General features: G+C 59.6%; 55 protein-coding genes and 6 tRNA genes (2 of these 61 running past the window's edge). 36 read left to right on the plus strand and 25 right to left on the minus strand.

From position 1 onward, the window contains the following. Positions 1–725: the 5' portion of an AEC family transporter gene (locus ACM66T_RS00580; protein ID WP_231019655.1), read on the minus strand. It extends 190 nt beyond the left edge of the window; 725 of the gene's 915 nt are visible here — the first part of the coding sequence; the start codon lies at positions 723–725; its stop codon lies beyond the left edge, outside the window. A 25-nt stretch (positions 726–750) separates the two neighbouring features. On the opposite strand from ACM66T_RS00580, the gene ACM66T_RS00585 reads away from it, so the two are divergent. The 6 genes from ACM66T_RS00585 to ACM66T_RS00610 all read left to right on the plus strand — a co-directional run bounded on the left by ACM66T_RS00585 (position 751) and on the right by ACM66T_RS00610 (position 5,366). Then, positions 751–1,566: a DUF3108 domain-containing protein gene (locus ACM66T_RS00585; protein ID WP_231019656.1), complete on the plus strand. Its 816-nt coding sequence runs from the start codon at positions 751–753 to the stop codon at positions 1,564–1,566. 79 nt (positions 1,567–1,645) lie between these two features. Beyond that, positions 1,646–3,232: an FAD-dependent oxidoreductase gene (locus ACM66T_RS00590; RefSeq protein WP_231019657.1), complete on the plus strand. Its 1,587-nt coding sequence runs from the start codon at positions 1,646–1,648 to the stop codon at positions 3,230–3,232. Further along, positions 3,214–3,354 (plus strand): hypothetical protein, encoded by a 141-nt coding sequence (locus tag ACM66T_RS00595; RefSeq protein WP_231019658.1) that lies wholly within the window; start codon positions 3,214–3,216, stop codon positions 3,352–3,354. Before ACM66T_RS00590 ends, ACM66T_RS00595 begins: the two co-directional genes overlap by 19 nt. Then, positions 3,354–4,052, plus strand: a complete 699-nt coding sequence (locus ACM66T_RS00600; protein WP_231019659.1) for a succinate dehydrogenase/fumarate reductase iron-sulfur subunit — start codon at positions 3,354–3,356, stop codon at positions 4,050–4,052. The genes ACM66T_RS00595 and ACM66T_RS00600 overlap by 1 nt, the downstream gene beginning before the upstream one ends. An 87-nt stretch (positions 4,053–4,139) precedes the next feature. Then, positions 4,140–4,640 carry a YajQ family cyclic di-GMP-binding protein gene (locus ACM66T_RS00605; protein WP_231019660.1) on the plus strand — a complete coding sequence of 167 codons (501 nt, stop codon included), beginning with the start codon at positions 4,140–4,142 and terminating at the stop codon, positions 4,638–4,640. 12 nt (positions 4,641–4,652) lie between these two features. Further along, positions 4,653–5,366, plus strand: a complete 714-nt coding sequence (locus ACM66T_RS00610; RefSeq protein WP_231019661.1) for a hypothetical protein — start codon at positions 4,653–4,655, stop codon at positions 5,364–5,366. A gap of 48 nt (positions 5,367–5,414) precedes the next feature. Here the strand turns inward: ACM66T_RS00610 and ACM66T_RS00615 are convergent, their stop codons facing one another. From ACM66T_RS00615 to ACM66T_RS00625, 3 genes are all read right to left on the minus strand, one after another. After that, positions 5,415–6,773, minus strand: a complete 1,359-nt coding sequence (locus ACM66T_RS00615) for an ELWxxDGT repeat protein (RefSeq protein WP_231019663.1) — start codon at positions 6,771–6,773, stop codon at positions 5,415–5,417. Positions 6,774–6,916: 143 nt separating this feature from the next. Continuing rightward, complete coding sequence (locus ACM66T_RS00620) at positions 6,917–7,627, minus strand: SIMPL domain-containing protein (RefSeq protein WP_231019665.1); 711 nt, start codon at positions 7,625–7,627, stop codon at positions 6,917–6,919. Positions 7,628–7,651: 24 nt separating this feature from the next. Next, positions 7,652–10,459, minus strand: coding sequence for a helicase-related protein (locus ACM66T_RS00625; RefSeq protein WP_416768673.1), 2,808 nt, complete (start codon positions 10,457–10,459; stop codon positions 7,652–7,654). Positions 10,460–10,531: 72 nt separating this feature from the next. Between ACM66T_RS00625 and ACM66T_RS00630 the strand changes: the two genes are divergently transcribed. The 7 genes from ACM66T_RS00630 to ACM66T_RS00660 all read left to right on the plus strand — a co-directional run bounded on the left by ACM66T_RS00630 (position 10,532) and on the right by ACM66T_RS00660 (position 14,956). Further along, a complete protein-coding gene (locus ACM66T_RS00630; RefSeq protein ID WP_231019667.1) occupies positions 10,532–10,750 on the plus strand; it encodes a hypothetical protein in 219 nt (72 codons plus the stop codon). A gap of 89 nt (positions 10,751–10,839) precedes the next feature. Further along, complete coding sequence (locus tag ACM66T_RS00635; RefSeq protein WP_231019668.1) at positions 10,840–11,163, plus strand: hypothetical protein; 324 nt, start codon at positions 10,840–10,842, stop codon at positions 11,161–11,163. After that, positions 11,150–11,467, plus strand: coding sequence for a DUF309 domain-containing protein (locus ACM66T_RS00640; RefSeq protein ID WP_231019669.1), 318 nt, complete (start codon positions 11,150–11,152; stop codon positions 11,465–11,467). Before ACM66T_RS00635 ends, ACM66T_RS00640 begins: the two co-directional genes overlap by 14 nt. Beyond that, a complete protein-coding gene (locus tag ACM66T_RS00645) occupies positions 11,460–12,077 on the plus strand; it encodes an NAD(P)H-dependent oxidoreductase (RefSeq protein ID WP_231019670.1) in 618 nt (205 codons plus the stop codon). The genes ACM66T_RS00640 and ACM66T_RS00645 overlap by 8 nt, the downstream gene beginning before the upstream one ends. 64 nt (positions 12,078–12,141) lie before the next feature. Next, on the plus strand, positions 12,142–13,533 hold the full coding sequence (locus ACM66T_RS00650) for an NAD(P)H-hydrate dehydratase (RefSeq protein WP_231019672.1): 1,392 nt from the start codon (positions 12,142–12,144) through the stop codon (positions 13,531–13,533). Then, complete coding sequence (gene purN / locus ACM66T_RS00655; protein ID WP_231019674.1) at positions 13,530–14,123, plus strand: phosphoribosylglycinamide formyltransferase; 594 nt, start codon at positions 13,530–13,532, stop codon at positions 14,121–14,123. Before ACM66T_RS00650 ends, purN begins: the two co-directional genes overlap by 4 nt. A gap of 53 nt (positions 14,124–14,176) precedes the next feature. After that, positions 14,177–14,956 carry a thiazole synthase gene (locus ACM66T_RS00660; RefSeq protein WP_231019675.1) on the plus strand — a complete coding sequence of 260 codons (780 nt, stop codon included), beginning with the start codon at positions 14,177–14,179 and terminating at the stop codon, positions 14,954–14,956. Positions 14,957–15,209: 253 nt separating this feature from the next. Here ACM66T_RS00660 and ACM66T_RS00665 read toward each other — a convergent pair whose 3' ends face one another. Continuing rightward, positions 15,210–16,403, minus strand: coding sequence for an acetate/propionate family kinase (locus tag ACM66T_RS00665; RefSeq protein ID WP_231019676.1), 1,194 nt, complete (start codon positions 16,401–16,403; stop codon positions 15,210–15,212). Continuing rightward, positions 16,400–18,505, minus strand: coding sequence for a phosphate acetyltransferase (pta, locus tag ACM66T_RS00670; protein WP_231019677.1), 2,106 nt, complete (start codon positions 18,503–18,505; stop codon positions 16,400–16,402). Before pta ends, ACM66T_RS00665 begins: the two co-directional genes overlap by 4 nt. A gap of 79 nt (positions 18,506–18,584) precedes the next feature. Here pta and ACM66T_RS00675 point away from each other — a divergent pair, with 79 nt between their 5' ends. From ACM66T_RS00675 to ACM66T_RS00690, 4 genes are read left to right on the plus strand one after another with little or no spacing between them, the layout of a single operon-like run. After that, the gene (locus ACM66T_RS00675) at positions 18,585–22,160 is read left to right on the plus strand and encodes a DUF748 domain-containing protein (RefSeq protein WP_416768674.1); all 3,576 of its coding nucleotides are present in this window, start codon (positions 18,585–18,587) and stop codon (positions 22,158–22,160) included. A 19-nt stretch (positions 22,161–22,179) separates the two neighbouring features. After that, positions 22,180–23,352, plus strand: a complete 1,173-nt coding sequence (locus ACM66T_RS00680; protein ID WP_231019679.1) for a type IV pilus twitching motility protein PilT — start codon at positions 22,180–22,182, stop codon at positions 23,350–23,352. A gap of 2 nt (positions 23,353–23,354) precedes the next feature. Beyond that, on the plus strand, positions 23,355–23,846 hold the full coding sequence (locus ACM66T_RS00685; RefSeq protein ID WP_231019680.1) for a hypothetical protein: 492 nt from the start codon (positions 23,355–23,357) through the stop codon (positions 23,844–23,846). Further along, on the plus strand, positions 23,846–24,610 hold the full coding sequence (locus ACM66T_RS00690; protein ID WP_231019681.1) for a tRNA (5-methylaminomethyl-2-thiouridine)(34)-methyltransferase MnmD: 765 nt from the start codon (positions 23,846–23,848) through the stop codon (positions 24,608–24,610). The genes ACM66T_RS00685 and ACM66T_RS00690 overlap by 1 nt, the downstream gene beginning before the upstream one ends. 46 nt (positions 24,611–24,656) lie before the next feature. Here the strand turns inward: ACM66T_RS00690 and ACM66T_RS00695 are convergent. Further along, positions 24,657–24,743, minus strand: a tRNA-Leu gene (locus ACM66T_RS00695). 172 nt (positions 24,744–24,915) lie between these two features. On the opposite strand from ACM66T_RS00695, the gene ACM66T_RS00700 reads away from it, so the two are divergent. Both ACM66T_RS00700 and ACM66T_RS00705 read left to right on the plus strand, forming a co-directional pair. Further along, complete coding sequence (locus ACM66T_RS00700; protein WP_231019682.1) at positions 24,916–25,389, plus strand: hypothetical protein; 474 nt, start codon at positions 24,916–24,918, stop codon at positions 25,387–25,389. A gap of 9 nt (positions 25,390–25,398) precedes the next feature. After that, entirely contained in the window at positions 25,399–27,474 is a 2,076-nt protein-coding gene (locus ACM66T_RS00705) for a hypothetical protein (RefSeq protein ID WP_231019683.1), read from the plus strand. Between the two features lie 10 nt (positions 27,475–27,484). Here ACM66T_RS00705 and ACM66T_RS00710 read toward each other — a convergent pair whose 3' ends face one another. The 7 genes from ACM66T_RS00710 to ACM66T_RS00740 form a co-directional block, all read right to left on the minus strand. After that, positions 27,485–27,739, minus strand: a complete 255-nt coding sequence (locus ACM66T_RS00710) for a hypothetical protein (RefSeq protein ID WP_231019684.1) — start codon at positions 27,737–27,739, stop codon at positions 27,485–27,487. A 293-nt stretch (positions 27,740–28,032) separates the two neighbouring features. Beyond that, positions 28,033–28,944, minus strand: a complete 912-nt coding sequence (locus ACM66T_RS00715) for a phosphatase PAP2 family protein (protein ID WP_231019686.1) — start codon at positions 28,942–28,944, stop codon at positions 28,033–28,035. Positions 28,945–29,016: 72 nt separating this feature from the next. Then, a tRNA-Leu gene (locus tag ACM66T_RS00720) sits at positions 29,017–29,102 on the minus strand. 154 nt (positions 29,103–29,256) lie between these two features. Then, a tRNA-Arg gene (locus ACM66T_RS00725) sits at positions 29,257–29,333 on the minus strand. A gap of 23 nt (positions 29,334–29,356) precedes the next feature. Continuing rightward, positions 29,357–29,433 (minus strand) — tRNA-Arg (locus ACM66T_RS00730). 64 nt (positions 29,434–29,497) lie between these two features. Then, positions 29,498–29,574: transfer RNA gene (locus tag ACM66T_RS00735), tRNA-His, on the minus strand. Between the two features lie 20 nt (positions 29,575–29,594). Beyond that, positions 29,595–29,672: transfer RNA gene (locus ACM66T_RS00740), tRNA-Pro, on the minus strand. A gap of 121 nt (positions 29,673–29,793) precedes the next feature. On the opposite strand from ACM66T_RS00740, the gene ACM66T_RS00745 reads away from it, so the two are divergent. Further along, complete coding sequence (locus ACM66T_RS00745) at positions 29,794–31,140, plus strand: sodium-dependent transporter (RefSeq protein ID WP_416768675.1); 1,347 nt, start codon at positions 29,794–29,796, stop codon at positions 31,138–31,140. A 119-nt stretch (positions 31,141–31,259) separates the two neighbouring features. Here the strand turns inward: ACM66T_RS00745 and ribE are convergent, their stop codons facing one another. From ribE to ACM66T_RS00760, 3 genes are all read right to left on the minus strand, one after another. Then, positions 31,260–31,871 (minus strand): riboflavin synthase, encoded by a 612-nt coding sequence (ribE, locus tag ACM66T_RS00750; RefSeq protein ID WP_416768676.1) that lies wholly within the window; start codon positions 31,869–31,871, stop codon positions 31,260–31,262. 90 nt (positions 31,872–31,961) lie between these two features. After that, positions 31,962–32,648 carry a tetratricopeptide repeat protein gene (locus tag ACM66T_RS00755; protein WP_231019689.1) on the minus strand — a complete coding sequence of 229 codons (687 nt, stop codon included), beginning with the start codon at positions 32,646–32,648 and terminating at the stop codon, positions 31,962–31,964. 68 nt (positions 32,649–32,716) lie between these two features. Beyond that, positions 32,717–32,914, minus strand: coding sequence for a hypothetical protein (locus ACM66T_RS00760; protein ID WP_231019690.1), 198 nt, complete (start codon positions 32,912–32,914; stop codon positions 32,717–32,719). A 146-nt stretch (positions 32,915–33,060) separates the two neighbouring features. On the opposite strand from ACM66T_RS00760, the gene ACM66T_RS00765 reads away from it, so the two are divergent. Next, complete coding sequence (locus ACM66T_RS00765; RefSeq protein WP_231019691.1) at positions 33,061–33,510, plus strand: hypothetical protein; 450 nt, start codon at positions 33,061–33,063, stop codon at positions 33,508–33,510. Here ACM66T_RS00765 and ACM66T_RS00770 read toward each other — a convergent pair. Genes ACM66T_RS00770 through ACM66T_RS00790 form a run of 5 tightly spaced genes read right to left on the minus strand, consistent with a single transcriptional unit; the run spans position 33,504 to position 37,613 of the window. Further along, positions 33,504–33,935: a hypothetical protein gene (locus ACM66T_RS00770; protein WP_416768677.1), complete on the minus strand. Its 432-nt coding sequence runs from the start codon at positions 33,933–33,935 to the stop codon at positions 33,504–33,506. The genes ACM66T_RS00765 and ACM66T_RS00770 overlap by 7 nt on opposite strands. After that, positions 33,932–34,519: a hypothetical protein gene (locus tag ACM66T_RS00775; RefSeq protein WP_416768678.1), complete on the minus strand. Its 588-nt coding sequence runs from the start codon at positions 34,517–34,519 to the stop codon at positions 33,932–33,934. Before ACM66T_RS00775 ends, ACM66T_RS00770 begins: the two co-directional genes overlap by 4 nt. Positions 34,520–34,522: 3 nt before the next feature. Then, positions 34,523–35,278, minus strand: coding sequence for a hypothetical protein (locus tag ACM66T_RS00780; protein ID WP_416768679.1), 756 nt, complete (start codon positions 35,276–35,278; stop codon positions 34,523–34,525). Between the two features lie 2 nt (positions 35,279–35,280). Continuing rightward, complete coding sequence (locus ACM66T_RS00785; RefSeq protein ID WP_231019695.1) at positions 35,281–37,239, minus strand: TonB-dependent receptor; 1,959 nt, start codon at positions 37,237–37,239, stop codon at positions 35,281–35,283. Beyond that, entirely contained in the window at positions 37,236–37,613 is a 378-nt protein-coding gene (locus ACM66T_RS00790; protein WP_231019697.1) for a hypothetical protein, read from the minus strand. Before ACM66T_RS00790 ends, ACM66T_RS00785 begins: the two co-directional genes overlap by 4 nt. Before the next feature lie 116 nt (positions 37,614–37,729). Between ACM66T_RS00790 and ACM66T_RS00795 the strand changes: the two genes are divergently transcribed. The 11 genes from ACM66T_RS00795 to ACM66T_RS00845 all read left to right on the plus strand — a co-directional run bounded on the left by ACM66T_RS00795 (position 37,730) and on the right by ACM66T_RS00845 (position 47,309). After that, a complete protein-coding gene (locus ACM66T_RS00795) occupies positions 37,730–39,034 on the plus strand; it encodes a MotA/TolQ/ExbB proton channel family protein (RefSeq protein ID WP_416768680.1) in 1,305 nt (434 codons plus the stop codon). A 2-nt stretch (positions 39,035–39,036) separates the two neighbouring features. After that, the gene (locus tag ACM66T_RS00800) at positions 39,037–40,191 is read left to right on the plus strand and encodes an OmpA family protein (RefSeq protein WP_231019699.1); all 1,155 of its coding nucleotides are present in this window, start codon (positions 39,037–39,039) and stop codon (positions 40,189–40,191) included. After that, entirely contained in the window at positions 40,184–40,330 is a 147-nt protein-coding gene (locus ACM66T_RS00805; RefSeq protein WP_231019700.1) for a hypothetical protein, read from the plus strand. Before ACM66T_RS00800 ends, ACM66T_RS00805 begins: the two co-directional genes overlap by 8 nt. A 25-nt stretch (positions 40,331–40,355) precedes the next feature. After that, positions 40,356–41,702 (plus strand): NFACT RNA binding domain-containing protein, encoded by a 1,347-nt coding sequence (locus tag ACM66T_RS00810; protein ID WP_231019701.1) that lies wholly within the window; start codon positions 40,356–40,358, stop codon positions 41,700–41,702. Between the two features lie 48 nt (positions 41,703–41,750). Continuing rightward, positions 41,751–42,503 carry a phosphatidate cytidylyltransferase gene (locus ACM66T_RS00815; RefSeq protein WP_231019702.1) on the plus strand — a complete coding sequence of 251 codons (753 nt, stop codon included), beginning with the start codon at positions 41,751–41,753 and terminating at the stop codon, positions 42,501–42,503. Position 42,504: 1 nt separating this feature from the next. Next, complete coding sequence (gene dxr, locus ACM66T_RS00820; protein ID WP_231019703.1) at positions 42,505–43,578, plus strand: 1-deoxy-D-xylulose-5-phosphate reductoisomerase; 1,074 nt, start codon at positions 42,505–42,507, stop codon at positions 43,576–43,578. Beyond that, positions 43,575–44,114 carry an RBBP9/YdeN family alpha/beta hydrolase gene (locus ACM66T_RS00825; RefSeq protein WP_231019704.1) on the plus strand — a complete coding sequence of 180 codons (540 nt, stop codon included), beginning with the start codon at positions 43,575–43,577 and terminating at the stop codon, positions 44,112–44,114. Before dxr ends, ACM66T_RS00825 begins: the two co-directional genes overlap by 4 nt. Then, positions 44,111–45,088, plus strand: a complete 978-nt coding sequence (gene tsaD, locus ACM66T_RS00830; RefSeq protein WP_231019705.1) for a tRNA (adenosine(37)-N6)-threonylcarbamoyltransferase complex transferase subunit TsaD — start codon at positions 44,111–44,113, stop codon at positions 45,086–45,088. Before ACM66T_RS00825 ends, tsaD begins: the two co-directional genes overlap by 4 nt. A gap of 96 nt (positions 45,089–45,184) precedes the next feature. Next, on the plus strand, positions 45,185–45,688 hold the full coding sequence (gene tpx, locus ACM66T_RS00835) for a thiol peroxidase (protein ID WP_231019707.1): 504 nt from the start codon (positions 45,185–45,187) through the stop codon (positions 45,686–45,688). 88 nt (positions 45,689–45,776) lie between these two features. After that, entirely contained in the window at positions 45,777–46,535 is a 759-nt protein-coding gene (locus ACM66T_RS00840; protein ID WP_231019708.1) for a TIGR04219 family outer membrane beta-barrel protein, read from the plus strand. A 90-nt stretch (positions 46,536–46,625) separates the two neighbouring features. Then, on the plus strand, positions 46,626–47,309 hold the full coding sequence (locus tag ACM66T_RS00845; protein ID WP_231019709.1) for a TIGR04219 family outer membrane beta-barrel protein: 684 nt from the start codon (positions 46,626–46,628) through the stop codon (positions 47,307–47,309). Here ACM66T_RS00845 and ACM66T_RS00850 read toward each other — a convergent pair. Continuing rightward, a complete protein-coding gene (locus ACM66T_RS00850) occupies positions 47,306–48,094 on the minus strand; it encodes a UDP-N-acetylmuramate dehydrogenase (protein ID WP_231019710.1) in 789 nt (262 codons plus the stop codon). The genes ACM66T_RS00845 and ACM66T_RS00850 overlap by 4 nt on opposite strands. A 1-nt stretch (position 48,095) precedes the next feature. Then, on the minus strand, positions 48,096–48,959 hold the full coding sequence (locus ACM66T_RS00855) for a menaquinone biosynthesis family protein (RefSeq protein ID WP_231019711.1): 864 nt from the start codon (positions 48,957–48,959) through the stop codon (positions 48,096–48,098). A 149-nt stretch (positions 48,960–49,108) separates the two neighbouring features. On the opposite strand from ACM66T_RS00855, the gene recA reads away from it, so the two are divergent. The 4 genes from recA to ACM66T_RS00875 are packed head-to-tail and all read left to right on the plus strand — an operon-like array spanning position 49,109 to position 52,222. Next, positions 49,109–50,152: a recombinase RecA gene (gene recA / locus ACM66T_RS00860; protein ID WP_283949354.1), complete on the plus strand. Its 1,044-nt coding sequence runs from the start codon at positions 49,109–49,111 to the stop codon at positions 50,150–50,152. Further along, a complete protein-coding gene (gene eno, locus ACM66T_RS00865) occupies positions 50,149–51,417 on the plus strand; it encodes a phosphopyruvate hydratase (protein WP_416768681.1) in 1,269 nt (422 codons plus the stop codon). The genes recA and eno overlap by 4 nt, the downstream gene beginning before the upstream one ends. Before the next feature lie 33 nt (positions 51,418–51,450). Continuing rightward, positions 51,451–51,744: a hypothetical protein gene (locus tag ACM66T_RS00870; protein ID WP_416768682.1), complete on the plus strand. Its 294-nt coding sequence runs from the start codon at positions 51,451–51,453 to the stop codon at positions 51,742–51,744. A 4-nt stretch (positions 51,745–51,748) separates the two neighbouring features. Continuing rightward, complete coding sequence (locus ACM66T_RS00875; protein WP_231019716.1) at positions 51,749–52,222, plus strand: AMIN domain-containing protein; 474 nt, start codon at positions 51,749–51,751, stop codon at positions 52,220–52,222. A 36-nt stretch (positions 52,223–52,258) separates the two neighbouring features. Here ACM66T_RS00875 and metH read toward each other — a convergent pair whose 3' ends face one another. Continuing rightward, positions 52,259–55,705, minus strand: partial view of a methionine synthase gene (metH, locus tag ACM66T_RS00880; protein WP_231019717.1) — the 3' portion only. 45 nt of this gene lie beyond the right edge of the window; the window shows 3,447 of its 3,492 coding nt (coding positions 46–3,492); its start codon lies off the right edge, out of view; the stop codon is at positions 52,259–52,261.

Consider the following 55,705-nt stretch of genomic DNA (forward strand, 5'->3'; position numbering starts at 1 on the left):
TCGGTCAGGGACAAAATGGCGTAGGTGACGGCGGGGACGGCGAGGAACTTCAGGCCGTTGACCCAGCCGATCAGCACGCGGTTGAGTTCGGTGATCTTTGTGTCATAGAGGTAGATGCCGAAGAGCACGAGCTGCATCACCATTGACGCGTAGGCGCCCATCGTCAGCGTCTCCTCGACCGTCCCGGAGGGGCGGTAGCCGCCGAGGTTAAGGGCGATGGCGACGAGGGCGGCCCAGAGCACGGGGAGCTTGACGATGTTCAGCAGCGAATCGCGGACGCTGAAGTTGCCGCGCGAGTAGTAATAGACGCCGAAGGTGTAGACGAAAAAGACGTTGGCGAGGTTGATGATGGTCGTATAGGGGACACTCTCCTCGCCGAAGAGCGCAATGCCCAGCGGGATGCCGAGGTTGCCCGTATTGCCGATCAGCGCCGCGACCGTGGCGATGGAACGCTCCTTCACGTCGGCAAAGAGCAGCCGCGAGGCGAACATTGTCACGGCGACGAGGGAGAGGGTGATGCCGATGTAAAGCAGCGGCGTCTGCAGCAGCGTCGTGTCGATGGGGCGTTTGAGCAGCCCCCACAGGGTCAGGAAAATCTGCAGAAAGTAGACCGAGAGCAGGGTAATGGTGCGCTCGTCGATCTGCTCTTTGAAACTGCGCTTGGCCAGGTAGCCCACGCCGATAAAGAGATAGATCCCCAGCACCGAAACGATGGCGGAATTCATGCCGTGATTGTACTATAATGTGCGTATGAAAAGTCTGCTGTTGCTGTTTGTTTTTTTATCGGCGTTGATGGGTTCGGAGGCGGAGACGACCCGCTACAAGGTGATGCTCTCGCTCTTCGGGAAGGTCGGGGAGGCGAAGATCACCATCGCCGAGCGCGGGGATGAGTACCGTATGATCGTCGAGGATTACGCCACGGGGCTGGCCGCGGAAATCTCCGGGCATGAGCGGGACCGTTTTGTCAGCCGGGGGCGTATTGTGGACGGTATGTACGTTTCCGATACCTTCGAGCTCTACCAGACGAACGACAAAACGACCGAATCCAACGTGTACGTTTTCGACCATGAAGCCGAGACGGTCACCCGCTTTCAGGACAAGAACGAGACGGTGACGGAGACGACCTTTGACGCGATGAGCATGCGCCTGGTGGAGAAGCAGACCCAGAAAATCAAGCGCAAGACGGAGGTGCTTGATTTCTACAGTCCCTATGATGCCCTCTCCGTCGTGCTGAACATTCCCTCCCTGCTCAAAGATCGGACGCGGGTGGAGATCAAACCTGTCGGCCTGGCCAAGAAGGAACGCAAAATGTATATCAGCAGACCGGAAGCGTCTACCCTGCCTGAACTGCAGGAGACCTTCCATACGCCGACGATCCGGCGGATCGTGCAGCTCGATTCCTTCGAGCTTGAAGACGAGGACGAATACGGCGTTTTGATCGGTTATAACGCGCAGGGCGGTATTGATGAGGTGGTCACCAAGGAGACCTACTTCCTTATCGGGTTCGGCCGGATCGAAAAGATCGGCTCCTCCCGCCGCGGCGTTGCGGAAATCTTTGACGAATAGGAAAGCGGTTTTCTTTAAATCGGACGCAACGCTTCCTAGGTTATGATGCGCGGTAAATTGCGGCCTTCAAAGGAGCGGAATGGTTGATGTATTAGTAGTCGGCGGCGGCGGTGCGGGCATGGCGGCAGCACTCTCCGCCAAAGAGGCGGGGGCATCGGTGGCGGTGCTCGGCAAGAGTTACCCCACCCGGTCGCAGACCTGTATGGCGCAGGGGGGCATCAACGCGGCGCTGGGCCATGCGGGCGAAGACAGCGTCGAGGCACACATCGCCGATACCCTCAAATCCGCCCAGGGGCTGGCCGACGAGGCGGCCGTGGCGGCGCTCTGCAGCGAGGGGATCGAGGCGCTGCGGTGGCTGGATGCGATCGGGGTGCCTTTCAGCCGCAATGACGATGCGCAGATCGCCCAGCGGCGCCTGGGCGGCGCCTCCGCCCCGCGGGCCTGTTACGCCCAGGACTACAGCGGGCTGAAGATCCTGCACACCCTTTACGACCAGTGCAACCGCGCGGGCATCCCCTTTTACAACGAACGTTTCCTGCTCGACATCATCGTCGAAGGGGATCGGGCCTGCGGGGTGAAGGTCCTCGATGTCCGCAGCGGCGAGGTTGAAGTGTACATGGCCGGGACGGTGATCCTCGCGACCGGCGGCTACAGCAAGCTCTACGGCCGCCACTCGACCAATGCCGCCGGCAGCAGCGGCGACGGCCACGCGGCGGCGCTGCGGGCCGGTGCGCGGCTCAGCGACATGGAGTTCGTGCAGTTCCACCCGACGGGGCTGGCGGGCTCCTCCATCCTTATCTCTGAGAGTGCACGCGGCGCGGGCGGCTACCTGCTCAACGGCAAAGGGGAACGCTTTATCGACGAGTGCCTTCCACGCGACAAAGTGGCGCGGGCCATCCACGACCAGATCATGGCAGGCGAAAAGGTCACCCTCGACATCCGCCACCTCGGCGAAGCCTTCATTGATGGTGAACTTCCCCAGGAGCGCAAGCTCGCGCAGCGCTACGAAGGGGTCGACCCGGTCACTGAACCCATTCCGATCAAGCCGGTGGCCCACTACACGATGGGGGGCATCGAGGTTGGTGCGGATTCGCAGACCGCTGTTGCGGGACTCTTCGCCGCGGGCGAATGCGCCAACCACCGTGTCCACGGCGCGAACCGCCTCGGAGGAAACTCTCTGCTGGAGCTGATCGTTTTCGGCCGCCAGGCGGGGACGAATGCGGCAGTAGCGGCGCAGAGCGGCAACGGGGTTGCGCCGGCGGCCGCGGCGGAAGCTCCGGAACTGGAGGCGTGCTTCAATGAAGCCCCCGAGGTCGATTTTTATGCCCGCCGCGACACCCTGGCGACGCTCTTTTACGAGCAGGTCGGCCTGGTGCGCGACGCCGAAGGTTTGCAGGGGGCCCTGGAAGCGGTCAAGACGATGCAGGCGGAGCTGCCGAAGATGGGCGTTGCGGATCGCAGCGGGGCTTACAACACCAACCGGACGGATTTCCTGGAGTTCGTCAACCTTCTCACCGTGGCCGAAGCGGTGGCGGAGGGAGCGCTGCGCCGGGAAGAGAGCCGGGGGGCGCACTACCGCGGTGATTTCCCGGAAGCGGATGCGGCCCTGGCCGTGCACTCGCTCAGCTGCATCAAAGAGGAGGGACTATGTTTCGATTTCCAATGATCTGTTCGGATGATATTGATGAGGATTTCCTCGAGGAGGAACCGGAGGAGTGGGAGGACGCCGTATGCGAAGACCCCTACTGGGATGACGAGGATGACAACGAAGTGGAGTGGTGCGACTGATGAAAATTGCTGTCAAAAGAGGTGACGAAACCGTCACCTATGACGTCGATGTCGAAGGAACGCTGCTGGAGCTTCTCACCCACATCAAGACGCACGTCGACCCGACCCTGACCTTTGCTTCGGGCTGCCGCTCAAGCGTCTGCGGCAGCTGCGCCGTGCGAGTCAACGGCACCGAAGCCCTTGCCTGCAGCCACAAGCCTGCCGACGGCGATCTCATCGAACCGCTGCGCAACGCCGAGGTGCTCCGGGACCTCGTTGTCAATATGGACCGTCCTCTGGCGTTCAATGCCGGGGCGCAGGCCTGGATCGATCCGGTCAGCGGTGCGATCCGCATGGGGCACGCCGATGAGAAGGCGAATGAGCTGCAAAGCGATTGTATCCTCTGCGGCTCCTGCTACAGCGCCTGCCCGGTTTACGCCGTTAAGCCGGATTTCGAGGGGCCTTTTGCCCTGACACGCAGCTGGCGCTATGTCAGCGACGCCCGGACGGCGGATGTGCGCGGCAAGCTCGAGGCGGTCCAGCAAAACGGCATCTGGGACTGTACGCTCTGCAACGAGTGTGTTCCCGTCTGTCCCCAGGGGATCGCACCCAAGCAGGACATCAACATGCTGCGCTCCAAAAGCGGCATGGAGGGGTTCATGGACCCGAACATGATGGGCGGTTTCGGCGGTCTGGACTTCGGAGCGCCAAGTTTTTAATCTTTCTTCCCCGGCGGCAGCCCCCGCGGCCAAACCCCTTAAGCTCATTTTGTTATAATCGGTTTGAATGACAAACAGAGGTGTTATATGGCAGCAAAAGAGCACAGTTTCGATATTTCGGCCAAGATCGACATGCAGGCGTTCAAAGACGCCATCGTCCAGGCCGAGCGCGAGGTGGCGACCCGCTACGACTTCAAGGGGCTCACCGCCGATATCGATTACAGCGAAAAAGCCAAAACATTGACGTTAGTAAGCGCCAGCGACAACAAACTCGAGGCGCTGGAGGACATCGTCATCGGAAAACTGCTCAAACGGGGGCTGACGTCGAATGTCCTGGACAAACAGGGAGTCGAGGACAGCAGCGGCGGCAACCGCAAAACGGTCTTCAAGGTGGTCGACTACATCGAGGCCAAAGAGGCGAAAAAGATCGCCGCAGAGATCAAGAACCTCAAGCTCAAGGTGACGGCGCAGATCGAAGGGGATCATATCCGGGTCAAAGGCAAGCAGCTTGATGACCTGCAAAAAGCGATCCGTGCGATCCGCGGGATGGAGTGGGATGCTCCGCTCGTCTTTGAAAACATGCGCTGAAAGGAGCGAGTGATGTCCAAGATGACGGTCGCGGAGGCGGCGGAACATTTTAAGGTCTCCAAAGAGGCGATCCACAACCGGATCCGCCGCGGTACCCTCAACAGCATTATCGAGAACGGCGTGAAGTACGTTCTGCTCTCCGACGCCAAGCCGGCACCGGCGGCGGACAGCCGTTTCCACGATTACATCGAGAAAGAGAACGAGCGTCTCAAGACGAAGAACGAGCAGCTCGAGGCGGAAGTGAACCGCCTCCGCGACCAGCGCGAAGCGATGCTGATCGCCGAGCGCGAAAAGGTCGAGCAGATTTACAAGGAGCGCGACGAGCAGCTCAAAAATGTGCTGCAGGTCTTTGCGTCAAAACTGCTGCCCGAACAGGCGGCCGCGGCCGTCGTCGAAGAGGCGGTCTCGGCGGAGATCGTCGAAGCCGCCCCCGAACCGCTGTCCGAGGAGGAGTTCGAAGACGGCATAATCGACGAGGGCACCGACGAAGATGACGCCAACGAAGAGGTGGCGGCAGACAGCACCGACCCGTTCGCGGACGACGACTTTGACGATCTCGTCTCCCTCAAGGACTTCATGAAGTTAAAGGGGTACGGCAAAAAGCACCGCAAACGTGTCAAAGAGCGTTTCGAATCCCGGGCCGACGAGGATACCCGTATCCTCACGCGCGGCGGCAAGCTGCACCTGCGCCCCTATCACTACGACTACAGCGACCTGCTGAAATAGATGCGTCTTGCCTGGTCGCGCGGCGCAGGCAAGATCCCGTCTGCGGGGTCAATCCGGGTAGTTCCCCGCTTTGAGTTTCACCGTTCCCGCTTCGGTACCGTCGCTTTTCCACACGCCGCCGCTCTCGGCATCGGTGGCGAAGAAGAGCAGTGTGTCACTTACCATGATGAAAGAGAGCGGGTATGAGCCCGTACTGCCGCTGTAAATGTCCTTCACCATGACGGTACCGGTTTCGGTACCGTCACTTTTCCAAAGTTCATAACCGTGCGTCCCGTCACTGGCGCGGAAAACGACGGTGCTGTTCATGTTGAAAAGCTCATCGGGTGTGCTGTCGGAGCTGCCGCTGTAAATGTCTTTTACCATGACGGTACCGGTTTCAGTCCCGTCGCTTTTCCAGAGTTCGTTGCCATGAACGCCGTCGTCAGCGGTGAAGAAGAGTGTACCGTTGACATCCGTGAGGGCATAGGGCTGGCTGGTGCTCACACCGGCATAGATATCCTTGACCATCACAGTACCGGTTTCGGTCCCGTCACTTTTCCAGAGTTCGTAGCCGTTGCTTCCGTCATCGGCTATAAAATAGAGGGTGCTACCAACGATCGTGAGCTCTGCTGGGCTGCTGCCGGCATTGCCAGGGGCAATGTCTTTGACGAGGAGTGTGCCGTTTTCGGTGCCGTCGCTCTTCCAGAGTTCGTAGCCGCTGGTCCCGTCATCAGCTTGAAAATAGAGGGTGTTTCCGAGGGCGGTGAGCTCTGCCGGATTACTGCTTCCGGTGCCGGAATAGATATCCTTGACCAGTACAGTACCGTCGGCGGTGCCGTCGCTTTTCCAGAGTTCAGTGCCGTGTCCACTGTTATCGCCGGCCCTGAAGAAGAGGGTAGCATTGAGGACGGCGGGGAAGTTCGGAAAACTGCCGATGCTACCGGGGTAAATGTCCTTGACCAGGACGGTACCGGCTTCGGTACCGTCACTCCTCCAGAGTTCGTGTCCGAGACTAGTGAAGGCCCGGAACATGATGGTGCCGTTGACATCGTTGAATTTGATCGGATTACTGTCGTTTGCACCGGGGTAGATGTCTTTGACTAGGACGGTTCCGGCGCTGGTACCGTCACTCTTCCAGAGCTCCCGGCCGTTTGTTTCGTCTATGGCATTGAAGTAGAAGGTGCCCTCACTGTAAGTAATGGCATCCGGATAACTGCCGTTTGTACCGGGATTGATGTCTTTGACGAGTACAGTGCCTCTTGCCGTCCCGTCGCTTTTCCAGAGTTCGTAACCGTTGGCATCACCGGAGAACTGGAACAGCACAATATCCGGGCTACTGTTTCCGCCTCCGCCACCCCCGCAACCGAAGATGGTCATTGCCGCAGCCACGCTTAGCAGTGAGGCCGCTATCGTCATAACTATTTGCATTTCATGCCTCCTCAAACAGACTTTGAAGTGACTAGCGGGGAAGAATCCCCTCTAATATAAGTCAGATAAATCTGTTATATAAACTCAGTATATATATTAATTGCTTAAGGGAGAGCAGAACTGATGCTACGCATCGCTCTTTTTCAATCGGAGAGGTAGTATTCGACGGTCGAGACGACCCGGACCTTTTTGATATAGGGCGTGGAGCTGTCGCGGTCGGTGATGGAGAACTGCCCCTGGCGGGCGGTCTTGATCTTTCCCAGGCGGCTGGCGGAGTCCTTGGCGAACTTCTCGGCCACGACGCGGGCGTTCCGTGTTGCCTCCTCGATCATGGAGGGTTTGAGGCTGTTGAGCCCGGTAAAGAGGAACTGGGTACGGTTCTGGTAATTCTGTCCGGAGAGCGCGATGCCGTCTTTGCCCAGGTCGGCGATCTCCCGCATGCTTTGGCGGACGGCGTCGATGCGTTCGCTGTAGACCGTGACGACTGTTGAGGCCGTGTAGCGGAAAGCGATATTGGCCGTATTGCCGTAGTTTTGTGCCTGCCGGTCGACGATGGAGGGGGATGAGACAGTGACCTCTTCCTCACTGAAGCCATGCGCCTTTAAAAAGGCTGTGACGGCGGCACTTTTGCGTTCGACGGTCGCATAGAGGGAGCCGAGGTCATTGCCGGCTTCGTCGAATTTGATGGGCCAGATCGCCTTGTCAGCGGTGACCTCGCGCTCGGCCAGCCCTTTGACGGTGACGACCCGCTCCATTCCCTTGACGGTCAATGCGGCGGTGGAGAGCAGGTAGCCGAAAAGCCCGAGCCCGAGAAAGATAAAGAGGCCAAGGACGGCAGCGGAAGTTTTTGACATGAGGTTCCTCCTGGCGGTGACGGGTTAGGTCCGGAATTTTCCCTGTTTGGTGCTTTTGCCGCTGCGTTTTTCGCGGTTGAGGCGGCGGAAACAGCTTTGGCAGATGGCGTATTCGGAGTTAAGCGGCAGTGGTTTCGTACACTGGCGGCAGCGGGGGACGAACTCGCTCTTTTTCAGGGAGCTCTCGATGAAACGGTTGAGGGTGCCGCGCCATTCGCGGGCCTTGTCCGTATCGACGAAGGCGTCGGCGAAGCGGTAGGCGAGCCAGAGGTAGAGGGATATCTCCTTGACCCGGTCCTCGGCTTCGAGGAGTTCGTCGGTCGTGAGGGCGTATTCACCCAGGTGCGCGGGGGGAAGATAGGCGATCGGTTTGGCCTGGGCCAGCGAACGCACGTAGCGCTCGTAGGCTGCGACGATATAGGGCGATTTGAGCGTCAGCGGCGCGGCGGCGAGGTGGAACTTCGCCGTCAGGTCGAGCTCATAGCGGTCCACGATGGCGGCGGCTTCGAGCATGGACTCGAGGTTGGCGGCGCGGAAGGGGCCGGTAAACTGCATGTTCTTGACGAAGAAGGTGAGGATCTCCGCAAGCGACTCCTCCTCCAAAATCCCTGCGACGAGCTTGATGTGTTCCAGGTTGGCCATGACGTTGAAGGGGACCGTCACGGGGCGGGCGGGTTTGTGGAACTGTTTGTGGATCATGGAGAGGACGTCTGGGCGGATCGCGCCGACGTGTCCCTTCTCCTTGATGCCGTAGCGGCCGGCCCGCCCGCTGATCTGGTGGATCTCCGAAGCGGTCAGCGGGCGCTGGTTCTCGCCATCGAACTTGTCGCCCCGGGAGAAGAGGATCGTCTGGATGGGGAGGTTGAGCCCCATAGCGATGGCGTCGGTGGCGACAAGGACCTCCGTCTCCCCTTCGCGGAAACGGCGCGCCTCCTCCCGCCGCACTTCGGGGGAGAGGTTGCCGTAGACGACGCTGACGCGGAAGTGCTGGGCGAGCTGCTGTTTGAGCCGCAGCACCTCTTTGCGCGAAAAAGCGATGACGGCGGTGGCGGGCTGGATATGGGTGACGGGGGTGGCCTGGGTCATCAGCTCCAGCGGGTTTTTGCGTTCGCAGTGCACGATTTCCAGCGGTTCGCCGAGGTAGTCGGCCAGCTTCTGCACCGCGTCGACGGCATTCTCCGAGCCGGTCATGATGACGGTCTTGGCGGGGGCGCCGATAATGGCATTCGCCCAGGCCCACCCCCGGTCCCGGTCGCCGAGCATCTGGACCTCGTCGATGACGCAGACGTCGACGTCCGTGTTGAAATCGAGCATCTCGATGGTGGAGCTGATATGCGTCGCCTCCTCGTCGATGATCTGCTCCTCCCCGGTAATGAGCGAGGCGCCGATGCCGTGTTCGCGCAGGGACTCGTACCCCTCAAGCGCCAGCAGCCGCAGGGGGGCGAGGTAGTAGCCGGTGTCGGCCTTTTCCAGCGCCTGCATCGCCCGCCAGGTCTTTCCGCTGTTAGTCGGGCCGGTGTAAAAGATGAGCTTGCGGCGCAGTTCTCGGGCGAGGGGGAAGAGGTTTTTGAAGTCGCGGATGGTGCGTGCGAGCAACTCCTGGCGCTGGCGCTTCAAGAGGGCGTCGTGGATGTGGCGCTCCCAGTGAAAAATGGTCTTGCGCCAGAGTTTGGAGTTGATGCCAAGGTGCTCGCCGAGGTGTTCGGCAAGTTCGCCCTCCAGCCACTGCAGGATCTCGTCGCGGGAGGGGCTCAATAGTTTGGCCAGTTCGGCGCACTCGTCTGCCAGGGTCTGCAGCTGCGCGCCAAAGGCTTCCCGCTCGTTTTGCAGCGCCGTATCGAGCCCGCCGGTCACGTCGACCGGCTCGCCACGCCAGACGGCGGCGAGGATGGGGTCGCGAAGCAAGGAGAGATGGGCTTCGTGCTCGACGGGGTGTTTGAACCCCTCCGGGGTGAAGCCGTCGCGGATGCCCAAAACGATCTCTTCGTCGGTCTGCAGCATCGTACTGAGCGGGGTTTGCCGTTCCAAAACGGTGCGCAGGAGGCTGTCGGGCAGCGGCGGGAGGGTCAGGCGGCCGTCGGGCGGGGCGCTTTTGAGGGTCTGGACGATCTGCTCTGGGCTCAGGTAGGGGTGGGAAGCGTCGAGGGTGGCGAGGAACGCGGTCAGTTCGGCCTGCTTCTGCTGCGTCACCTCCGCCTTGGCCGCCGTGATCTCCGCGACCAGCTCCGCCTCGTCGCTGTCGTTAAGGTAGGTGAAGGAGAAGGCGGGGGTTTTCAGGGGGTGGATCTTGCGGAACTGCTCCCCGAAAAGGTCGTAATCGAGCAGGGCGTTGAACTCGAAACGGTCGTCAAGGTCGAAACGCCCCTCGCACGCTTTTTCGATGCGAGCGCGTTTCTGCTCGAAGCGCAGGTGCGCGAGCTTCGCCTCCATCTTTTCGGGCGTGATCTTCTTCGTGCGTACTTCGATAAAGCTGTTGTGCAGGGCGCGGGCTTCGGAGGGGGTGACGTCCATCGTCTCCAAAATCGCGTCGATCTTTTCGCTGCGTTCGACGGAGGGCTCTTTGGTGTTGGGGGAGGGGTAGACACGCCCCTCGGCGGTAAAGAAGGCCGTGATCGCCTGCCTCATGTCGATATCGGCGTCGCTCCAGAGGCGCCGGAGCGTCCGGACAAGCGCCTCGCGCTCCCAGCTCTCGGGGATGTATCCCAGCGTCTGGACGAGCTCGCCAAGGGTCGCCGTGTCGACGCGTTCGATCCCTTCGTCAAAACCGTCCCCGTCGAAATAGCGGCGGATGGAGGCGTTAAGGCGGGTCAGCTTCTTTTTCTTTTTTGCCATAAGCCATTGTAGCGGCTTGCGGGTAAAATCCGTTATAGTTTCTGCCATGATTCTACGCATGAGGAGACCCGGATGCACGAAGAGATCAAATTCGTTCTCGACCACGAAACGGTCGAAGCGCTTCAGACCTACAGCGCTCTGCTGAAAAAAGAGCCCGCCGTCATCATCAAGGAGGCCCTGCAGGGGTATTTCGAAGCGGCCGAACAGCAGCTCCTGCACAAAGCCTCACAGGAGACGGACCCGATGACGGACCTCGACTATGACGAGTTCTGGGACGGCGTGGACCTCTAGCGCATCCCTTTTATGAAAGAAACCGGATGGTGTCAGAATAACATGCGACACTAACGTTTCTTTCAACCCGCCCCTGCTAGAGTGTCGCCATGAGTGAATTTCCCCTGGAATGGACGCAGGAAGAGTACCTGCGCGAAAAGAAGCGTCTCGAGGCCGAAGGTGTCAGGGTCCTGTTGATCGACACGATCCTTAACCCCATCGACCATGCCGAGACGGTCACATACAATCCGCCGATGCTGGAGCAGGAGCCGGAGGGCTCCGTTTTCGTCTTTTACTGCGACACGGGCAAGGCCTCCAAAGAGCGTCTGCCGGAGTTCCGCAAGCGGTTCCCCGGCAAGCACTGCATCTCCCTGCGGGGCGGGCGCGGCTACTGGCGCAAATACCTTCAGGTCAAAGACAATGCTGACGCGTGAACACGTCGACGCGTTTCTCGCCTGCCTGGACGAGGAGCGCTATTACGACGCCCACGAGGCGCTGGAAGATATCTGGTTTCCCGTGCGCTCGCAGAAGACGCCGGAGATCCTGCTGCTCAAAGGGCTGATCAACGCCAGCGTCAGTTTCGAGCTGCACAAGCGCGGCCGGCCGCATAAATCGCCCGGCCCGTGGGGCGTCTATCTGAAATACCGTGCGCATCTGCCGCAGATCGGCGGGCAGAACCCGCTCTATTTCGAGCTGGACGATGCCGTCCATGCCGTCCAAAGGAGACTCGGTGACTGATTTTGCCGACGCGATGGCCTTCCGCCACGCCTGTAAACGTTTTTCGGATCAGCAGATCCCTGAAGCGACCTTTGAACAGGTCCTCGAATTCGGTCGGATGTCCCCCTCGTCGTTCGGGATGGAGCCGTGGCGCTTTCTCGTGGTGGCGGACACGGCCTTGCGCGAGGCCCTGCGCCCGCTCTGCTGGAACCAGCCCCAGATCACCGAATCCAGCCACCTGCTCATTATCACGGCGGACAACGAGTGCATCAAACCGGGCACGGAGTACGTCCGTGCGATGTTTGCGCGGCGGGGACTCCCCGAGGAGGCTTACGAGCGCTACCTTGGCGTCTACGCCGACCATATGGGGCCGCAGTTCCACAGCCGCGAGGCGATCGAGGCGTGGACGCACAAGCAGTGCTACTTGGCCGCGGCGAACATGATGACGGGGGCGGCATCGCTGCAGATCGACAGCTGTCCCATCGAAGGGTTTGAAAAAGCGAAGGTCGAAGCGCTGCTTGCGATGGAGCCTGCCCGTTCCGTCGCCCTGATCGTCGCCTTCGGCTACCGCCTGAACCCCCAGCCCGAGCATTATCGGCTCGATCTCGACGACGTCGTCGAGCGGCGGTAACCCCGCGCACCCCCCGATCCGTTTTTAGCCGAATCGGCTATAATATGCTAAAAACGGAATCCCCATGCAGAACCTATTCGACGAAGTAGACTCCCTGGACAGACGCTGTTACGACGCCTATGGACTCAGCGAAGAGCTGTTGATGGAGCATGCCGCCGAAGCGATGGCGGGTGCAGTCAGGGAGCGCTTCGGCGCGGGCAGCCGCGTCGTGATCGTCTGCGGCCCGGGCAACAACGGTGCCGACGGATTGGCGCTGGCCCGTCTGCTGCATGGGGTCTACCATGTCGAAGTCGTGCTGCCGCTGGAGGTGAAATCGCCGATGGCCCGTCTGCAGTATGAGCGACTGCAGAAGCTGGGCGTGCCGGTCGTCGACGCGATTACACCGTGCGATGTGCTCGTTGACGCCATCTTCGGCAGCGGCCTGGGACGGCCGCTGGGCAGCGGGATCATCGGGCTGATCAAGCTGATGAACGCCCTAGGGGCTTTCAAACTCGCCTGCGATATACCGACGGGGCTGCGCAGCGGAGGGAGTTGCGATACGGTGGTCTTCCGTGCCGACCTGACGGTGACGATGGGCGCGCTCAAGCGCGGCATGTTCAGTGACGCGGCTAAAAACGCCGTCGGCGAGATCACGGTAGCCGAGCTCGGCGTGTCGCGCAGCCTCTACGAAAAAGAGACACCCTGGAAGCTGCTGGAGCGTGACGACCTGCACCTGCCGCTGCGCGAAAACGCCGATGTGCACAAAGGGAGCTTCGGTCATCTCGGCATCGTCTGCGGCGAAAAGAGCGGGGCGGCCATTATTGCCGGCAAGGCGGCCCTGCGCTTCGGCGTGGGGCTGGTGACCCTGCTCTCGAACGAGGAGGTCGCCATCCCCTATGAACTGATGCAGTCGCACCTGCGTCCGAAAACGGTCAACGCCGTCGCCATCGGGATGGGGCTGGGGCAGGAGTTCGCCGAACAGGAGCTGCGGGAGCGGATAGACAATGACATCCCCCTGGTCTGCGACGCGGATATCTTCGCGCACCCGATGCTGGGGGAACTCCTGAAGCGCAAGCGCATCGTCCTTACCCCGCACCCCAAAGAGTTTACGACCCTGCTGAGCCGAACGGGCATCGCCACGACCGATGTGCGGGGCCTGCAGCAAGACCGCTTCAAATTTGTCGAAGCTTTCTGCCGTGCCTACCCCGATGCGGTGCTGCTGCTCAAGGGTGCCAACGTCATTATTGGGCAGGGGGATCAGTTCTATGTTAATCCCCACGGCACCAACGCCCTGGCCAAGGGTGGCAGCGGTGACGTCCTTTCGGGCCTTGTCGGGGCCCTGCTGGCCCAGGGGTACACGCCGCTTGATGCTGCGATCCACGCCTCTTTGGCGCACACGGAGGCGGCACGGCGCTTTAAGGGGCAGCAGTATGCCCTGACGCCGGACGACCTGATCGAAGGGGTTTGCTGCCTATGAAGCCGCGCGTCGTCATTTTGTTCAGCGGGGAGGGGACAAACCTCCAGAAACTGCTGGAGGCCCTCCCCTCCCACGGCATTGAGATCGCCGCGGCGATTACGAACCGGCCCCAGGCCCCCGGCATAAAGCGGGCGGAAGCGTTCGGGGTCCCTGTGGAGGTGATCGATCATACGCTTTATGAAAGCCGCGAGGCGTTTGATGCCGTGCTCGTTGAACGGATCGAGAAGTACGGCCCCCACCTGACGGTGACAGCGGGTTTTATGCGCATCCTGACCCCCGTCTTTACCGACCGCATTCGCGCCGTCAACATCCACCCCTCGCTGCTGCCCAAGTACAAAGGGGCGCGGGCGATCGAACAGGCCTACGAGAGCGGGGACACCGTCTGCGGCGTCAGCGTCCACTGGGTGACGGGAGAGCTCGACAGCGGTACCGTAATCGCCCAGTCCTCCTTCGAACGCACGGAAACGATGGATGCCGCCGCCTTTGAAGCGGCCGTCCACGACCTCGAGTACGAGCTGCTCCCCCGGACCGTCGCTGCCCTGCTGGAGGGCGGGGACGGATTAGAGGGTGCCGTTAGGGCTTTAGCGTAAGATACGTTATAGATTAGCTGTGTTATAACCCGGAAACTTTTTGGAGAGAGACAATGAGCGATACACTTAAAATCGGAAAATACGAGTTCAACAGCCGCCTCATCGTGGGCAGCGGGAAATACAAGGATTTCGAAACGACGAAGGAGGCGACACTGGCTTCGGGATCGGAGCTGATCACCGTCGCGGTGCGCCGTTTGAACATTACGGACCCGAACAAGGAGAACCTGCGCGACACCTTCAAAGGAACAGGCGTGCAGTTCCTTCCCAACTCTGCAGGGTGTACGACGGCCGAGGAGGCGATCACGACCTTCCGCCTGACCCGCGAGGCGACGGGCATCGACCTGATCAAGCTCGAGGTCATCGGCGATACGCAAAAGACACTCTACCCGGACGTGCTTGAGACAATCAAGGCGTGCGAGGTCCTGGCCAAGGACGGTTTTACGATCATGGCTTACACCTCCGACGACCCGATTATGGCCAAGCGCCTTGAAGATGCCGGCGCGCACGCCATCATGCCGTTGGCGGCGCCCATCGGTTCGGGTCTGGGGATCCAGAACCGCTACAACGTCGTCTTTGTCCGCGAAGCGGTCAGCGTTCCGGTCATTGTCGATGCGGGCATCGGTTGTGCTTCCGATGCGGCGGCGGCGATGGAACTGGGGGCCGAAGGGGTCCTCACCAACACGGCGATCGCCCAGGCATCCGACCCGATGACGATGGCGGTGGCGATGAAGCATGCCGTCATGGCGGGCCGCATGAGCTACCTCGCCGGGCGTATCCCGAAACGCCCCTATGCGACGGCGTCATCTCCGATCGACGGGATGATTCAGTTCTAAGGGACTGTTGCTCTTTTTCATGTAAAGGCACCTTTTCCGTAGCTTTGTTCCCCTTCTTTTTTACGACGAGGCATTTAGTGCCTCGCAGGCATTGCGCTTTAGCGCTTATGCTCGTACAAAAAAGAAGCCGAACCGGGAAGAAAAAAGTACGAAAAGGCTGCCGCGCCGTATAACTTCCTAAATGCCTTTCAAATGTCACAGCTGTGTTGGACGTTCCATGGGTGCAGTCAACCGTAATATATTCTGTCTGTCCCTATCTTCCCTGTGTGAGATACGGTAGGCATTGCCGTGCGATGGAGTGCTCTTCGTCCGTGGGGATGACATGCAGCTGGCTGCGGCTCCCTTCGGCGTGGAATGCGCCTCCCTCCTCCGTCAGATTCTCGTTTTTCATCTTATCGGTCTCGATCCCTAGGATATGCAGCCCTTTGCAGACGGCATGGCGGACGGCGCTGCTGTGTTCGCCGATGCCGCCGGTAAAGACGACGGCGTCCACGCGGTCAAGCAGCACGGCGTAGGCGCCGATGTATTTTCGGATGCGGCGCACAAAGAGTTCGAAGGCGAGCAGGGCCTCGGGCTCTTCGTCGCGCATCCGGTTTTCGATATCGCGCATATCGTTGGTCCCGGCGATTCCCTTCAGACCGCATTCACGGTTGAGGAGGGTATCGAGTTCCTCCGCATCCATACCCGTTTCGCGCGACAGATAGGCGAGCAGGCCCGGGTCGATGTCGCCGCTGCGCGTTCCCATGACGAGTCCTTCGAGGGGGGTGAAGCCCATCGACGTATCGATGCTGCGGCCGTTGCGGATGGCGCAGGCGCTGGCCCCGTTGCCCAGGTGCAGGGTAATGAGGTTGACGGCGTCAAGGGATTTTCCCATCCGCGCCGCGCATTCGGCGGCGACGTAGGCGTGGGAGGTACCGTGAAAGCCGTAGCGCCGGACGGAGAGCTCGCTGTAGAAACGCGCCGGCAGGGCATAGCGGAAGGCGGAGGGCGGCATGGTGTGGTGAAACGCCGTGTCGAAGACGGCGATCTGCGGGACATGGGGGGCGAGGTTCCGCATGGCCCGGATCCCTTTGGCGTTGGCCGGGTTGTGGAGGGGGGCCAACGGACTGAGGGCTTCGATGGCTTCCAGGACGGTGTCGTCGAGGCGGACGGGGCCGCTGAAACGCTCGCCGCCGTGTACGACACGGTGGCCTATTCCCTCGAGGGCGTCGAAACTGTCGATGAAGCCGTTGTCGATCAGCAGGTCGCGGACCGCGGCAAGCGCGGCGTCGTGGTCGGCGACGGGAAGGTCGAGGCGGACGTGCTCTTGGCATCCGTGAAGGATGGCGTGGGCGTCGCCGCGGCCGATATTTTCCACGAGGCCTGAGACGATCACCTGCTCCGAGCGCATTTCAAAGAGTTTGAACTTCACCGACGAACTGCCGGCGTTGATGACGAGGATCTTCACGATGGCGTCTCCTGGGCCTGGATGGCAGTAATGGCGACGGTGTTGACGATGTCGGCGACGCTGCAGCCGCGGCTGAGGTCGTTGACGGGACGGTTCAACCCCTGCAGCACGGGACCGATGGCGACGGCGCCCGCGGAGCGCTGGACGGCCTTGTAGGTGTTGTTGCCGGTGTTGAGGTCGGGAAAGATGAAAACGGTCGCCTGCCCCGCCACCGTGCTGCCGGGCATCTTCTGCGCCCCGACCTCCGGGTCGATGGCCGCGTCGTACTGGATGGGACCGTCCACGGCAAGTTCGGGGCGCTGTTCCCGGACGAGCTTTGTCGCTTCGCGCACTTTTTCAACGTCGCTCCCGACCCCGGAGTCCCCGGTGGAGTAAGAGAGCATCGCCACACGCGGTTCAATGCCGAAGCGTCGGGCCGTCTCCGCCGACGCGATCGCGATTTCCGCCAGTTGGGCCGCATCGGGGTCCGGGTTGACGGCGCAGTCGGCATAGACGAGGACCCGGGTGTCGAAGCACATGAAAAAGCAGCTCGATACGATGTTCTGCCCCGGCGCCGTTTTGATCGTCTGCAGGGCCGGGAGGATTGTTTCGCGGGTCGTATGCGTCGCCCCGCTGACCATGCCGTCGCACTCCCCCTGCGCCACCATCATCGTCGCGAAGAGGGTCGTGTTGCCCAGGGCGTCGTAGGCGGCTTCGAGGGAGACGCCTTTGTGGGCGCGCAGTTTGGCATAGGCCTTGGCCAGGCGGCGTTTTTGCTGTTCGTCTTCGGGGTCGACGATGGTCGCATTGCGCAGATCGAGCCCCAGGGCGGCGGCCCGGGCCGCAATGTTTTCCGCCGAGCCCAAAAGGGCGATGCCGACGGCCCGCCGGCGCAGCAGGATGTCGGCGGCCCGGAGGATGCGGTCGTCGGAGGTTTCGGGCAGGATGATCGTCTTGCGATCCCCCGCGGCCCGGGCGAAGAGACGGTGCTCGAACATGGCCGGGGTGACGATCCCGGCCGACGCCGCGGCGAGCTTGGTCTCAATCAGTTTCGCGTCGACGTTCTGGTTGAAGACCCCCAGCGCCGTGGCGATCTTTTTCGGCGATGCGGCATCGATGCGGGCGGGAAAGGCGCGCACCATCTGGGCAACCTCGACCGTCTCTTTCGGGAGGTGCAGCAGCGGTATCTGCATGGCGTCAAGGCCCTTGAGGAGCTCAATGACGCTTTGTGCAGGGGGTGTTTCGCCTGTCAGGAGCACGGCGCTGACCGCCGGAAAATTCCCGGCGTAGTTCGCGGCCGTCGCGCCGAGGATGATATCGGCGCGGTCCGAGGGGGTAATGATGAGGTCGTCGGTCCTGATATGCGTCAGGAAATGTTCCAGGTGCATGGCGGCGATACGGGGCTGGGCGATAAGGCGGTGAAGCTGCTCGTTGGTGCCGATCAGTATGTCCGCGCCCAGTCCTTCGGCAAGCTGGTAGACGTTGGGGCGGTCGAGCGTCGTGACTTCGGGCAGCAGGACGACCGGTTCGGGGATCTCCGGGCAGACGTTCTGGTCCCGGCGGTGGGCTTCATAAAGCGCGGCGTCGCAGCGGTTTGCAAAGAGCATCAGCAGGGAGACGCCCTGTTTCTTGATGGCGTAGCTCCAGAGCCGTAGCGCCTCTTTGAGCCCGGTTTCATCCATGCCGCGGGCCGGGACGACGCCGACGACGGGCGCGGCGAGGTTCTTGGCGATCTCGACGTTGAGGTCGAAGTCGATCAGCTGGGAGAGCGCATCGTCGACCACCCCCTGGCAGAGAACGAAGTCGTAGGTTTCCAGCAGGGCGTCGTGCCGTTCGATGATCGTCTCGATCAGCCGGTCGATCTTTCCTTCGGAGAGCAGGGTTTCGGCCTCGGAGACCGTCAGGCCGACGGCACTCTCGTAGGGCTGCTCCAGCGCGAAATGGCTGAGAATGGTCAGGGTATCCGGATCTTTCCCGGCGGCGTCGGCGATCAGCGGCCGGAAAAAGGCGACCCTGCCGTGCAGCCGCAGCAGCAGTTCCGTCATGCCGAGTGTGACAAGGATACTCCCTGCATTGCGGGTTTTGGAAACGATATAGAGCGAGCGTACGGTTTCGGCATTCATAGCGGTAATTTACCATAAAACGGTTAGGAGTTCATTACCGCTGGGGTATAATGTGAGCAGAGACGATAAGGAGACGGTCATGAAACGGTGGATCTGGCGAACGTTACTCGGCGTCATCGCCCTTTATCTTTTGACGGCGGTCATTGCCGTCCCCTACCTGATCCGCACGAAAGTGCCGGAACTGGTCGGGGAGATGACGGGGGGATCCCTGGAGATCGACCGGGCCCTGTTCAACCCTTTCATTCTTGACCTGACGGTCGAAGGGATCCGCTTTGCCGATCCCGAGGGGGCGCCGCTGGCCAGTCTGCGGCGCCTTGACGTCAATGTCGACGTCCTCCACCTGATATGGGGGGAGATCTCCGTCGAGTATTTCGGGCTGCGGGGACTGCGGCTCTCCGTCGTGCAGGAGCGTGACGGGCGGTTCAACTTCGACTGGCTGACGCACCTGGGGAGCGGCGACGCCGCGGAGACGGCTCCGGCGGAGACGAACGGGAGTGCCATGCCCTCGCTGCGGCTGGAGACGTTCGAGCTTGAAGACGGCGGGATCACCTTTACCGACCTCTCCCGACCCGTCCCGCTGCAGCTGGACTTCTCGCCGATCGGCCTCGATCTGCACGATATCGATACGGGAGGCGGCGGCGAGAACGAACTCCACCTCTTTGCCCACACCGAGGAGGGCGGACTGCTGGACGTCAAGAGCCGCGTGCACTCTTTTGAACCCTTTGCACTGTCGGGGACGGTCGATTACGATGCCGGGCGGCTCTATGACGCCTGGCATTTTCTGCGCGAGATCAGCGCCCTCGAGGTGGCCGACGGCCGGATGGAGCTGCACTTTACCTATGACGTCAACCTCGCGGAGCTGAATGCGACCACCGTCGACGATTTGCGCTTCGCGCTGAAGCGGCTGCGGGTCAAGCCCAAGGCCGAGAACGCGGACGTACTGCGGGTGGCGTCGCTGACGGTCGAAGGGGGACCGATACGGCCGCTTGCGCAGTTCGGCCGTATCGACACGGCGGGCATCGACGGCCTCTATGTCGATCTGCAGCGGCGCAAAGACGGCAGCCTCAACTGGGCGCACTACTTTCCCAAGGGGAATGAGGCCAATGTTTCGGCCGCACCGGCCGGCGATACAGCGGCAGCCTCCGCGCCGTGGGATATGCTCATCAACCGGGTGACGCTGCGGCATATACGGGGGCGTTTCGACGACGGCAGCGTCCGCCCGGCCGTGCACCTTGCCCTGGATGATTTCAACCTGACGGCGCGCCATGTCAGTGCGCTCCCGGCGACACCGCTCGCCTTTGACGCGGCGCTGCAGCTTAACAAAAAGATGCAATGTAAAGCGGCAGGGAGGCTTTCGCACTCGCCGCTGGACGCGACCGCCCTGGCGTCGTGCGGCGGATTGGACGTGACCTGGTTCAACCCCTACATCGATGCCGCCGCCGATGCCGCCCTGGCACGGCATGACGTGGTACTGCGCAGCGCCGTACTGGGCGCGGTCGCGGACGTCAGCGCCCGGGAAGCAAACGCTTCGGTCGCCGTCACCGTCAACGATGCCAATGCGACGCTGCAGTCGCTGCTGTTGACGCCCAGAGGCTCGAAACGCAAACTGGCCGCTTTCGATACCCTCTCCGTCACGGGGGTAACCGCATCGACGGCGGCGAAGAAGGCCGGGGTCGAGCGGATTGTGCTTGAGAAGCCCCAGGTCAACCTGCGCCGCGAGCGCGACGGCAGCATCGACGCCACGCAGCTGGTTAAAGCGAAACCGGCGGCACCGGCAAAACGCGGCGCCGCTGAAAAGGCGCAGCAGGCGGAGACGCCCTGGAGCACCGCCATCAAGAAGATCCAGGTCCGAAGCGGCGCCGCCTCGTTCCGCGATGCCGCCATCGCGCATACGACCACGACGCGGGTGCAGCGCTTTGATCTGGACGTGAACGGCGTCACGACGGACCCTTCCCGTGCGATCGGACTGCAGGGCAGCTTCCGCATCAACGGCGACGGGCGGGTGCGTGCGAAAGGGTCGCTTGTGCCGGAGCCGCTGAAGGCGACAACGGATTTCAGCGTCTCCGGGCTGCGCCTGAAGCCTTTCAGCCCCTACGTGGAGGAGGGGATGTTCGTCAAGATCGACGACGGGCGCGTCGGCCTGAAGGGGCAGACGCGCTACCGCCCCTCGAAGCGCTCCGCGGACCTGCGGCTGCGCGGCGATTTCAACCTGAACGATTTGCTGGTCAACGACAGCCGCGACGCGACGCCACTGGTCTCTCTGAAGACGCTGGAGGCGAAAAAGCTTCTTTTCACACTCTCCCCCGATCAGTTCTTTGTGGACAACGTGACGATGGGCGGGTTTTTCAGCTCGATCCTGATCGATGCGAACAAAACATTGAACCTTTCGACGCTCATGCGCCCTTCGGAGAGGACCGCGGCACCGCAAGGGGCTGAAAAAACGGCCGAGGCGGCCAAGCAGCCCTTTCCCGTACGCATCATGAAGTTTACGCTCTATAACGGGGCCGTGCACTTCGCCGACGAGTCGCTTCCGCTCCCCTTCGACACGCAGATCCATGATGTCAACGGCGAGGTGCTGGGGATTTCGACGCTGCCCGAAGATACGACATACCTGCAGGTGGCGGGGGAGATCGACGAGTACGGTACCGCCAAGGCCGAGGGGAGCCTCAACACGGGTGACCCGAAGGCCTTTACGGACATCGGAGTGAATTTCCGCAATATCGAGCTCAAATCCTATACCCCCTACTCGGGCAAGTTCGTCGGCCGGGCGATCGACAGCGGGAAGCTCTCGGTGACGCTGCGCTACCGGATCGTCAAGGGCGCGATGCAGGGGGACAACGGGATGATCATCAACAAGATCGTGCTCGGCGACAGTATTGAAAGCAACGATTCGGTAAGCCTGCCGCTCGATTTCGCCATCGCCCTGCTCGAAGACCGCGACGGCGTCATCGACATCGACATGCCGGTCGAGGGGGATGTGAACAATCCCAAGTTCCGCTGGGGCAAGGTCGTCTGGAAGGCCTTCGTCAACCTGCTGACCAAGGCGGTCACGGCGCCTTTTGATCTGATTGGTTCCATGCTGGGCATCGAAGGCGACAGCCTCAAGGAGGTTGCGTTCGCTACGGGATCGCCGACGGTTGACGCCGTGGCGCGGGAACGGCTCGATATGCTGGCCAAGGTGATGATCAAACGGCCGAAACTCGCCATGACGGTGCAGGGGACGTACGACCCGAAAGCGGATACCCATGCGCTGAAGCAGCAGGCGCTCATCAGCGAGGTGCTGGCACAGAGCGGCGAGGATGCCGCTTCGACGGAGAATGCGCTGATACCGAAACTGCTGGAACCGCTGTTTGAAAAGCGGCTGGGCAAGGAGGCACTCGATGCGCTCGAAGAGGAGATTGATGCGATGGATGCGGACAGGAAAACGCGGCGGCGGATCTATCGGGAGAAGCTGGTGGCAATGATGATCGAGAGCCAGCCGCTGCCCGACGGGGCGCTGGAAGCATTGGCCCATGCCCGGGCGGCGGCGATCCGCAACTACATGATCGCCACGCACGGCATGGAAGCGGGCCGGATCACGGAGCGCGATCCGGAAGCCCTAAGCGGCGAGAAGGGCGAGGTGCCGTCGCACCTCGGCCTTGACGCGGCAAAATAGATTATGGTAGAGTGGAAATATGATAAATGGAAGCAGTGACCCGGTTCTGATCCTGGAACATTTTTTGGACAAACTCGTCGAGAAAGAGGGAAGTGACCTCTTTGTCAAAAGCAGTGCCGTCGTGACGGCGCGGATCGAGGGGGATCTGACCCCGCTTACGACCGAGACGCTCAGCGCCTTTGCCGTCGAATCGATCGCCCGCCACATACTCGGGGCGCAGTATGAGACCTTCGAGCAGCAGTTCGAATACGACACGATGTACGTCCTCAACGCCGAAAGTCGTTTCAGGGTGAACCTTTTTTGGCACCTCGACGGGATCGCGATGGTCTTCCGACTCGTCCCTCTGGAGATCAAAACGATCGAAGCGCTGAACCTGCCCGATCAACTGCACCGTCTGACGAAGCTGCAGCGGGGGCTGGTCCTGGTGACGGGAACGACGGGGAGCGGTAAATCGACGACGCTGGCGTCGCTCATCGAGGAGATCAACCGGGAGCGCCGCAAGCATGTCATCACGATCGAGGACCCGGTCGAATTCGTCCATATCGACAAAAAGTGCGTCATCGAGCAGCGCAACGTCGGACTGCATACGAAGGGCTTCAACCAGGCGCTTCGGGCGGCGATGCGCGAGAACCCAGACATCATCATGGTCGGCGAAATGCGCGACCTTGAAACCGCCGAAAACGTCCTGCAGGCCGTCAATACAGGACACCTCGTCTTTTCGACCCTCCACACCCTCGATGCCAAGGAGACGATCGACCGTCTCATCGCCATCTTCCCGCCCTTTGAGCAGGAGCGGGTGCGCCTGAACCTCGCCAGCAACCTCGAAGCGGTCGTTTCCCAGCGCCTCATCCACGACAAGAACGGTGCGTTGGTGCCCGCTTGCGAGATGCTCTTCCGCTCGCCGATGGTCGAGCACCTGATCCGCACCAAGCGGGACTTCGAGATCAATGATATTATGGCCAACGAGCACTCGCATTTCGGTTCGACGACCTTCAACCAGGCCCTCTTCGAACTCTGCCTCAAAGATGTGATCTCCGAAGAGGTGGCCTACAGCCAGAGCGGCAGCCCGACGGACCTGCAGCTGATGTTCGCGCAGAGCAGCGAGTACCAGAAGAAGATTGGCAACACGCTCGAGAACATCAAGGATGAAGTGGGCCTCAAGCAGCCGCCGCCGCTTGTGGAACCGGAGTAGGCTTGGAGCAGTTCTTATCGCTTTTTACGCCGCAGCCCGGCTACAAGATCCTCGACGTTACCGCCCACAGCGATGCGCTGACGGCGGCGCTGTTGCGGCGCCTCGGCCCAGTGCACGGCCGGTTGGCGCTGGCGCAATACCCGGGGGAGCATCTCCCGCTCCCGGAGGGGACGGGGGCGACGCTGCAGCAGCAGACGGTGCCCGATTTCGATAAACCCTTCCGGGCCCTGCCGCGGGATAACGACATCGTCTTTATCCGCGACGTTCTACACCGCCACAGCCAGCCCGAACGCATCCTGCGCGCCATCTATACGACCCTGGCCAATGCCGCCGAGGTGATCATCGTCACGGAAGCGGGAGCTGCCGACACCGAGGCGCAGCTTGCACTGCTGGAGCGGACCGATTTCCGTGCCGGCAACGTTATCGAGGAGGTCGCCGAAGGGGTGACGGTCATTATGGGGAAGAAGATGCACATGTGGGGGAACGGGCTCTGATGCCGCATTTCGACGATGCCCTGCACCAAAGCGTGCGCAGCGAAGACGGTACGAATACCGCCTATTCGGTCGAGTACGGGGAACACTACCACTCCACCAAGGACGGGGCGCTGACGGAGTCGCTGCAAAAGCACGTCATCCCCGCCTTCTCCTGTTTCGAAGCGGCGCCGTCGCTGCGCATCCTCGACATCTGTTTCGGGCTGGGGTTCAATACGCTCGCGACACTCTACTATCTGCGTGAACAGGGGATCGACAAACGCATCGAGATCGTCTCCCCCGAACTGGACGAGGCGCTTATACGGTCGCTGGCTGTTTTCGAATACCCCGAGATCTTCCGTCCTTTCCTGTCGATCATCGAAGCGATCAGCGAAACGGGCAGCTACGAAGACGAAAAGGTGAAAGTCACGGTACTGTTCGGTGACGCACGTCAAACACTCCCGGGGCTGACGGAACCTTTCGACATCGTCTACCAGGACGCCTTCAGCCCGGAGCACAACCCGATCCTCTGGACCTCCGAGTATTTTGCGCAGCTGGCGCGGCTGACCCATGACAAAAGCGTCATTACGACCTACTCGACGGCCCTTCGGACCCGTTTGGCCCTCTATGAGAACGGTTTCAACATCTACCTGAACAAGGGGGAAGGGTACCGCAATGCGACGGTGGCGTGCAAGGGCGAACTGCCGCGCTTCGAGAAGGTCGATATGGCGCACAAGATCGCCTGCAATCCGGATGTGAAAAGTCTGCGGGATGCCGATCTGGTTTGATGGTTTTGTACAATGAAAGATTTTTTGATTGGGAAAAGTTTGATGATGGTGCGCTCGAGAGGACTTGAACCTCCACGGCCGTTAAGCCACTAGAACCTGAATCTAGCGTGTCTACCAATTCCACCACGAACGCACATTGGTAATTAAAAGAGAGCGTAATTATACGCTACAATCCTTAAAATAAACAAAAATACGGTCGCCCTCTTCGGGTGGTGTTGCGTTTTGCGGAGCGCTCCCGGGTGGCCTGCACAAAAAATATTCAAAACGGTTTTGGTGATGTCATGCAATTGGTTTACAATCTGACTATGAAAAGTCTCGTTTTTGCGTTACTGCTGATCGTCTCCATTGTCCATGCCGAGCAAAAGAAGACGCATCTGCAGCTCCCATATGCGAAGGCAATAGCCCTGCTCGATGGGATAAGACAGGATGCCATCATCCTGGGAGAGGGGAAGACGGAGGTGTATGTCTTCGTTGACCCGCTCTGTCCCCATTCGCGCAAATTTATCAGGATGGTTTCGCAAAATGCGCAGATGCTTTCGAAGTACCGCTACTATGTCTACCTCTACAGCATCCCGCGCCTGAAATCGGAACGCACGGTTTCGGCGATTTTCGCCTCCAAGTCGCCTGCGGAGACACTGCTGAAAGTGATGGTCGGGGCGGAGCGCCATACGGCGGATGTGACTGCTCCGACACAGAAGCGGGTCGACGAGATCGCGGCCGTCGCCCGGGCAATGGACGTCTACAAGCGTCCCTATCTCATGGTCGCACTGCGCCCCTAGCGAGTCAGTATGTATTACCAAACCCCCGACGTTACCAAGTATGTCGATGCCGTTGCCCGCTTCAGGGGCTATATCATCGCCGCCTACCTCCTGCTCTTCTTTGCGGTCCTGGCCGTTTACCACCCCAGGGTCCTCTCATCGGACGCGATGTTCTGGCTCAAAGACTCCGCCGAGATGCAGCGGAGCGAAGCGAACCGCTACACCCCCCACCTGCTTTCCAAACTGACGGTCCATGTCGATGCCTTCGACGAAACGACGAGGGAGGCGCTGCACGAGCTCAATGACCGGCTCGGGGCACTCGAGGGGGTGGACGAGGTCTACTCGCTCTTTAGCAAAGAGCAGAGCGCGATCGGCGGCACATCGGAGATGGTCGGCGTTGTCAGTACCGGTGACCTGGATACCTTCCGTCTGGAAAAGCTCGTCAAGGAGCGTTTCAATGCCTACGGGAACGTCGTCGATGCCGATTTTAAAACGTTCCGCTTCTTTATCAGCGCGCAAAGCGCCGTCGACCTCGGCGGCCTGGCAATACCGGGAAGTTACACCTATACCGCGACGAATGAGAGCGTTGACTGGCCGGAGCTGATCCGCTACGGGGTCGTCCTGCTGCTGACCATCTTCATGGTTTTTCGGTTTCTTTTCAGAAACTACATCTCCGCGATCAGCGCGGTTGTCGTCATCACCTTCAGTACGCTCTTTACCTTTGCGCTGATCTACGGGCTGACGGGAATAGCTGCCGTCCACATGACGATGCCCTTCATCACCATCAGTATCGTTCTCGTGGATTTCCTCTTCTTCTATTACCGCTGGCACGTTTCGCAGTACAAGATCGACAAGCGCAATGCCCTCATCAAGATGCTCAACCGCAGCTCCGCACCGGCGCTCTGGACCTCCGTGATTACGGCCCTGGGGCTGGGAAGCCTGCTCTTTATCGATTCGGACATCATCCGGCTGCTCTGTCTGGGGGTGATTTTCTCCTCCATCGTCGGGTACGTCATCAACCTCACCTTCCTGCCGGCGCTGCTGAGCTACTTTGAGCTGGAGCATACCCATATCCCCTACGCGAAGATGGGCTATTTTTTCGCGTCGAGCGAGCTGCATTACAACCGGAAGTTCCTCCACCTCTTCCTGGGAGTGACTTTCGGACTTATGGTGCTCGGCGGGTCGATGATCTACAGCGAAAGCAGCCGTTTCTTCAATCTCAACGTTGTCAACGACCAGATCCAGCTCAAGATCCCCTATGCCCGCATCGACCTCGAGCTGATCCGCTCCATCGACCGTTTTACGGAGGCGATGGGGGAAAAGTTCGGGGAGGGGTTGGGGGAGGTCGTCTCCCTTTCGACGATCGTGCAGAGTCTCAACGATGCCAATTCCCAGACGGACACGCTCGACGACGAGGCGCTGATGCAGGCGCTCTTCTACCTCGATCTCTACGGGATGCGGGAGAGCTACTACGATGCGGATGCGGTCAATATCCGGATCAACCTCTTCGATGTCGACAAACTGGAACTGATCGACTGGCTGGCGCGCTACAGTGCGTTGGACATCTACTTCGTGGACAAGGAGACGCTCCTCGACAGCGCGAAGTTCAACAAGACGCTACTGCTCTCCACGTCGCTCTTTTCGGCCCTGCTAGTTATCGGGCTCATTACGGGGTGGATCTTCCGTTCCGTGGCGATGGTCTTTGTCGGCTTCATCGTCAATGCCGTACCGATCGCCTGGTTCGGCCTGCTGGTGCGGCTGCTCGACGTGCCGCTGAGCCTGGAGATGCTCATTGCCATGACCATCGCCGTCGGACTGGCCTCGGACGCGACGATCCACTTCGCGTACAAGTATTTCCGGGCACGTTATATCGGGAGGAGCCGGAAACACGCGCTGGAGAAGATGTATTTTTATTCGGGGATCCCGGTCATTATCGGGTCGGCGGTGCTCATTGCTGTCTTCGTGGCGCTCTACCTCTCTTCACTGCAGTCGCTGCAGCTCATCGGTCTCTATAGCGCCGTGCTCGTGTTTATCTCGCTGCTGACGGACCTCTTCGTCCTGCCGGTCATGCTGCTCTTTATCGACCGGTTCGACCGGGGAAGATAATGCCTGCCCGTCAGTGGCAAATGGCGTCGGTCACCGCGAAGGTTTCATCGGGGGTGTAACTGCAGTCGGCGAGGTCGCTGCGCACGGAGGGAGCCGTGCGCGGTTCGGCCGTCTCGCTAATTGCGGCCTTGCCGTCGCTAGTCGGGGAAGCCGTAGCCGCTACTTTGATACGGGGCTCCTGGGGCGTTTCATGGGCCAGAGCGAATGCCGGAACGAAAAGCAGTCCGGCCAACAGCAGTGAGGCGATAGAGCGGTTCCGCTTCATTGCGTCTCCTTGAGTGTTCTGATGCAGTAATGTAGGATAAATTTTCTTGTTTGCGGTTTTCGTTACGGCGTTAAGGAAATGCTTAAGGATCGGAAAAAATAAGAAGGGAAGTAAAAAAAGTGGTGCGGACGAGAGGACTTGAACCTCGCAGCTCATTGGTCTTTATGGTGTCATTTTGGTTCTGATCTCGCTGCTGACGGATCTCTTCGTGTTTCCGGCCATGCTGTTTGTTATCGACCGCTTTGACGGAAAGAAAAAGATGATCGGGATCACCGACTGAAATCGTTCCGCCGCTAGAAGGCAATAGAGACTATGAAGCCGTAAGGAGTAGGAGAGATGGTGTAAGTTTGCGCCTTTTCTCCGTGCGCGGTTTTGGTGTAGCTGTAGACGGTTTCATGCCCGATCCAGGTTCCGATGATGCCGCCGGCTACGAGATCGCTGACCCAGTGCTGATGCCCTTTGATAGCGGATGCAAACAAAACACCGGCACCCAGATAGGGGAGCCAATACGAGTCGTAGACTTCGGCGACGACGCGTGCGACGCTAAAATACATTGTCGTATGAAACGAGGGCATGGAAGTTCCGTCCTGCTCCGTGTTAAATGTCGGTGGCCAGTGCCAGTTCCCGAAATCATAGGGGTCACAGGTATGGTAAATGCTTCTTGAGTCTGTGCAGTTTTTCAAATCATCCATCGGGCGCTGTCTACCCGTAAGGGTTTTCAGGATGACGTGGCTGATGGCATAAGAGTAAGCCGTAGCTTTTATCGCTAATAATGCGGCAGCCTGTGTTCGTTCGTCACCGAGGGCAACCCCTCCAAGATAGGAGAAAGCCATGCCGTAGGTCAGCCAGCTGTCGGCGCCGGTGCGCATCAATTTTGTCATACCGCTGTGGGGAAAGATCGTATCCAGGGAATAGTCTATATTGGACTCGATATTCTCTTGGTAAAACGTCGTTGTAGGCTTGTCGACCAGAACGAGTCCACCGACGATGCCCAGGGCCGTCAGCGATTTTTCCGGGTACAAAAAGGGGTCTACCGCAAAGTTGTACAGATCGGTGGGGACGGCGAAGAGGACTTTTTTGAAGGTTTTTGAGGCGACCCCCATATCAAAATAGGTACCGTTTTGATACTGATAATCTTGCGCGGCGGCAAATGTGGAAAGGGTTAATATAGCGAGTAAATAGCATTGTCGGAGTTTTTGATACATGATTAGACAGCCTACAGTATTAGGGTGCGATCATTTTAAGAAAATAAGCTTAAGGATTAAAGCGTATGAAGATGGTGCGGACGAGAGGACTTGAACCTCCACACCTTTTGGGCACCAGATCCTAAGTCTGGCGTGTCTACCAATTCCACCACGTCCGCATAATCGTTCAGAGGTTTGAACGGATATGATTTTTTCATCGGAAACAGCGAAGCATATTTCCAAAAGCACCAAGGGTGCGCGAGCCTGCTGCTGAAGTAAACACAGCGTTAGCGTAGTCAAACGGGCTTTTGCTCGTTTGGCGTATAAATCAAGTGGTACGCCCTGCAGGATTCGAACCTGCGACCGATGCCTTAGAAGGGCATTGCTCTATCCAGCTGAGCTAAGAGCGCATCTGTAAATGGGGAAGCCCCGGTGGTACGCCCGATAGGATTCGAACCTATAACCGTCGGATCCGAAGTCCGATACTCTATCCAGTTGAGCCACGGGCGCTTCCATAGTGTAAAAACGTATGGTGTATCAAAAAAAAAATATTATCGGGAATGTTGTCAAAACATGGGGTGGGTAATGGGGTTCGAACCCACGACCCCCAGTGCCACAAACTGGTGCTCTAACCGACTGAGCTATACCCACCATGAAGAATGTTGTAGAGGTGGTCGGGGTGAAAGGACTCGAACCTTCGGCCCCTTGGTCCCAAACCAAGTACTCTAACCATACTGAGCTACACCCCGACCTTGTCACCTCACACGGATAATCCGGATAAGTGAGGCGAAATTATAACTGATGTTAAGCCCTTTGTCAATACTTTTTTGTTTAAATAGACCGGGTATACAACGAACCTAGGAAACCTTGATGAAAATAGCACGTTTTAGCCGAATAGGATTTATCCTTGCTGCCGCAGGGAGTGCGGTCGGGCTGGGCAATATCTGGAAATTCCCCTACATCACCGGGGAGTACGGCGGCGGTGCCTTCGTCATGGTCTATCTTTTTACCGTGATGCTCATAGGGTTTTCGGTCATGATCGCCGAACTGCTTATCGGCTACCTCAGCCGCCGCGACACGCTGACGGCGTTCGAAGAGCTGGCCCCGCGGCACAAAGCTGCGTGGAAATGGGGCGGTTTCATGGCCTTTACCGGCCTGCTCATCATGACCTTCTACTCCGTGGTCATCGGCTGGATATTCAACTACATCTTTGTCTCGCTCGGTAATCTTCCCTCCTCGCCGGAGGAGGCCGCGGGGCTCTTTAAAACGATGCTGGGATCGGACCTCAAAACCCAGATTTTCTACCACACCCTTGCGTTTCTCATCATCACCGTCATCGTTATCCGCGGGATCAAGGGCGGTATCGAGAAGCTGAACCTTGTGCTGATGCCGATGCTTTTCCTCATTGTCGGCGGGATGTTCCTCTACGCGACGACCCAGGCTGGGTTTACTCAGGCGTGGAAGTTCATGTTCAGCGCCGACTGGAGCAAGCTCAATTCCGAGGCCTTCGTCACCGCCGTCGGGCACGCCTTTTTTACCCTCTCGCTCGGGATGGGTTCCCTGCTCACCTACTCGGCCTCCCTGCCCAAGGAGAGCAGCCTCGTCAAAAGCGCCCTCGTCGTCGTGGCGCTTGATACGGGCATTGCCCTGCTGGCGGGGCTGATGCTTTTTACCTTCCTCTACCAGTACGGTGCGGAACCCTCTGCCGGTCCGGGCCTCGTCTTCATCTCGCTGCCGGCGGTCTTTTACGAGATGGGGACGCTGGGCAACGTCTTTGCCGTGCTCTTCTTTATCTCCCTCGCCTTTGCCGGGCTCACCTCCGCCGTCTCCCTCGTCGAACCGATGGTCCAGCTGGCGATAGACCGTTTCCGTTGGAGCCGTTTCAAGGCCGCGACGGCGATGGGGCTCTTCTTCTACCTGGTCGGTATCGTCGTTATCTATTCGAACAGCAGTGAATACGGCGCGCAGCTCACCTGGGGCGGGAGGAGCCTCTTTGACTGGATCGACTACGTCACCGCCTCGATCCTGCTCCCGCTCGGGGGGCTTATCATGGCGATCTTTATCGGGTACGTCATGGAGCCCAACCGTGTCGAAGCGGCAGTGAAGGAGGAGATGGGGCTTGCCTACGGCATCTGGCACTTCAGCCTGCGCTATGTCGCCCCGGTGGCACTGGTCATCGTGATGCTGAATATGATGGGAGTGTTGAAGCTCAATTGATTGTACGATATCCGAGCAAAGCACGGATATCTACGTTAACACTGGGTTTCGCTCGGCGCGAGACCCACGCGCAGTTAAACCGCGCTCGACTGTTTTGCAAATCAATTCATAATATGTAGTTAGTAAAGTGCCGTAAAGCGCTCGGCGGTCTCCCAGTCGAGTTTCGCATCCTTGTGCGCAAGGAAGTGGGCGATGTAGCGGGCGAACATATCCGTTTCGATGTTCACCTTCGTACCGCCGGTGTAGCTGCCGAAGAGGGTCTCGCGCATGGTGATGGGGATGATGGTGAGGCGGAAGCTGCTCTCGTAGACGTCATTGACGGTCAGGCTGACGCCGTCGATGGCGATGGAGCCCTTGGGGACGATGTAGGGGATGAACTTCTTGTCGACGTCGATGACGACGTCGTAGCTGTTGCCGTTGTCGCTGATGCTCTTGACGGTGCCGACGGTGTCCACGTGCCCCTGGACGATGTGCCCCTCCAGCCGGTCGCCAAACTGCATGGCCGGTTCGATATGCACGCGCCCTTTGAGGTTCTCGGTGGCGATGATCCCCTGTGTTTCGGGGGAGAGCTCGACGGTAAACCCGTCGCTCTCCAGGGAGACGACGCTGAGGCAGGCGCCGTTGATGGCGATGGAGTCGCCGAGTTTCGGACGGTAGGCGGCCTTGAGGCTCAGGCGGTCCCCGCTGAACCGTTTTACCGTTGCCATCTCCCGAATCAACCCTGTGAACATCTCTATACCTTTTTGGTTTGCTAAACGCTCATTATATAGGAAAACAGGCGCGCTTTACCTGTTGTGAAGTCCGCCGCAGAGCGGCGGGGGTTAGAAAACAATCTTACCTTCGTCCTGCAGACCCTTGATGATCTCTTTGGCTTTTTCGTGACCGTTGTAGGCGGCTTTGCGGCACCACTCGAGCGCCTTGTCGTGGTCCTCTTCAACGCCGAGCCCCTGGTCGTAGAGGAGGCCGAGGTTGAACTGCGCCTGGGCCAGCCCCGCCTCCGCGGCGCGGGAGAAGCAGACGTAGGCGCGCCCGAAATCCTGGTGGACGCCGTGGCCCTCTTTGTAGAAGACGCCGAGGTTGTTGAAGGCTTCGCGGTGGCCGCGCTTGGCAGCCTCTTCATACCAGAATGCCGCTTCGGAGTAGTTCTGCACGCAGCCCAGTCCCCGTTCGAGCATCATCGCGGTCTCGTACATCGCCTGCGGGACTTCGTGCACGGCGGCATCGAGGTAGTACTCGTGGGCTTTGAACTGGTCGTGTGCGACGCCGCCGAGGCCGTTGGCGTAGAGGATGGCGAGGTTGAAGAGCGCATAGGGCTGTTTCTGCTCGGCGGCTTTTTCGTACCATTTCAGCGCTGCGGCATCATCGACGGCCGTGCCCTGTCCCTGCTGGTACATATACCCCAGCGAGACCTGCGCATCCGCGTTCCCGGCTTCGGCGAGGTCGCTGTAGAGGGCGAAGGCGGTGGCAAAATCCTGTGCGTTGTAGGCGTTATGGGCTTCTTGAATCATGAACAAATCCCGGGAATTTTTCCGCGATTGTAGATTAAGGCGGTTTAAGGAGGGGTTAGTCCGGGGCGTTAACGCCGGACTTTACGGTTACCGCGGTTTTTTTCTTTGAGGCGGGTAATCACATCCTTGAGGCGCTCTTTTTCCGCCAGCAGATCGTCGCGGATCAGGTGCTCCTCACCGCCGTCCACTTCCGGGTCATACTCCACCACTTCGGGCTCGTAATCCTTGTAGGGGTCGTTTGGGGGTGTTTTATTTTCCTTGCTCATAATTATTATTTTAAATGGCTTCGGCTTAGATTCGCCAAAAACGTAAAGACTACAAATGTTTTTAACCGAAGGACGTTTCGCAAGGGGGCGTTTCCGTTCACGTTATGCTCACGTTTTTACACTATACTACAGAGAAAGGAGATGCCATGCGAAGTTTTCTCATCCTAGCGACGGCACTGATGCTCGTGCTCGGCGGCTGTGCCACCCGACAGGGGGCCGATTACGACGGCCGGACCTACCGGCAGGTGAAGCACTATCTTGTGGGCGTGGTGGTCGAGGAGCGGCCGGTACGGATCTCCGACGACGGTTCGGGGGCCTTTATCGGTGCACTGATCGGAGCCATTTTCGGTTCGACCGTCGGCCGCGGACCCGGCCGGGGGATTGCGACGCTGGGCGGTGGATTGGCCGGCGCCTATGTCGGCGGCGCGGCGGGGCAGTCCAACGCCCAGGAGCTGACCGTGCGGCTCGACAGCGGGGAGCACATCGTCATCGTCGCCAAGGGCGAGCTCCGCTTCCTGCCCGGCGACCGCGTCAAGATCATCAAGCAGGGCAACACCGTCGAGCGGGTCGACCGCCTGCCCAACTACCCCTATTGATCGCGGCGGCACGCCGCCATGATCCGCTCCCACTCCGTATCGAACACCTTGTCGATATAGGCGCGGTGGTGGGGCACCGTACAGCCGGAGCAGTCCTGGTGGACGGCGTCGCCGTAGACACCTTCTTTCCCATCCTTTGAGGCAATCGCGCAGCTGCTGTAGAGTGTCTGCTCCCCGCGCCGTTCCATCCCCGCATCACTGAAGCGGAAGTTGGGACAGGCGCAGAGATAGCAGTTGAGCTTTTCCATATCGTGGCACTTTTTCTTTTCTGCGTAGAGCGGGCAGAAGTCCGGCTCCGCTTCCACCATATTCTCAAAATCGAAATAGTCGATGATCTCCGCTTTGCCGAAGCCGCGGGCAAGCAGTTTCTCCACGATCTTTTTGTGCGCCGTGGCATGCGCTTCGAACCACGCCGTATAGGTCATAAGCCTCTCCTTTCGGCGGGATGGAACGCCCGGTAGAGATAGTAGATGACGACGATTTCCGCGACCAGCAGCACATAGTGTACGAGGTAGACCTGTGCCTGGCTCTCATCGATGCCTGCGGCGTACTCCACCGTCTTGTAGAAGAGAAACGAGACGAGCATCCCGGCGAGGTAGCCCGCCTGCTTGTAGACGTCGAGGTAGGTCAGCGCTTTGGCTTTTTCGATCAGGATCGTCTCGGCGCGCACCAGGTAGGAGCCGAAGGCGAAGGTGAGCTGGTAGCCGGCATAGACGAAGAGCGCACTGGCGTAGCTGTACGAAAAGAGCAGGAAGTAAAGCACGAGCAGCAGCATGACGATTTCGACGGTGAGGGAGATGCGCCAGAACCAGGTCCGGTTGAGAATGCGGGTGTAAAAACGCGCAATAACGAGCATGGCCAGCGCCAGAAGGATCCCGCCGAGGGAGTAGACGTAGGGCTGCAGGGGCGCGTAGATGATAAAGATGCTCCCCACCGAGATGCCCGTGAAGAGGGCGTTATAAAACTTGTACCAAATGAAAGGTCTCAGGGCGAGGTTGCGGGCCTGCATCGGTTACGCCCCGCGCTCGGCCCGCGCAGTGATCTGCGCAATGGTCAGCCCCTGCATGGTGCCGTAGGCAAGGGCCGCGCCGGCGTAGGATTCCCCTTTGTCGTAAGAAGGGAGCTCCACGTAGAGGGTCCGCGGGCGGAAGTCGAGTTGCCCCAGCAGCGACAGCGTCACCGACCGTTCCGTTTCCGCGATCCCCTCGGCCGTGCAGAGGGTGAGCTTGCGCGGGTCCATCGGCAGGCCGTCGCGGTGCACGACCCGGTTGGCGATCAGCAGCGCCGCCGCCATCCTGCTTCCGCCGCCGAGGACGACGGGGAAGCGGCGGCACGCCTCGAGCATGAAGCCCGCGGCGAACATCAAGAAACCGTCCGCCGTGCGGCCGAGCTGCTCGAAAAGTCCCATCCCGGAGAGCGGTTTGAGAAGAGCCGCAGTGTCTGCCATGACGGGTGAGCCCGTTTCGCCGAGGATGACGTAGTCACCCGCCGGTTTGTAGTAGCGCCCGAACTCGCGCCCTTTTTCGAACACTATTTTCGCATCGAAGGGGCCCTCCGGGTCGATGCCGAAGGTCACGGTTTCGTACCTTTCCGGCGCGGACGTGAGGCCGAGGTCGAGGATGCGGATGACGGCAAAAGGGGTGAGGGCTTCGACCGAAAGGGTCAGCGGACCGGGGGCAGGGGCGTCCGGGCCCGCCGCGGCCAGCAGGAGGTCGGCACGCCCCGCAGGCAGTGCACTCTTTTCGTGGTCCTGCAGGGTACGGATCATGCCTAGAACTTCAACGTGGCGCCGACGAGGGCGGTGGTGGTGAAATTGACGGGGTAGATGGCGTCGTCTGCGACCCAGAGGCCGTTGGGATTATTGAACATGTTGTTGATTTTAGCAAAAAGTGCATAAGAGGCCGCGTCGTAGTTGAGGACGACATCGGTGCTGTTGAAGGCGCGTTGCTTCTGCGTATAGCTGTTGCCGAAGTCGTTCATGGCGTAGGCCTGGGATCGGTAGGTGTGCGAGAGGGTAAAGCTCAGCGCGTCCGTCGGCAGGATCGTGAGGGCCGCTTTCACGGTGTGGGGGCTGACGCCCGGAAGGTCGTTACCGCCGAAATCCTCGCCGTTCTGGACCTCTTTGTCGATAATTGCCTGCACGTAGTTGTAGTTGAGCGAGAGGGCGAAGCGCTCGGTGACTTTCCACTGCTCGAAGAGGTCGACGCCGACCTTGTGGGAACGGTCGATATTCGTGTTGACCGAGGCGATGTACGCGGGGTCGCTGTAGTAATAGATCTCGTTTTTAAGCGCGGCGTAATAGGCGGAGAGCTTGAACTTGTTCGCTGCCGTCACCGCCGTATAGCCCGCCGTGACGGTGTCGGAGGTCATCGGGTCGATAAAACCGTTAAAGGTGACGTTGCCGCTGAAATCCCTGTTGAAGAAGCGGTCGACGTCGGGTGCCTGGTAGGCGTGGGCGTAGCTGACAAAGAGCGAACGTTCCGGGCTGAGACGGAAGTTGTAGCCCGCTTCGACGCCGTGAAGGGTTTCGGAGCGCGCGAGGGAGTTGTTCGCGTCGCTGTAGTCGTACTTGGCGGTCTCATAGCGGTAGCCCGCCTTGAGGGTATGGGCTCCCGCACGGTACTGGGCCAGCGCGTAGGCCGCGGCATTCTGCTTGGTCGTTTCGTTGGCGATCGCGAACGCCGTCGCGCCGCCGTTCCGGCTGCCGTCGAAGAGCGTGCCGCCGAGGGAGAGCTGCAGCCCGCCGTGTGTGTAGTCAAGGGCCAGCGCCGCCGTGCGGTAGTCGTAGGTGGCCGTGCTGCGGTAGAACCAGGCGGGGAGATCGTAGACGGACTTTTTCTTCTCAACGGAGGTATCGAGCGAGACGGAGAGGTCGGCTGTCGGAAAGAGGGTCAGGCCGGTGCTGAAGGCATCGATGTCGTATTGCTGGTACGCCGGGGCCGGGAAGGCGCCTGGTTGGGCGGGATCGTCGTTGAACTCGCTTTGGGTCAGGGTGCTTCCGTAGGCGGCGTCGATGCGGCTTGACTGGGCGCCGAGGCGGAATTCGAAGAGATCGCTTGGCGTCAGCGCAAGATCGAAAGTGCCGTTTGCCAGTTTCTGTTCGTCCCGGTTCTGCGCCGCATCGATATGGCGCGTTCCGGCGGTGTGGTAGGCTTCTCCGGAGGCTGAAACCGTCAGAAGGTCGTCGCTGTGGCCGACACGGAACGCCGCATCGTAGGTGCCGTAAATGCCGCCGTAGAAACGTACCTCTTTGCTGCTGTCGTTCTTGGTGACGATGTGGATCGCCCCGGCGTTGGCGCCGTCGCCGCCGAGGACGATCCCGCCCCCTTTGACGATCTCGAGGCGTTCGATGTCGGAGGGGGCGATGGCGCTGAGCAGTTGCGGGACCATGTCGACGTTGTTGAGGCGGCGGCCGTTGAGGGTGACGACGATGTTCTGGTAGCCGTTCTCGATGCCGTAGCCGTGGAGGTCGAGCCGCTGGGCCATCGGATTGCCGTAGGAGGGCAGGGCGAAGAGGGAGGTCTGCAGGGTGATGAACTCGTAGAGCGACTGCACGTGGGCCTTTTCGATCTCCTCGGCGGTGTAGACCTCGACGCTGTCGGCGGCGTTGAGCTCGGTGCTGTGCAGGGGGCTGGAGATGACGGTCAGGGCTTCGAGGGTGATACCTTCGGCGCAAAGGGTGCCGCTCAACAGGGCGGTTGCGGCAAGGGAGAGTGCGATGGGTTTCATTGGGTTCCTTTGGAAATGGGTAATGGGGTTAAGTAGCAGGGCGCTGCGGGCGGCGAGAGGGTCGAACGGGTGTGGCGGAAGGGGTTGCGGGGGCGTCGCGGACGGTCATGCGTGCGCAGGCGTCTGCAGGCGAGGCGGTGAAAATGGAGGTTGCAGTGGCAGGGGCGGCGTCGGCCGCCGGGAAGCTCCGCCGCGGCGAGTTCCGGTGCAGCTTCCTCGTCTTCGAGACCCTTTTCGTCGTCGCTTTCGTCGCTGACCATACCGTGGTGCGCCAGGGTACGGTTCTCATGGCGCTGCAGGGTGGTGACGGCACTGTAGGCCTGGATGGCGCTGAGCGTAAAGTAGCGTTTTCCGAACCCTCTCGGTGCGCGCATCCGGCCTCCTTGAATGAATATCGGAAGTATAGCACAGGGCGCGCTCGGCGTGCCCGATGTGCAGGTTTCTTAGATGATTTAGGATAGTATGGCCCAAACGCATCCGGGAGTGGGAAATGGTTATTGAAGAGGATCTCGCGGCGCTGTCCCAGCGCTTTAATCGCCACACTGTCTGCGGTATCCGCCTGTTCTGGCTGATGTCGCTGCCGCTGCTGCTCTGGCTCTTCGCCATGGCGGGGTTTGCGGGGCTTGTCAACTTCAAGGTTGAAGCGCACAGTGTCATTATGATGGGGGCCATCTTCCTGATCTGGCTCTTTTTCGCCCCGCACAACGCCTTCTACGCCTCGTGCAAGCTCCGGCGGGGTTTCAGCGGTATCCAGCGGGCGCTGGCGGCCTTCATCAACAAGAACATCCTCGCCGTCGCCGGGACAGAGAAGGCGAATGCGACGCTGGATGATTTCCTGGCCGAGTCTGCGGGGACGATACGCAACGAGAACTTCTCCTCCGTGGCCGCCGGGATCTTCCCGACGCTGGGGATCCTGGGGACCTTTATCAGCATCGCCATCTCGATGCCCGACTTTTCCGCCCAGACCTCCGAAGTGCTTGAGCAGGAGATCTCCCGGCTGCTCGGCGGGGTGGGGACGGCCTTTTACGTCTCCATTTACGGTATCTTCCTCTCCATCTGGTGGATCTTTTTCGAAAAGAGCGGCATCAGCCGTTTTGAACGGGACGTGGCGGAGCTCCGCGAGGTGACGCGTCCCTTCTTCTGGGAGAAAAAGGAGATCGAGCAGACCTATTACCGCAAGAGCCTGGCCCATTTTGAGAAGCTTGATACGCTCTATGACACGATGGCGTCGCGCGATTTCGTTGCGGAGGTGAACCGTACCCTGGAGCAGCGCCTGCACATTTTCGGCCAGATCATCGACCGGGAGCAGCAGGCGGCGGAAACCTTCGGGCAGCTGATGGCGCAGAGCGGTACGCTGTTCGACCGCCTTGCCAAAGAGCAGACCGCTTCGGCGGAGGCGCTGCAGCGCGTCGGCCTGGGGGTCGAGCGCTTTGCGGCGCAGATGCGCGAAGAGCATGAGCGGATGGAGCAGCGCCAGCACACCCTGGCCCGGGAGTATCAGCACGGTGTGACCGTCGCGGAGACCCTGGGCGGCGAGATTGCGCGGCTCAGCGAGGCGCTGGCCAACCTTAACGCCGGCAACGTCCGGGAGCTTTACAGCGGAGTGCTCTCCAACATCGAATCGATGAAACAGGAGATCGACCGGGTCGGTGTGCAGTTTGATGAGCATATCCGCGGCTTCGATGCGCAGTTCCTGGAGAAACTGCAGCGTACCCTGAAGCTGATCGATTCGGAGACGGCCCAGATCGTCGAGCAGATTGCCCGGCTGAACAAAAGCGACGGGGAGACGCGCTGAGCATGCTGCGGCGACGGGACAACGGCGAGCGGGAACAGAACTTCTGGATCTCCTATGCCGACCTGATGGCGGGGCTGCTCTTCGTCTTTATCCTGCTGGTGGGAGCGATCGTCGTCAAAACAGTATTGATGCGTTCGGATCTTTTCGCGATCCGCGCAGACCTGCAGGCGCAGAAAACGGCGCTCGGGCTAAGCGAGAAGGCGCTCTCCGAGAAGAAAAAGCGGCTGCGAGAGATCCAGGCACTGCTGGCCGCCTCTCGGGAGGCGAACGCCCACCTCAGCATGGAACTGGCCCTGCTGCAGAGCGAAGCGGAGGGGCTGAGGCTCTCTGTAGATGATTTGAATACGACCCTGCATGAGCGGACAACCGCACTGGCGCTGACCCGCGGGGAGATGGAGCAGCTCAAAGCCCTGCTGCTGGAGACGGAGACGCAAAGAGCTACTTTGCAAAGCGAGGCGGAGCGGCTCGCTTCTGAGCTGGAGACGGCCGAGAAACAGCATGCCGAAGACACGAACCTGATCAAACTGCGCGACGACGAGATGGCAGAGCTGGAGAAGGCGCTGCTGTTGAAAAAACGCGCCTACCAGAAGGTGGTGGAGGATCTGAACCTCACCCGCATCAAGATCAAGAACCTCACGGGGATCAAGGTCAAGGTCGTACAGCATCTCAAAGAGGAGCTGGGCGATTCGATCAGCATCGACCCCAAGAGCGGTTCGCTTCGCTTTGCGTCGAACGTGCTTTTCAACCAGGGGGAGGCGACGCTCAAACCCGAAGCGAAGCAGGAACTGAGCCGGGTGCTGGGGCAGTACATCGACGCCCTGCTCAGCGACAAGCAGATGCGGCGCTATATTGACCGGATCATCATTGAGGGGCATACGAACTCCGACGGCAGCTACCTTTTCAACCTGGAGCTCTCCCAGCAGCGTGCCCTGGCGGTGATGACCTTCCTCTACACTCAGTACCCGCAGAACCGGAAGCTTTTCCGGCAGTACCTGAGCGCGAGCGGCCGCAGTTTCACCGAGCCGGTGCTGGGGACGAACGGCAAAGAGGACAAGCAGGCATCGCGCCGCATCGAGATCAAGTTCCGCATCAAGAACGAAGAAGCAGTAAGGGAGCTGATGAACTACCTCAACGCGCAGGGGGACGGCGGTGCGTGACGAAGAGCTGCTGGTCCGGCCCGAGAAGCTCGAAGCCCTGCGCAAAGAGCTGACGCTGCAGGCCGAACGCCGCGAACGCATGCGCAAAGTCCTTGACCCGGCACGGAAAAAACCGTGGTGGCGGCGCCTCTTCTTCTAACGCCCCCTGCGCTATAATGCGCCCTATGAAACTCTCCCACCTGCGCCAGATCGCCGAGTACCTTCAGGCCTTCAAACATATCAATGCCATCCACCGTGTGAATGACACGACGATCAAGGTCGTCCTGGGGGAGAAGAGCCTCTATGCCAACATGCAAAAGGGCCACAGCTACCTGGCGATGTGCCGCCACGACATCCGGCGCAGCAAGGTCTACCAGGCCCCCTTTGACGTCGTGCTGGCCAAGCGGTTCAACCGCGCCGTCATCACGGACATTTCGCTCTACAACGACGACAAGATCCTTCGTATCGAAGCGGCGCTCAGCGGAGCGTACAAGCACTCCAAGACCGTCCTGCAACTCGAATTCACCGGCAAAACGACCAACGCGATCATCCTCGATGAGGATGAGGTCGTCCTCGAGGCGCTGCGCCACATCGATGCATCCACCTCCTACCGGGTCGTGCGCGTCGGCCAGCCCCTGCTGCCGCCCCCGCCCCTGGAGTTCACGCCGAAGGAGTACCCCCTCGATGACGTGGAGGCTTACCTCTACGAAGTGTGCGACCGGGAGCAGGCGGCGCGGCTGGCGGCGCTCAAGCAGCAAAAAGTCGGCCTGCTGCACAAAAAACTCCGACGGCTCGAAAAGCACCTCGAAGTCCTTGAAGACGAAGCGGCGCTGGAGGCGGAGGCGGCACGATTGCAGCACCTGGGCAACCTTGCCCTGGCCAACCTCTACAAGATCAAGCCCTACCAGACGCGTCTCACGCTGGACGACTACGACGGCAGCCCCGTTGAAGTCGAGCTTCCGCGCGCTTTCGCCTCCGCCCACCAGGTGAGCGACCACTTTTTCAAGCTGGCGAAGAAGACGAAGCAGAAGGCGGCGAACATGCATATCGAGCGCGAAGGGCTGGAAGGGAAAGTCAGCCACTTCGAGCACTTTATCGCGACGGTCGAGGGGGCGGCGACGGTCGAAGAGATCGCCCGCCTCTTCCCGCCGAAGCAGACGGGACGCACCAAAGAGAAGAGCGACGATGCGGTCGAGACCTTCTGGATTGAGGGGTACAAGGTGCAGCTGGGCAAGAACGAACGGGGCAATATCGCGCTGCTGCAGCGCGCCCGGGCCAGGGACATCTGGCTTCACCTGCGCGACCGTCCCTCGACCCACGTCATCATCACGACGGACAAGCAAAAGGTGCCCGAGAGCGTCCTGGAGGCGGCGGCAAAGCTCTGCGTCGATTTCTCGGTAATGAGCCCAGGGGTATTCGAGGTCGATTACACCCCGAGACGCGAGGTGAAGATCCAGGAGGGGGCGAACGTGCTTTACAACAAGTACGAGACGATGACCGTCTCCAAACAGGCCGCTGCTCCCGGGTCATAGGGGCGTACAGCCTACTTGTAGTATAATCGCTTTAAAAACGGGACGAAAATGGCAGCAACGGAGACGACAAAAAGGGTAGTAACGGGGGCCGCGCTGATCGGGGCGGTGATCCTGCTGGGCTGGATTGACAACTTCATTTTGATGTGGGCGGTCCTCGGCGGCGTCTACCTGCTCGCCTTCTACGAGGCGGCCAACCTCTACGGCCTGCACCACAACGCCTCTTTCGCTTTCGCGGCGATGCTCTGGCTTCTTGCCGCCGTCTACCCCTACCCGGATGACCTTTTCGTGTTGATGGGCGTCGTCTTCGCCGCCTATGCCGCTTACAAACCCCGCACCGACTGGCGCCTCTTCCTCCCCTTCGCGTACCCGACGGCGGGGATGCTCTTTTTCCTGACCCTTTATCAGGATTACGGTCTCGTGGCGATGGCCTGGCTGATCGTCGTCGTCGCTGCGGCGGATATCGGGGCCTACGTCGTCGGGAAAAGCATCGGGAAGACGAAGTTTTCCGAGACGAGCCCGAACAAGACGCTCGAAGGGGTTGTTGGCGGGATCGTCATCGCCACCATTGCCGGGGTCTTCGTTGGGCTGCGCGTCGTGAACGTCGAGGTCGCTATTGCCGTGTCGCTGGCGACGGCGATCAGTGCCGTGTTCGGCGACCTCTACGAGAGTTACCTCAAGCGCCGGGCCGGCGTCAAAGACAGCGGCAACGTCCTGCCGGGCCACGGCGGGGTACTCGACCGTATCGACGGCTACCTGTTCGGTGCCGTTGTTATGGTGATTTTACTGCGGGGACTCGTCTAGCGTGATTATTCTCGGTTCGACCGGTTCTATCGGTGTCAACGCCCTGGCGATTGCCGAGCGCTTTTCGCTCAACGTTGAGGCCCTCGTTGCCGGTAACAGCATCGACCGGCTCAACCAGCAGATCGAGAAGCACCGCCCCAACTGGGTCGTCATCGCGAACGAGGCAGATATCCCCAGGGTCAACCACCCCAATGTCCTGAGCGGGGAAGAGGCGATCCTGCGGGTGATCGAAGAGGCGGATTCGGAATTCGTCGTTAACGCCCTGGTGGGCTTCCTGGGGCTGCGCCCGACCCTCAAGGCGCTGGAGCGGGGCAAAAAGGTCGCCCTGGCGAACAAGGAGTCCCTGGTGGCGGCGGGCGCCTTTATCGATACCTCCCGCATCCACCCCATCGACAGCGAACACTTCGGGCTCTGGTACCTCCTCAATGACAGCCGCCCGGTCAAAAAGATGACCATCACCGCCAGCGGAGGGGCATTTCGCGACTGGCCGCTCGAGAAACTCGCCACGGCGACGCTGGAGGACGCCCTCAAGCACCCCAACTGGTCCATGGGGCAGAAGATCACGATCGACAGCGCCTCGATGATGAATAAACTCTTCGAACTGCTCGAAGCGCGCTGGCTTTTCGGGGAGCTCGACTACGATGCCATCATCGAGACCCGTTCGCTCATTCACGCCTTTGTCGACTTCGCCGACGGTTCAACGACGGCGCACATTGCCGGGGCGAATATGCAGCTGCCGATCGCCTACGCCCTGATGGGCAAGGTCGAGGAGCAGATCCTGGAACCCGTGGACCTGCTCAAAGTCGGCGGCCTGGAGTTCCGCGAGATCACGCAGGAGCGCTACCCGGTCTGGCAGATCAAAGCGGCGCTACTGCGTGAACCCCAGCGCGGGGTCGTCGTCAATGCCGCCAACGAGGCGGCCATTGCCCAATTTATCGCCGGCAAGATCGGCTTCCTCGATATCTCCCGCAGGGTCGTCGACGCCTTCGAGCATTTCGACCGGATGCCCCGGAGTGTCGAAGAGGTCTTCTCCATCGACGAAGAGGTGCGCGCTTACGTGGGAGCAGTGTCATGAGCAAAAAGGTCCTTCTGCTGCACGGCTGGGGCGGCAGCGACTACCCGCACTGGCAGAGCTGGCTGGCGGGGGAGCTGGCCAGGGATTACGGCACGGTCTGCTTTCCGCTGCTCGACCATCCTCACTTCCCTTCAAAAAACCGCTGGATGCGCCAGGTGAAAGCGTTGCTGGAGGAGTTCACACCGGACGTCGTCATCTGCCACTCCCTGGCGAACACCCTCTGGTTTCATCTCTGCCAGGAAGGGGAGATCGTACCGGTAGAGCATCTTTTTCTCGTCGCTCCACCGCGCCTTGACTGTGAGATCGAGACGATCAAAAGCTTCTTCCCCATCACACCGCCCGCAAACCTTTTTGCCGAGAACATACAGCTGGTGACGTCGACGACGGACCCCTATATGACCCCGGAGGAGGCGCAGGCGTTGCAAGGCGCATTGAATGTGCCGATGATGGTGCTGGAAGCGGCCGGCCATATCAACGCAGACAGCGCTTACGGCGAATGGCCGTGGATCCTGGAACAGGTAAAGGGCCTAGGGTGATTCTTTCCATCGAAAGCAGCTGCGACGACAGCTCAATTGCCATCACCGAGATAGCGACGAAGAAACTCGTCTACCATAAGAAGATATCCCAGGAGCTGGAGCATGCCGTATACGGCGGGGTCGTACCGGAGCTGGCATCGCGGCTGCACGCCGAGGCACTGCCGAAGATCCTGGAGGAGTGCAAAGGGTGGTTCGGCCAGCTCAAGGCCGTCGCCGTCACGAATGCCCCCGGTCTCTCCGTGACCCTGGTCGAGGGGGTGACGATGGCGAAGGCGCTCAGCCTGACGCTGAAGATCCCGCTCATCGGCGTCAACCACCTCAAGGGGCATATCTATTCGCTCTTTATCGAGAAGGAGACGCGGTTCCCGCTGACGGTGCTGCTTGTCTCCGGCGGGCATACCCAGGTGATCGAGGTGGAGAGCCTGGATCGGATGGAAACGGTCATGCGGACGATGGACGACAGCTTCGGAGAGAGCTTCGACAAGGTTGCGAAGATGATGGGGCTAGGGTACCCCGGCGGCCCGGTCATCGAGAAGCTGGCGCTGAAGGGCGACCGGGAGCGCTACCCCTTCCCCATCCCCCTGCAAAAGCGCGGCGAGATGGCGTTCAGCTACTCGGGTCTCAAGAACGCCGTTCGTCTGGCCGTCGAGGAGGGCAATGAAGCGGACTACCCCGACATCGCCGCTTCCTTTGAGCACATTGCCACCGAGCACCTCTTCCGAAAGTTACGAAAATATTTCAAAACCCGCCCGCCCAAGCGTTTTGCGATCGTCGGAGGCGCCAGCGCCAACCGCTACCTGCGCGGGCGCATTGAGGAGCTTCTGGCCCCTTTCGGCGCCGAACTGCTGCTGGCGGAACTGCAGTACTGCTCGGATAATGCGGCGATGATCGGGCGGATTGCCGTTGACCTCTACGAGGACAAATCCTTCACCTCCATCGACGAGCTCCATAGCGCACCCAAATCTGACTTTTAAACTCAACTTAAGAGTTCCCAGGTTGGGGGCTATTAAGACAAAAGTTATCCGAATTATGTAAAACTCCTGCATCTCAAAAAAAACAGGAGCCCTAACATGGCAACTACAATGCTCAAAGGTAACACAGTCAACCTCGCAGGTAACGAAGTAAACGTTGGTGATAAAGCACCGGAAGTTACAGTTGTAAACTCTAATGGTCTGGCAGACAAAGTTGTCGGCGGCGCGTCCGGCAAAAAACAGCTGATCGTTGTTGTCCCGTCCCTCGACACACCGGTGTGTGCAACGGAAACTCGTAACTTCAACAAGCAGGCAGCAGAGCTCGGTGACATTGACCTCACGATCGTTTCTATGGACCTTCCGTTCGCGGGCGGCCGTTTTTGTTCTACAGAAGGTATCGAAAACCTGACAGTCGCTTCCGATTTCCGTAACAAAGATTTCGCGAACGCTTACGGTGTTCTGATCGCTGACGGCCCGCTGGCCGGCGTTACTTGCCGTGCTATCTTTGCAGTAGACGCTGAAGGTACGGTCACTTACAAAGAGATCGTTCCGGAAATTACAGAAGAGCCGAACTACGACGCTGCACTCGCAGCCGTAAAATAAGCCGCACCCTCCTCGCGGAGGGATTCCCCTTTCCCCCGTATCTCCTTTCTGTGATATAGTATGCCTACCTGATGAAAGGTTGTACCCTATGGATAATCTGCTAAAAATTGTCATTTCACTGTTGCTCTTTTCCCTGCAGGGATTCTCCCAAGCGCTGGAGGTTGAAGCGGGTGGCGGTGCCTGGATGCAGACGCCGAAGGGGACGGTGGCCTATTCGACGTCAAACGGATCGGGAGATAGTACGTGCCGGGAGACAGAGGCAGCGATCGGGTATGCATGGCTCTATATCCGGCATCCGATTCCTGTTTTTCCGAACATTCGTCTGGAGTACAGTGCCGCCGGCAGTGACGGCGATGCGACGGTTGACCTTATTGCCCCGCTCGGAGTGATGGCCACTACCACAAGCCATTTTGACGTGAAGGCGTATGATGCAATCCTTTACTACAACCTGCTGAACAGTACCTTCTGGACGACCCTGGATCTGGGGCTGGATGTCAAGGTGGCCGGTTACACATACGACGTTGTTCCGACCGATGGCCTTCTTGCCTACGGCGGCTACAGCAGAAGCGGTACCCTGATTCTGCCGCTCGTCTATACACGGTTACGCGTCGACATCCCCGGCACGGGGCTCGGTATCGAAGGATTAGGCAGCTACATCACCTATGAAAAGTCGTATGTGTACGATGCGCGGATCAAGGCTGACTGGACGCTGATCTTTGTCCCGGGTGTCCAGCCCGGAATCGAGGTCGGTTACCGGATGCAGAAGGTCAAGATAGATGACGATAAAGAGCTGAAAGGCGATGTCGATTTCAGCGGCCTCTTCGTCGGTGCATTTTTGCGTTTCTAGTGCCCTGTAAAGAGGTTCCTCCCCTTTGACTCCCGAGCGAAATTTTTTTCTGATATACTCTGTTTTGATAACTTTGTAATAATGGAGTAGATGATGTCTATGAAAATGAAAACGGCGGCGGCACTGGTCGCGGCACTTTTCTCCCTGAACGCGTCGGCGGATTTTGTACGTGCTGAGGCCGGTATCGGTGCTTTCAATGCCGCACCCGGCGGTACGTTTGAACCGAAAAATGGTGGTGCTGCTACAGACCTTAAAGATGCGGGTATTGATACGGAGAACGATCTCTATGTCTGGGCCTATGTCAAGCACCCGGTACCGGTCATCCCCAACGTCCGTCTGGAGTACCTGAACCTGACGCATAACCCGAACGGGAGCAGTTCGTTCAACGTCAGCGAGCTTGACGGGATCCTCTACTACAACATTCTCGATGATACTTTCTTCGTCACCGTTGACATCGGTCTCGACGTCAAATACGTGACGTCAGGCAGCAAGGGCTTTGATGACTCGGAGACACTGGCGCTCGCTTATGCCCGCGCACGGGTAGAGCCGCTCGACTCCCTCGGCCTGGAGACGCTGGTCAAGGTGACGAACTACCAGGATAACAAGGGGTATGATTTCCGTATCAAGGCGGATTACACAATGACGTCCCTCCCCGTCATCCAGCCGGGCCTGGAGATCGGTTACCGTATTCACAAGGTGCAGTACGCGATCGGTGATTACATTAACAAGGGTGAATATACCGGTGTCTACGGCGGTCTGATGCTGCGCTTCTAAAGCCAGCGCCGGTCGATTACAATCACTTCCCGCTCCAGCAGGATGCCCTCACGCTCCTGCACGCGCCGCTGCGCCAGTTCCAGCAGAGTAGCCGCTTCCTCAAACGTTCCACTCCCCAGATTGACCAGAAAATTCGCATGCATGGTGCTGAAGGCCATATCCCCGATGTGGTACCCCTTGAGACCGACGGATTCGATCAGCCGTCCGGCATAATCCCCCGGCGGGTTTTTAAAGGCGCTGCCGGCGCTGGGGTCGGAGGGCTGGTTGGCCCGCATCTGTCTGAACAGTTCGATTTTGGACGGGTCGAATCCCGGTGCGATCTCGAACATTGCTTCAAAAACGACTTCGTCAATTCCGGTGGTGCGGTAGCCGTGGGGCACCTCCGCTTTCGCATGCCAACCGCTTTTCGTACGCAGGGCGATGAGGTGGTTGAAAATCTCGTATTCCTTCAGCCCCGCGTTCATCTTCAGCATGCCGCCGAGGGTACCGGGGAGGTGGGCGAGAAACTCGAAGCCTCCGATATTGTGTTTCTTGCAGAAGGAGACGACCTTGCCGCCGGGGGTCGCGGCCCCGATGTGCAGAATACCCGTTTCGATGCGGATGAAATCGTAGGTTTTGGAGAGCTTCATTAGCGGAGGGAGCTCCGTGCCGAAGAGGACGTTGTTGGCAGCTCCGATGAGGTAGGCATCAGTGGGATAGTCGTCGCCGTCGATCATGTAGACCTCGGCGACGGGTCCGATGCCGATGGAGCTGAGGCGGGCCAGGTCGATCGATTTGTAGGGCATGTCAGCTGTGGCGGTAGTCCAAGTACTCGCGGGGGATCGTATACTCCTCGGCACGGATGGGCGCGTCGTAAAAACCGTGTTCGAAACCGAGTTCATAGAGTTTGTCGATCGCTTTGTACTGCAGGTCGCTCAGTTCGACGGACTCGTCGTTGGCATAGAGCTCCAGGTAGCGGTCCAGCGTCGGGGCGTCGATGCGCACGAGCTTGTTTTCCAGCAGCAGTTCGCACAGCTCCGCTTTGCGTTCGCGGGCGACGCGGACGGCGTCGGTGAGCGTCTGTTCATAGGCGATGGCTGCGGTGAGCGGCAGGGAGCGTCTGATCGCCATGCCGCCCAGCGGCAGCGGAAGGTCGGGCCCGGCCAGTTCCTGCCAGACGTCCCACAGTTCGCGTTCGACCTCGAGGGTGTCGTCGAAGGTGAGGATGCTTTCATGGATCAGGACGCCGGCGTCGACGGTGCCGTTCTTGACAGCCTCCTCGATCTCGAGGAAGTTCATGTAGACGATGCGCGCATCGGGGTAGGCGATGCGGAAGAGCATCGCGTTGGTCGTGTAGCGGCCGCTAAGCGCGACTTTGAAACGGCGTTTCAGTTTTTCGCCTTTGCGTTTGATCAGCTTGGGACCGTACCCCTCGCCGAAGCTGACGGCGGTGCGCAGCAGGGCATATTCGTCGCGGATATGCGGGTAAAGAGCGAAGCTGATGGCGGTGATATCGTAGGTCCCTGCAAGCGCTTCGACATTGAGGGTTTCGATATCGAGAGGGATATTGTCGAAGGCAACGTCGGGCTGGGTGACCCATCCGAATTTGACGGCATAGTACATAAAGATGTCGTCGGCATCCGGGGAGTGGGCAATCAGCATTTTTTTCATTAAAGACCCTCGCGTTTCATTACGCCCATTTTAGCCAATGCGCGCTAAAATGCCGGAACGAATCGGCTATGAAAATATGGCTGTATGACATATTGTTTTTGATAAATTTCATTTTGCAATAAAATGTTCCAAAACCACCAAAAGGCTCTATGCACATGGACGCGAATAAGCAAAAATCACTCGAACTGGCGCTGAAGCAGATTGACAAGGCATTCGGCAAGGGGACGCTGATGCGTCTGGGAGACAAGGAGATCGAGCCGATCAGTTCCATCAGCACCGGCTCCATCGGTCTGGACCTGGCCCTGGGGATCAACGGGGTGCCGGAAGGGCGCGTCATCGAGATCTACGGACCGGAGAGTTCGGGGAAAACGACCCTGGCCCTGCAGATCACGTCCGAGGCCCAGAAAAAAGGGGGTGTGTGCGCCTTCATCGACGCCGAACACGCGCTGGATATCGGGTATGCGAAAAACCTTGGCGTCGACGTGGAGAACCTGCTTGTTTCCCAGCCCGACTATGGTGAACAGGCTCTCGACATCGTCGAAACCCTGGCACGTTCGGGGGCAGTCGACCTGATCGTGGTCGACTCCGTCGCGGCACTGACCCCGAAGGTGGAGATCGAGGGGGAGATGAACGACCAGCAGGTCGGTGTCCAGGCGCGTCTGATGTCCAAGGCGCTGCGGAAGATTACCGGGGTACTGCACAAGATGAACACGACGATCATCTTCATCAACCAGATCCGGATGAAGATCGGCACGATGGGGTACGGTTCGCCGGAAACGACGACGGGGGGGAACGCGCTTAAATTCTACGCCTCCGTGCGCATCGACGTCCGGAAAATCGCGACGCTGAAGCAGGGCGAAAGCCAGATCGGGAACCGGGTCAAGGCGAAGGTCATCAAGAACAAAGTGGCCCCGCCGTTCCGCCAGGCGGAGTTCGACATCATGTTCGGAGAGGGGATCTCCAAAGAGGGCGAATTGGTGGATTATGGGGTAAAACTTGATATAATTGATAAGAGCGGAGCGTGGTTCAGCTACGAAGATGTCAAACTGGGTCAGGGGCGTGAAAACGTCAAGCAAAAGTTTAAAGAGGAACCGGCGCTCGCTGTTGAAATCGAGAACAAGATACGTAATGCCATGGGCATGAGCAATATCATGCAGATGGATGAATCAGAAATGAATGAGGTTGATGAATGATTTATATCGATAATGTGACGGCAATGGAGGTGATGGATTCACGCGGGAATCCGACAGTCAAAGCAACAGTAGAGCTGAGCGACGGAACGGTAGCAAGCGCGATCGTCCCGAGCGGTGCCAGTACGGGGAAACGCGAAGCGCTGGAACTGCGCGACGGCGGCGACCGCTACATGGGCAAAGGGGTACTGACTGCGGTTGAGAACGTCAACACCCAGATTGCCGATGCCATTATCGGACTGAGCCCTTTCAACCAGGCGATGATCGATGCCGAAATGAAAGCGCTTGACGGGACGGAGAACTACTCCAATCTCGGTGCGAATGCGGTCCTGGGTGTCTCCATGGCCGTTGCACGCGCCGCGGCGGACAGCCTCGGCATGCCGCTGTACCGCTACCTCGGCGGCGCCAACGCGATGGTGATGCCGGTCCCGATGCTCAACATTATCAACGGCGGTTCCCACGCCGACAACTCCGTGGACTTCCAGGAGTACATGATCATGCCGGTCGGCTTTGAAGATTTCGCCGAGGCGCTGCGCGCGTCGGCCGAGGTTTATCACAACCTCAAAAAGATCCTCAAAGACGCCAACCACAACACGGCGCTCGGTGACGAGGGCGGGTTTGCCCCAGACCTCTCTTCCAACGAGGAACCGATCCAGGTCATCATGCAGGCGATCGAGAAAGCGGGCTACAAAGCGGGTGAAGAGATCGCGATTGCCCTGGACGTTGCAAGCTCCGAGCTGGTCGTCGAGGGCGGTTACCGTCTCGAATCCGAGAACCGCACCGTCACCTCCGAAGAGCTGGTCGCCTACTACGAGGACCTCTGCAGCAAATACCCGATCGTTTCCATCGAGGACGGCCTGAGCGAAGATGACTGGGCGGGCTGGAAAGTCCTGACAGACAAACTCGGCGACAAGGTTCAGCTCGTCGGCGACGATCTCTTCGTTACCAACGCGAACATTCTCGCCCAGGGAATCGAACAGGGCGTCGGAAACGCGATCCTGATCAAGCCGAACCAGATCGGTTCCGTCTCCGAGACGATGCTGACGGTTCGCCTGGCGCAGCGCAACGGCTACAAGTGCGTCATGAGCCACCGTTCCGGCGAAAGCGAAGATGCTTTCATTGCCGATTTCGCGGTCGCGCTCAACTGCGGGGAGATCAAAACCGGTTCCACGGCACGCGGCGAGCGTACGGCCAAGTACAACCGCCTGCTCGAGATCGAGAACGAGCTTGTTTACGGCGAATACCTCGGCGCCGTACTCTTCAGCTAACCCTGCGCCGCACTCCTGCGGCACTGCCTATCTATGCACTCCACAGACACCCCAACAGATGAGAAGGATGTCGCCTCATCCGCACCTGACATCATCGAACACTACCTCGGATTCAAAACCAAGCATTTTCTGATGGCGCTGGCGGGTGTCGTCATCGGCGCGTTTTACCTCAGTAACCTTCTTTTCGGAAACGCCTCGCTGGAGGTCCTGCTCCAGCTGGAGAACTACGAAGGGCATCTTGCCAGTGAAATTGCAAGATTGAAGCAAGAAAATGCCACACTGCAAAAAGAGTATTTCGAACTCAAAGAGCTTGAACCATCGGAGTAAATGCGTGAAATTTTTCCTGATCCTGTTGACAATCACCGCTGCGACCCTGCTGAGTGCAAGGGACAACCCCTTTCTGCCGTCATCTTCATCGCCGGAACCGCTCCCGGCGGAAATAAAAGAAATACCGGTCAAAGAGACAGTTGTTAAAGAGCTGCCTGTGAAAGAAACGCACTCCTTGGCGACACAGACCGTGAATTTTCAGCAGGCCCGATTTCTCTTCTCGGAGGGGAAAGTACGCATTGAAAGCCGTGACAAGCTCGCAAAGCATTTTGTCATCCGTAAGCCGACGCGCATTATTCTCGATTTTGAGGCGAATGTCGACTTCCCGACACGCAAGCGCGAGGTCAATGTCGCGCCGTTCAAAGAGATCCGAATGGGCATGCATCCGGGTTATTACCGTATCGTGATCGAGTTGGAGAAGCGTGCCGACTATGGCATCGAACCGTCGAAGTACGGATACACTCTGACCCTGAAGTAACAGGCGGCAGAGGGTTACAGAAACCTCATAGCCACACTACACGTTATAGTATGTCGCTTCCTTGTGGTGGATGACGATGGCTGACGTCGACTGCTCCGGATGGATCTGGTAGGTTTCGCTCAGTTCAATCCCGAACTCCTCCGGTTTCAGCAGGTCGAAGAGCGGGCGGTTGAGCTCCAGGTCCGGGCAGGCGGGGTAGCCGAAGCTGTAGCGCGCTCCCTGGTAGCGGTTCATGCGGACATCGGCGAGGGTCGGCCCTTCATTGTCGGCGATATTGAGATCGAGCCGGATCTGCTTGTGGGCAATCTCGGCAAGGGCCTCGGCCAGCTCCACCCCCAGACCATGTACCTGGTAGTATTCATTGTATTTCCCCGCATCATAGAGCTCTTTTTCATAGGTACTCAGACGGCTGCCGGCGCTGACGCAGGAGAGTGCCACGACGTCATGGCGGTCATGGCGGAAGAAGTCGCTGAGTGCGCGGTGGGGCTGTTTGCGCTGGCGTGGGAAGGTAAAGGCGCATTCGGCATCACCGATGATCTGTTCCAGCGGTTCGCGACTGGCGTCAGCATCGCGGTGCCACCCCTCCGTTTCCGGGAAAACAAGCAGGGTGTTGTCATCGGAACGGGCCGGCCAGTAGCCATAGAGGATGGTCGGTTCAAAGAGGCCTTCGTCCAGGAAGAGCGCCTTGAGCTTTTCGTAAGCCGGCCAGACAAGCTCGTCGAGCTGTTTCTCGTAGGCATCTTTCTTCATGCCCTTTGAACTGTATCCCCAGCGCTGTTTGAAGAGGATCTTGTGGTTGATCCACTCGAATGCCATCGCCTTCTGCGCTTCGGTCAGCTTCAGCTCACGCCGCCCCCAGAAGGGCGGTGTCGGTACGCGGACGTCCCGCGAGGGCATTTTCAGCTCCTTAAACGGCGGGATGACGACCTCTTTCTTCTCGGCCTGCTCGGCGACTTCCGGGGCATTCGGGTGGAGGTCGGTGTCCAGGTTGCCCGCTTCGATGCGGCTCATCGCCGTGACGCCGTCAAAAGCGTCTTTGCAGTAGAAGATCGGGCCGTCGTAGCTGGGGCGGCAGAAATCCTCGATAAAACTGCGTGTGAGCGCCGCACCGCCCAGCAGAATGGGAACGGTGATCCCCGCCGCTTTCAGCGCCTCGAGGTTCTCTTTCATCACCTGGGTCGATTTGACGAGCAGGCCGCTCATGCCGATGGCACTGGCACTGCTCTCTTGTAGGGTTTTGACGAAGTTGTCCAGTTCGACCTTGATCCCGAGGTTGATCACCTTGTAGCCGTTGTTGGTGAGGATGATGTCGACGAGGTTCTTGCCGACGTCGTGTACGTCCCCTTTGACGGTACCCAGCACGAGGGTTGTGTCGACGGCCTTGTCGACTTTTGGCAGGTAGGGGTTGAGGTGGTCGACGGCAGTTTTCATCGTTTCGGCGCTCTGCAGCACGAAGGGGAGCTGCATCTGTCCCGAACCGAAGAGCTCGCCGACGACTTTCATGGCGTCAATGAGAATTTCGTTGACGATCTTTTCCGGGGCGATTTCGCTCCTTGCCTCCTCGACAAGAGGGATCATCCGCTCCTTGTCACCGTCGAGCAGGAGCTTCGCGATCTTCTCTTCGGTCGAGAGTGCGTTGTAGGCTTCATCCTCCGCGGCACTGTCGACGGCCTCTCTGTTGCCGAAATGGTCGATGAAATCGAACAGTGACTGTCCCTCCGGTTTCTTGTCGAAGAGGAGGTTCTCGCACGCTTCGAGGTCCTCGTCACTGATCTTCGCCATCGGGATGATGTGCTTGACGTTGATGATGACGGAGGTGAGCCCCGCTTCGATACAGTGGTGCAGGAAAACGGAGTTAAGGTAGGGTCGGGCGTCCTTGTCCAGGCCGAACGAGATATTCGAAAGCCCCAGGATCGCCCCGACCTCCGGATGGCGGGTGCGGAGTTCGCGGATCGCCTCGATCGTCTGGACGGCCGCATCGCGGTACTCTTCGTCCCCACTGCCCACGGTAAAGGTAAGAACGTCGAAGACGAGGTCCTCGGGGTTGAGCCCGTGCTTCTCGGTAGCCAGGGTGTAGATACGTTCGGCGACCTCGAGTTTGCGCTCGACCGTTTTGGCCATCCCCTCTTCGTCGATCGTCAGACAGACGAGGGCAGCCCCGTATTTTTTCGCCAGCGAACAGACGGTATCAAACTTCTCGATCCCGTCTTCGAGGTTGACGGAGTTGATGATCGGCTTGCCACCGATCAGCTTGAGCGCTTCTTCGAGTGCCGGGGTCTGGGTGGAGTCGGGCATCAGCGGCAGCGGGATCTTCTGGGCGTAGAGGCCCATCACCTTGTTCATGTCCTTTGTTTCGTCGCGGCCGGCGAAACCGACGGAAACGTCGAGGACGTGGGCCCCGGCCCGTACCTGCTGCTGACCGACGCTGAGCGTCCCTTCATAGTCCTCATCGAGGAGGAGTTCCCGGAACGCTTTGGAGCCGGTGGCGTTGGAGCGTTCGCCAACCAGCAGCGGGGCGGGCTCCTGCATCAGCGGAACGGCGTTGAAGAGCGAGGCGAGCGAGGTCGGCTGGGAACCGGAGGGCGCCTTGGGTGCAGTGGCGTGCACCCGCTCACAGAGCGCTTTGATATGCTGCGGCGTCGTCCCGCAGCAGCCACCGAGGAAACTGACGCCGTCATAAGAGAGGAAGCTCTCCTGACGGTCGGCGAACTCGTCGGGCCCCATCGGGTAGTAGGTGTAGCCGCCGCGGTTCTGCGGGAGCCCCGCATTGGCGTGGATGGAGATGGGCTTGCCCCAGACGTCGCTGAGCGCCTTGACGTGCTTGGTGTACTGTTCCGGGCCGGTGCCGCAGTTGAAGCCCAGCGAGAGGATGTCGAAGGGCTCCATAATGACGGCGAGGGTCTGGGCGTCGGTCCCGATGAGCATCGTGCCCGCCAGTTCGATCGTCCCCGAGACCATGACGGGGAGGTCGGTGCCGCGCGACGCGTTGGCCGCCTCGCAGGCGTGCAGGGCCGCCTTGATCTGCAGCGGATCCTGGCAGGTCTCGAGCAGGAACACGTCGCAGCCGCCGTCAATGAGCCCCTGGGCACACTCAGTGTAGCCTTCAAGCATCTCGTCGTAGTGGATGTGTCCCAGCGAGGGGAGTTTCGTGCCCGGACCGATGGAACCCAGCACATAGCGCGGGTGCTCCGGGGTGCTGAAGGTGTCGCACACCTCTTTGACGCGCTGCGCCCCGGCCTTGGAGAGCTCATAGGCGCGGTGCCCGATGCCGTACTCGTCCAGGACCCATGAGAAGGCGCCGAAGGTGTTGGTGGTGATCATGTCGGCACCGGCGTTCAGGTAGGCGTGGAAGATGTCGCGCATGATCTCGGGAGCGGTGACGTTGAGCAGTTCGTTGCACCCCTCATTGCCTTCCCATGCCGCTTCGGGGATCTGCTCATGGCGCTGTTGCAGCTGCGTACCCATGGCGCCGTCAATGATAAG

Source organism: Sulfurimonas sp. ST-25 (genome assembly GCF_048079205.1).
In the GTDB taxonomy this organism is placed as follows: Bacteria; Campylobacterota; Campylobacteria; order Campylobacterales; family Sulfurimonadaceae; genus Thiomicrolovo; species Thiomicrolovo sulfuroxydans.

What these genes read in the sequence shown, in the direction of transcription:
- ACM66T_RS00585 (WP_231019656.1), top strand. Translation starts at nt 751, where the DNA reads ATGAAAAGTCTGCTGTTGCTGTTTGTTTTTTTATCGGCGTTGATGGGT.
- ACM66T_RS00590 (WP_231019657.1), top strand. Translation starts at nt 1,646, where the DNA reads ATGGTTGATGTATTAGTAGTCGGCGGCGGCGGTGCGGGCATGGCGGCA.
- ACM66T_RS00595 (WP_231019658.1), top strand. Translation starts at nt 3,214, where the DNA reads ATGTTTCGATTTCCAATGATCTGTTCGGATGATATTGATGAGGATTTC.
- ACM66T_RS00600 (WP_231019659.1), top strand. Translation starts at nt 3,354, where the DNA reads ATGAAAATTGCTGTCAAAAGAGGTGACGAAACCGTCACCTATGACGTC.
- ACM66T_RS00605 (WP_231019660.1), top strand. Translation starts at nt 4,140, where the DNA reads ATGGCAGCAAAAGAGCACAGTTTCGATATTTCGGCCAAGATCGACATG.
- ACM66T_RS00610 (WP_231019661.1), top strand. Translation starts at nt 4,653, where the DNA reads ATGTCCAAGATGACGGTCGCGGAGGCGGCGGAACATTTTAAGGTCTCC.
- ACM66T_RS00615 (WP_231019663.1), bottom strand. Translation starts at nt 6,773, where the DNA reads ATGCAAATAGTTATGACGATAGCGGCCTCACTGCTAAGCGTGGCTGCG.
- ACM66T_RS00620 (WP_231019665.1), bottom strand. Translation starts at nt 7,627, where the DNA reads ATGTCAAAAACTTCCGCTGCCGTCCTTGGCCTCTTTATCTTTCTCGGG.
- ACM66T_RS00625 (WP_416768673.1), bottom strand. Translation starts at nt 10,459, where the DNA reads ATGGCAAAAAAGAAAAAGAAGCTGACCCGCCTTAACGCCTCCATCCGC.
- ACM66T_RS00630 (WP_231019667.1), top strand. Translation starts at nt 10,532, where the DNA reads ATGCACGAAGAGATCAAATTCGTTCTCGACCACGAAACGGTCGAAGCG.
- ACM66T_RS00635 (WP_231019668.1), top strand. Translation starts at nt 10,840, where the DNA reads ATGAGTGAATTTCCCCTGGAATGGACGCAGGAAGAGTACCTGCGCGAA.
- ACM66T_RS00640 (WP_231019669.1), top strand. Translation starts at nt 11,150, where the DNA reads ATGCTGACGCGTGAACACGTCGACGCGTTTCTCGCCTGCCTGGACGAG.
- ACM66T_RS00650 (WP_231019672.1), top strand. Translation starts at nt 12,142, where the DNA reads ATGCAGAACCTATTCGACGAAGTAGACTCCCTGGACAGACGCTGTTAC.
- purN (WP_231019674.1), top strand. Translation starts at nt 13,530, where the DNA reads ATGAAGCCGCGCGTCGTCATTTTGTTCAGCGGGGAGGGGACAAACCTC.
- ACM66T_RS00660 (WP_231019675.1), top strand. Translation starts at nt 14,177, where the DNA reads ATGAGCGATACACTTAAAATCGGAAAATACGAGTTCAACAGCCGCCTC.
- pta (WP_231019677.1), bottom strand. Translation starts at nt 18,505, where the DNA reads ATGAATGCCGAAACCGTACGCTCGCTCTATATCGTTTCCAAAACCCGC.
- ACM66T_RS00675 (WP_416768674.1), top strand. Translation starts at nt 18,585, where the DNA reads ATGAAACGGTGGATCTGGCGAACGTTACTCGGCGTCATCGCCCTTTAT.
- ACM66T_RS00680 (WP_231019679.1), top strand. Translation starts at nt 22,180, where the DNA reads ATGATAAATGGAAGCAGTGACCCGGTTCTGATCCTGGAACATTTTTTG.
- ACM66T_RS00690 (WP_231019681.1), top strand. Translation starts at nt 23,846, where the DNA reads ATGCCGCATTTCGACGATGCCCTGCACCAAAGCGTGCGCAGCGAAGAC.
- ACM66T_RS00700 (WP_231019682.1), top strand. Translation starts at nt 24,916, where the DNA reads ATGAAAAGTCTCGTTTTTGCGTTACTGCTGATCGTCTCCATTGTCCAT.
- ACM66T_RS00705 (WP_231019683.1), top strand. Translation starts at nt 25,399, where the DNA reads ATGTATTACCAAACCCCCGACGTTACCAAGTATGTCGATGCCGTTGCC.
- ACM66T_RS00710 (WP_231019684.1), bottom strand. Translation starts at nt 27,739, where the DNA reads ATGAAGCGGAACCGCTCTATCGCCTCACTGCTGTTGGCCGGACTGCTT.
- ACM66T_RS00715 (WP_231019686.1), bottom strand. Translation starts at nt 28,944, where the DNA reads ATGTATCAAAAACTCCGACAATGCTATTTACTCGCTATATTAACCCTT.
- ACM66T_RS00745 (WP_416768675.1), top strand. Translation starts at nt 29,794, where the DNA reads ATGAAAATAGCACGTTTTAGCCGAATAGGATTTATCCTTGCTGCCGCA.
- ribE (WP_416768676.1), bottom strand. Translation starts at nt 31,871, where the DNA reads ATGTTCACAGGGTTGATTCGGGAGATGGCAACGGTAAAACGGTTCAGC.
- ACM66T_RS00755 (WP_231019689.1), bottom strand. Translation starts at nt 32,648, where the DNA reads ATGATTCAAGAAGCCCATAACGCCTACAACGCACAGGATTTTGCCACC.
- ACM66T_RS00760 (WP_231019690.1), bottom strand. Translation starts at nt 32,914, where the DNA reads ATGAGCAAGGAAAATAAAACACCCCCAAACGACCCCTACAAGGATTAC.
- ACM66T_RS00765 (WP_231019691.1), top strand. Translation starts at nt 33,061, where the DNA reads ATGCGAAGTTTTCTCATCCTAGCGACGGCACTGATGCTCGTGCTCGGC.
- ACM66T_RS00770 (WP_416768677.1), bottom strand. Translation starts at nt 33,935, where the DNA reads ATGACCTATACGGCGTGGTTCGAAGCGCATGCCACGGCGCACAAAAAG.
- ACM66T_RS00775 (WP_416768678.1), bottom strand. Translation starts at nt 34,519, where the DNA reads ATGCAGGCCCGCAACCTCGCCCTGAGACCTTTCATTTGGTACAAGTTT.
- ACM66T_RS00780 (WP_416768679.1), bottom strand. Translation starts at nt 35,278, where the DNA reads ATGATCCGTACCCTGCAGGACCACGAAAAGAGTGCACTGCCTGCGGGG.
- ACM66T_RS00785 (WP_231019695.1), bottom strand. Translation starts at nt 37,239, where the DNA reads ATGAAACCCATCGCACTCTCCCTTGCCGCAACCGCCCTGTTGAGCGGC.
- ACM66T_RS00790 (WP_231019697.1), bottom strand. Translation starts at nt 37,613, where the DNA reads ATGCGCGCACCGAGAGGGTTCGGAAAACGCTACTTTACGCTCAGCGCC.
- ACM66T_RS00795 (WP_416768680.1), top strand. Translation starts at nt 37,730, where the DNA reads ATGGTTATTGAAGAGGATCTCGCGGCGCTGTCCCAGCGCTTTAATCGC.
- ACM66T_RS00800 (WP_231019699.1), top strand. Translation starts at nt 39,037, where the DNA reads ATGCTGCGGCGACGGGACAACGGCGAGCGGGAACAGAACTTCTGGATC.
- ACM66T_RS00810 (WP_231019701.1), top strand. Translation starts at nt 40,356, where the DNA reads ATGAAACTCTCCCACCTGCGCCAGATCGCCGAGTACCTTCAGGCCTTC.
- ACM66T_RS00815 (WP_231019702.1), top strand. Translation starts at nt 41,751, where the DNA reads ATGGCAGCAACGGAGACGACAAAAAGGGTAGTAACGGGGGCCGCGCTG.
- ACM66T_RS00825 (WP_231019704.1), top strand. Translation starts at nt 43,575, where the DNA reads ATGAGCAAAAAGGTCCTTCTGCTGCACGGCTGGGGCGGCAGCGACTAC.
- tpx (WP_231019707.1), top strand. Translation starts at nt 45,185, where the DNA reads ATGGCAACTACAATGCTCAAAGGTAACACAGTCAACCTCGCAGGTAAC.
- ACM66T_RS00840 (WP_231019708.1), top strand. Translation starts at nt 45,777, where the DNA reads ATGGATAATCTGCTAAAAATTGTCATTTCACTGTTGCTCTTTTCCCTG.
- ACM66T_RS00845 (WP_231019709.1), top strand. Translation starts at nt 46,626, where the DNA reads ATGATGTCTATGAAAATGAAAACGGCGGCGGCACTGGTCGCGGCACTT.
- ACM66T_RS00850 (WP_231019710.1), bottom strand. Translation starts at nt 48,094, where the DNA reads ATGCCCTACAAATCGATCGACCTGGCCCGCCTCAGCTCCATCGGCATC.
- ACM66T_RS00855 (WP_231019711.1), bottom strand. Translation starts at nt 48,959, where the DNA reads ATGAAAAAAATGCTGATTGCCCACTCCCCGGATGCCGACGACATCTTT.
- recA (WP_283949354.1), top strand. Translation starts at nt 49,109, where the DNA reads ATGCACATGGACGCGAATAAGCAAAAATCACTCGAACTGGCGCTGAAG.
- eno (WP_416768681.1), top strand. Translation starts at nt 50,149, where the DNA reads ATGATTTATATCGATAATGTGACGGCAATGGAGGTGATGGATTCACGC.
- ACM66T_RS00870 (WP_416768682.1), top strand. Translation starts at nt 51,451, where the DNA reads ATGCACTCCACAGACACCCCAACAGATGAGAAGGATGTCGCCTCATCC.